This window comes from Nocardia sp. NPDC004860 (assembly GCF_040609015.1).
In the GTDB taxonomy this organism is placed as follows: Bacteria; Actinomycetota; Actinomycetes; order Mycobacteriales; family Mycobacteriaceae; genus Nocardia.
Window position 1 is genome coordinate 566,863 of sequence record NZ_JBEXJI010000002.1, and the last position, 56,975, is coordinate 623,837.

The 56,975-nt window shown below is 66.8% G+C and carries 52 protein-coding genes and 2 pseudogenes (1 of these 54 running past the window's edge); 28 read left to right on the forward strand and 26 right to left on the reverse strand.

Translation table 11 applies throughout. The features are described from left to right. The first annotated feature begins 82 nt into the window (after window positions 1-82). Window positions 83-754, forward strand: a complete 672-nt coding sequence (locus tag ABZV44_RS06635; protein ID WP_354833126.1) for a YoaK family protein — start codon at window positions 83-85, stop codon at window positions 752-754. Window positions 755-825: 71 nt separating this feature from the next. Beyond that, a complete protein-coding gene (locus ABZV44_RS06640) occupies window positions 826-1,413 on the forward strand; it encodes an HdeD family acid-resistance protein (protein ID WP_354832760.1) in 588 nt (195 codons plus the stop codon). Between the two features lie 74 nt (window positions 1,414-1,487). Here ABZV44_RS06640 and ABZV44_RS06645 read toward each other — a convergent pair whose 3' ends face one another. Genes ABZV44_RS06645 through ABZV44_RS06665 form a run of 5 tightly spaced genes read right to left on the reverse strand, consistent with a single transcriptional unit; the run spans window position 1,488 to window position 6,513 of the window. Next, the gene (locus ABZV44_RS06645; RefSeq protein ID WP_354832761.1) at window positions 1,488-2,366 is read right to left on the reverse strand and encodes a phosphoribulokinase; all 879 of its coding nucleotides are present in this window, start codon (window positions 2,364-2,366) and stop codon (window positions 1,488-1,490) included. 46 nt (window positions 2,367-2,412) lie between these two features. Further along, complete coding sequence (locus ABZV44_RS06650) at window positions 2,413-3,489, reverse strand: class 1 fructose-bisphosphatase (protein WP_354832763.1); 1,077 nt, start codon at window positions 3,487-3,489, stop codon at window positions 2,413-2,415. Between the two features lie 16 nt (window positions 3,490-3,505). Continuing rightward, window positions 3,506-4,600, reverse strand: a complete 1,095-nt coding sequence (locus ABZV44_RS06655; protein ID WP_354832765.1) for an AAA family ATPase — start codon at window positions 4,598-4,600, stop codon at window positions 3,506-3,508. A gap of 25 nt (window positions 4,601-4,625) precedes the next feature. Next, the gene (locus ABZV44_RS06660; RefSeq protein WP_354832767.1) at window positions 4,626-5,048 is read right to left on the reverse strand and encodes a ribulose bisphosphate carboxylase small subunit; all 423 of its coding nucleotides are present in this window, start codon (window positions 5,046-5,048) and stop codon (window positions 4,626-4,628) included. 16 nt (window positions 5,049-5,064) lie between these two features. After that, window positions 5,065-6,513 (reverse strand): form I ribulose bisphosphate carboxylase large subunit, encoded by a 1,449-nt coding sequence (locus tag ABZV44_RS06665; RefSeq protein ID WP_354832769.1) that lies wholly within the window; start codon window positions 6,511-6,513, stop codon window positions 5,065-5,067. 123 nt (window positions 6,514-6,636) lie between these two features. Between ABZV44_RS06665 and ABZV44_RS06670 the strand changes: the two genes are divergently transcribed. Further along, a complete protein-coding gene (locus tag ABZV44_RS06670) occupies window positions 6,637-7,512 on the forward strand; it encodes a LysR substrate-binding domain-containing protein (protein ID WP_354832770.1) in 876 nt (291 codons plus the stop codon). 365 nt (window positions 7,513-7,877) lie between these two features. Here ABZV44_RS06670 and ABZV44_RS06675 read toward each other — a convergent pair whose 3' ends face one another. After that, on the reverse strand, window positions 7,878-10,301 hold the full coding sequence (locus ABZV44_RS06675) for a serine/threonine-protein kinase (protein ID WP_354832772.1): 2,424 nt from the start codon (window positions 10,299-10,301) through the stop codon (window positions 7,878-7,880). A 273-nt stretch (window positions 10,302-10,574) separates the two neighbouring features. On the opposite strand from ABZV44_RS06675, the pseudogene ABZV44_RS06680 reads away from it, so the two are divergent. Both ABZV44_RS06680 and ABZV44_RS06685 read left to right on the forward strand, forming a co-directional pair. After that, window positions 10,575-10,811: pseudogene (locus tag ABZV44_RS06680) on the forward strand (MerR family transcriptional regulator); the annotation flags it as partial. Window positions 10,812-11,081: 270 nt separating this feature from the next. Then, window positions 11,082-11,627, forward strand: coding sequence for a peroxiredoxin (locus tag ABZV44_RS06685; RefSeq protein ID WP_354833128.1), 546 nt, complete (start codon window positions 11,082-11,084; stop codon window positions 11,625-11,627). Between the two features lie 343 nt (window positions 11,628-11,970). On the opposite strand, the gene ABZV44_RS06690 is transcribed toward ABZV44_RS06685, so the two are convergent. Next, window positions 11,971-12,615: a hypothetical protein gene (locus ABZV44_RS06690; protein ID WP_354832774.1), complete on the reverse strand. Its 645-nt coding sequence runs from the start codon at window positions 12,613-12,615 to the stop codon at window positions 11,971-11,973. Window positions 12,616-12,802: 187 nt separating this feature from the next. Beyond that, a complete protein-coding gene (locus ABZV44_RS06695) occupies window positions 12,803-13,486 on the reverse strand; it encodes an MspA family porin (RefSeq protein ID WP_354832776.1) in 684 nt (227 codons plus the stop codon). A gap of 513 nt (window positions 13,487-13,999) precedes the next feature. Here ABZV44_RS06695 and ABZV44_RS06700 point away from each other — a divergent pair. Beyond that, a complete protein-coding gene (locus tag ABZV44_RS06700) occupies window positions 14,000-15,766 on the forward strand; it encodes an MFS transporter (protein ID WP_354832777.1) in 1,767 nt (588 codons plus the stop codon). 102 nt (window positions 15,767-15,868) lie between these two features. Further along, window positions 15,869-16,228 (forward strand): MarR family transcriptional regulator, encoded by a 360-nt coding sequence (locus ABZV44_RS06705; RefSeq protein WP_354833130.1) that lies wholly within the window; start codon window positions 15,869-15,871, stop codon window positions 16,226-16,228. 78 nt (window positions 16,229-16,306) lie between these two features. Here the strand turns inward: ABZV44_RS06705 and ABZV44_RS06710 are convergent, their stop codons facing one another. The 3 genes from ABZV44_RS06710 to ABZV44_RS06720 all read right to left on the reverse strand — a co-directional run bounded on the left by ABZV44_RS06710 (window position 16,307) and on the right by ABZV44_RS06720 (window position 20,117). Then, the gene (locus ABZV44_RS06710; RefSeq protein ID WP_354832779.1) at window positions 16,307-17,788 is read right to left on the reverse strand and encodes an FAD-binding protein; all 1,482 of its coding nucleotides are present in this window, start codon (window positions 17,786-17,788) and stop codon (window positions 16,307-16,309) included. Window positions 17,789-18,404: 616 nt separating this feature from the next. Next, window positions 18,405-19,685, reverse strand: a complete 1,281-nt coding sequence (locus ABZV44_RS06715) for a GNAT family N-acetyltransferase (protein ID WP_354832781.1) — start codon at window positions 19,683-19,685, stop codon at window positions 18,405-18,407. 9 nt (window positions 19,686-19,694) lie between these two features. Then, window positions 19,695-20,117, reverse strand: coding sequence for a hypothetical protein (locus ABZV44_RS06720; RefSeq protein ID WP_354832783.1), 423 nt, complete (start codon window positions 20,115-20,117; stop codon window positions 19,695-19,697). A gap of 161 nt (window positions 20,118-20,278) precedes the next feature. Here ABZV44_RS06720 and ABZV44_RS06725 point away from each other — a divergent pair, with 161 nt between their 5' ends. Together ABZV44_RS06725 and ABZV44_RS06730 are read left to right on the forward strand one after the other, a co-directional pair. After that, window positions 20,279-20,794 carry a hypothetical protein gene (locus ABZV44_RS06725; RefSeq protein ID WP_354832785.1) on the forward strand — a complete coding sequence of 172 codons (516 nt, stop codon included), beginning with the start codon at window positions 20,279-20,281 and terminating at the stop codon, window positions 20,792-20,794. 212 nt (window positions 20,795-21,006) lie between these two features. Then, entirely contained in the window at window positions 21,007-21,312 is a 306-nt protein-coding gene (locus ABZV44_RS06730) for a hypothetical protein (RefSeq protein ID WP_354832787.1), read from the forward strand. Between the two features lie 123 nt (window positions 21,313-21,435). Here ABZV44_RS06730 and ABZV44_RS06735 read toward each other — a convergent pair whose 3' ends face one another. Further along, on the reverse strand, window positions 21,436-21,867 hold the full coding sequence (locus ABZV44_RS06735) for a CBS domain-containing protein (protein ID WP_354832789.1): 432 nt from the start codon (window positions 21,865-21,867) through the stop codon (window positions 21,436-21,438). A 226-nt stretch (window positions 21,868-22,093) separates the two neighbouring features. Next, window positions 22,094-23,272 carry an FHA domain-containing protein gene (locus ABZV44_RS06740; RefSeq protein ID WP_354832791.1) on the reverse strand — a complete coding sequence of 393 codons (1,179 nt, stop codon included), beginning with the start codon at window positions 23,270-23,272 and terminating at the stop codon, window positions 22,094-22,096. 208 nt (window positions 23,273-23,480) lie between these two features. Between ABZV44_RS06740 and ABZV44_RS06745 the strand changes: the two genes are divergently transcribed. From ABZV44_RS06745 to nuoN, 15 genes and pseudogenes are all read left to right on the forward strand, one after another. Continuing rightward, window positions 23,481-23,900, forward strand: a complete 420-nt coding sequence (locus tag ABZV44_RS06745; RefSeq protein WP_354832793.1) for a hypothetical protein — start codon at window positions 23,481-23,483, stop codon at window positions 23,898-23,900. A gap of 328 nt (window positions 23,901-24,228) precedes the next feature. Then, window positions 24,229-24,609, forward strand: coding sequence for an NADH-quinone oxidoreductase subunit A (locus tag ABZV44_RS06750; protein ID WP_033090134.1), 381 nt, complete (start codon window positions 24,229-24,231; stop codon window positions 24,607-24,609). Between the two features lie 74 nt (window positions 24,610-24,683). After that, the gene (locus ABZV44_RS06755) at window positions 24,684-25,238 is read left to right on the forward strand and encodes an NADH-quinone oxidoreductase subunit B family protein (RefSeq protein WP_326311010.1); all 555 of its coding nucleotides are present in this window, start codon (window positions 24,684-24,686) and stop codon (window positions 25,236-25,238) included. Then, the gene (locus tag ABZV44_RS06760; RefSeq protein ID WP_354832796.1) at window positions 25,235-25,984 is read left to right on the forward strand and encodes an NADH-quinone oxidoreductase subunit C; all 750 of its coding nucleotides are present in this window, start codon (window positions 25,235-25,237) and stop codon (window positions 25,982-25,984) included. The genes ABZV44_RS06755 and ABZV44_RS06760 overlap by 4 nt, the downstream gene beginning before the upstream one ends. Next, a complete protein-coding gene (gene nuoD / locus ABZV44_RS06765; RefSeq protein WP_354832798.1) occupies window positions 25,984-27,315 on the forward strand; it encodes an NADH dehydrogenase (quinone) subunit D in 1,332 nt (443 codons plus the stop codon). Before ABZV44_RS06760 ends, nuoD begins: the two co-directional genes overlap by 1 nt. Then, window positions 27,312-28,028: an NADH-quinone oxidoreductase subunit NuoE gene (nuoE, locus tag ABZV44_RS06770; RefSeq protein ID WP_354832800.1), complete on the forward strand. Its 717-nt coding sequence runs from the start codon at window positions 27,312-27,314 to the stop codon at window positions 28,026-28,028. Before nuoD ends, nuoE begins: the two co-directional genes overlap by 4 nt. Then, window positions 28,025-29,344 carry an NADH-quinone oxidoreductase subunit NuoF gene (gene nuoF, locus ABZV44_RS06775; protein ID WP_354832801.1) on the forward strand — a complete coding sequence of 440 codons (1,320 nt, stop codon included), beginning with the start codon at window positions 28,025-28,027 and terminating at the stop codon, window positions 29,342-29,344. Before nuoE ends, nuoF begins: the two co-directional genes overlap by 4 nt. After that, a complete protein-coding gene (locus ABZV44_RS06780; RefSeq protein ID WP_354832803.1) occupies window positions 29,341-31,812 on the forward strand; it encodes an NADH-quinone oxidoreductase subunit G in 2,472 nt (823 codons plus the stop codon). The genes nuoF and ABZV44_RS06780 overlap by 4 nt, the downstream gene beginning before the upstream one ends. A gap of 7 nt (window positions 31,813-31,819) precedes the next feature. Continuing rightward, window positions 31,820-32,980: pseudogene (gene nuoH, locus ABZV44_RS06785) on the forward strand (NADH-quinone oxidoreductase subunit NuoH); the annotation flags it as partial. Between the two features lie 24 nt (window positions 32,981-33,004). Then, window positions 33,005-33,580: an NADH-quinone oxidoreductase subunit NuoI gene (gene nuoI, locus ABZV44_RS06790; protein ID WP_354833131.1), complete on the forward strand. Its 576-nt coding sequence runs from the start codon at window positions 33,005-33,007 to the stop codon at window positions 33,578-33,580. Next, the gene (locus tag ABZV44_RS06795) at window positions 33,577-34,452 is read left to right on the forward strand and encodes an NADH-quinone oxidoreductase subunit J (RefSeq protein WP_354832805.1); all 876 of its coding nucleotides are present in this window, start codon (window positions 33,577-33,579) and stop codon (window positions 34,450-34,452) included. Before nuoI ends, ABZV44_RS06795 begins: the two co-directional genes overlap by 4 nt. Then, a complete protein-coding gene (gene nuoK, locus ABZV44_RS06800) occupies window positions 34,449-34,748 on the forward strand; it encodes an NADH-quinone oxidoreductase subunit NuoK (RefSeq protein ID WP_354832807.1) in 300 nt (99 codons plus the stop codon). The genes ABZV44_RS06795 and nuoK overlap by 4 nt, the downstream gene beginning before the upstream one ends. Before the next feature lie 19 nt (window positions 34,749-34,767). Then, window positions 34,768-36,639, forward strand: a complete 1,872-nt coding sequence (gene nuoL, locus ABZV44_RS06805; protein ID WP_354833133.1) for an NADH-quinone oxidoreductase subunit L — start codon at window positions 34,768-34,770, stop codon at window positions 36,637-36,639. A 29-nt stretch (window positions 36,640-36,668) separates the two neighbouring features. Then, window positions 36,669-38,285, forward strand: coding sequence for an NADH-quinone oxidoreductase subunit M (locus ABZV44_RS06810; protein WP_354832809.1), 1,617 nt, complete (start codon window positions 36,669-36,671; stop codon window positions 38,283-38,285). Next, entirely contained in the window at window positions 38,282-39,895 is a 1,614-nt protein-coding gene (gene nuoN, locus ABZV44_RS06815; protein ID WP_354832811.1) for an NADH-quinone oxidoreductase subunit NuoN, read from the forward strand. The genes ABZV44_RS06810 and nuoN overlap by 4 nt, the downstream gene beginning before the upstream one ends. A 49-nt stretch (window positions 39,896-39,944) precedes the next feature. Here nuoN and ABZV44_RS06820 read toward each other — a convergent pair whose 3' ends face one another. The 3 genes from ABZV44_RS06820 to ABZV44_RS06830 form a co-directional block, all read right to left on the reverse strand. Continuing rightward, window positions 39,945-40,412 carry a hypothetical protein gene (locus tag ABZV44_RS06820; protein ID WP_354832813.1) on the reverse strand — a complete coding sequence of 156 codons (468 nt, stop codon included), beginning with the start codon at window positions 40,410-40,412 and terminating at the stop codon, window positions 39,945-39,947. Window positions 40,413-41,148: 736 nt separating this feature from the next. Continuing rightward, a complete protein-coding gene (locus tag ABZV44_RS06825; RefSeq protein WP_354832815.1) occupies window positions 41,149-43,641 on the reverse strand; it encodes a patatin-like protein in 2,493 nt (830 codons plus the stop codon). Window positions 43,642-44,394: 753 nt separating this feature from the next. Then, complete coding sequence (locus tag ABZV44_RS06830) at window positions 44,395-45,099, reverse strand: VIT family protein (RefSeq protein ID WP_354833135.1); 705 nt, start codon at window positions 45,097-45,099, stop codon at window positions 44,395-44,397. A 302-nt stretch (window positions 45,100-45,401) separates the two neighbouring features. Between ABZV44_RS06830 and ABZV44_RS06835 the strand changes: the two genes are divergently transcribed. Further along, the gene (locus ABZV44_RS06835; protein ID WP_354832817.1) at window positions 45,402-45,680 is read left to right on the forward strand and encodes a hypothetical protein; all 279 of its coding nucleotides are present in this window, start codon (window positions 45,402-45,404) and stop codon (window positions 45,678-45,680) included. 474 nt (window positions 45,681-46,154) lie between these two features. Here the strand turns inward: ABZV44_RS06835 and ABZV44_RS06840 are convergent, their stop codons facing one another. From ABZV44_RS06840 to ABZV44_RS06870, 7 genes are all read right to left on the reverse strand, one after another. Further along, a complete protein-coding gene (locus tag ABZV44_RS06840; protein WP_354832819.1) occupies window positions 46,155-46,982 on the reverse strand; it encodes an alpha/beta hydrolase in 828 nt (275 codons plus the stop codon). Between the two features lie 98 nt (window positions 46,983-47,080). Next, entirely contained in the window at window positions 47,081-47,632 is a 552-nt protein-coding gene (locus tag ABZV44_RS06845; RefSeq protein WP_354832821.1) for a carboxymuconolactone decarboxylase family protein, read from the reverse strand. 130 nt (window positions 47,633-47,762) lie between these two features. Further along, the gene (locus ABZV44_RS06850) at window positions 47,763-48,245 is read right to left on the reverse strand and encodes an NUDIX hydrolase (protein WP_354832823.1); all 483 of its coding nucleotides are present in this window, start codon (window positions 48,243-48,245) and stop codon (window positions 47,763-47,765) included. A gap of 74 nt (window positions 48,246-48,319) precedes the next feature. Then, window positions 48,320-49,282, reverse strand: coding sequence for an ABC transporter substrate-binding protein (locus tag ABZV44_RS06855; RefSeq protein ID WP_354832825.1), 963 nt, complete (start codon window positions 49,280-49,282; stop codon window positions 48,320-48,322). 63 nt (window positions 49,283-49,345) lie between these two features. Next, window positions 49,346-50,104, reverse strand: coding sequence for an ABC transporter ATP-binding protein (locus ABZV44_RS06860; protein ID WP_354832827.1), 759 nt, complete (start codon window positions 50,102-50,104; stop codon window positions 49,346-49,348). A gap of 2 nt (window positions 50,105-50,106) precedes the next feature. Further along, entirely contained in the window at window positions 50,107-50,967 is an 861-nt protein-coding gene (locus ABZV44_RS06865; RefSeq protein WP_354832829.1) for an ABC transporter permease, read from the reverse strand. Further along, window positions 50,964-52,271: an arylsulfotransferase family protein gene (locus ABZV44_RS06870; RefSeq protein ID WP_354832831.1), complete on the reverse strand. Its 1,308-nt coding sequence runs from the start codon at window positions 52,269-52,271 to the stop codon at window positions 50,964-50,966. The genes ABZV44_RS06865 and ABZV44_RS06870 overlap by 4 nt, the downstream gene beginning before the upstream one ends. A 154-nt stretch (window positions 52,272-52,425) precedes the next feature. Between ABZV44_RS06870 and ABZV44_RS06875 the strand changes: the two genes are divergently transcribed. Next, the gene (locus tag ABZV44_RS06875; protein WP_354832833.1) at window positions 52,426-53,496 is read left to right on the forward strand and encodes a LacI family DNA-binding transcriptional regulator; all 1,071 of its coding nucleotides are present in this window, start codon (window positions 52,426-52,428) and stop codon (window positions 53,494-53,496) included. Between the two features lie 443 nt (window positions 53,497-53,939). On the opposite strand, the gene ABZV44_RS06880 is transcribed toward ABZV44_RS06875, so the two are convergent. Both ABZV44_RS06880 and ABZV44_RS06885 read right to left on the reverse strand, forming a co-directional pair. Next, complete coding sequence (locus tag ABZV44_RS06880; protein WP_354832835.1) at window positions 53,940-54,467, reverse strand: hypothetical protein; 528 nt, start codon at window positions 54,465-54,467, stop codon at window positions 53,940-53,942. Window positions 54,468-54,493: 26 nt separating this feature from the next. After that, window positions 54,494-54,745 carry a hypothetical protein gene (locus ABZV44_RS06885; RefSeq protein ID WP_354832836.1) on the reverse strand — a complete coding sequence of 84 codons (252 nt, stop codon included), beginning with the start codon at window positions 54,743-54,745 and terminating at the stop codon, window positions 54,494-54,496. A 459-nt stretch (window positions 54,746-55,204) separates the two neighbouring features. Here ABZV44_RS06885 and ABZV44_RS06890 point away from each other — a divergent pair, with 459 nt between their 5' ends. Together ABZV44_RS06890 and ABZV44_RS06895 are read left to right on the forward strand one after the other, a co-directional pair. After that, window positions 55,205-56,302 (forward strand): amidohydrolase family protein, encoded by a 1,098-nt coding sequence (locus tag ABZV44_RS06890; protein WP_354832838.1) that lies wholly within the window; start codon window positions 55,205-55,207, stop codon window positions 56,300-56,302. 132 nt (window positions 56,303-56,434) lie between these two features. Next, window positions 56,435-56,611: a hypothetical protein gene (locus tag ABZV44_RS06895; RefSeq protein ID WP_354832840.1), complete on the forward strand. Its 177-nt coding sequence runs from the start codon at window positions 56,435-56,437 to the stop codon at window positions 56,609-56,611. A gap of 106 nt (window positions 56,612-56,717) precedes the next feature. Here ABZV44_RS06895 and ABZV44_RS06900 read toward each other — a convergent pair whose 3' ends face one another. Further along, window positions 56,718-56,975 carry the 3' portion of a hypothetical protein gene (locus tag ABZV44_RS06900; RefSeq protein WP_354832842.1) on the reverse strand. Its footprint extends 54 nt past the window's final position, so 258 of the gene's 312 nt are visible here — the last part of the coding sequence; its start codon lies beyond the right edge, outside the window — the gene reads right to left on this strand; its stop codon occupies window positions 56,718-56,720.

Below are 56,975 nucleotides of genomic sequence, written 5' to 3' on the forward strand. Positions count from 1 at the left end.
GGGCCGACATGCCGCAGATTGCTAGCCTGTTGCTGTGACTGCGTCCGGCAAGCAACCCGAGAAGCCCTTCTGGGATCTCGAAATGCGGCTGTCCGCGGTGCTGTCAATGCTGGCGGGATTCATCGGCGCGGCCGCGTACACCCACTCGGAGGGGTATTTCGTCACCTTCATGACCGGCAATACGGAACGCACGGTTCTCGGCAACTTCGCCGGCGACCCGGCCCTGGCCGGCGGCGCGGCCGCGATCATCATCTGCTTCCTGGCCGGCGTCTTCATCGCCTCGATCTGCCGCCGGTACTGGTGGACCAACCATCCGCACGGCGCGACCATGCTCAGCACAGGCGCGCTGCTGCTCGCGGCCATCGCGGACGCCGTGCTCGGCGAGCGTGGCATCGGCCTGATCCCGATCCTGTTCGTCGCCTTCGCCATGGGCGCACTCAACACCTCCTTCGTCAAGAACGGCGAGGTCTCCATTCCGGTCAGCTACGTCACCGGCACCTTGGTGAAACTCGCGCAGGGCATCGAGCGGCACGTCTTCGGTGGCGGCACTGCCCGTGACTGGCTCGGCTATGCGACGCAATATGTTTCGTTCAGCATGGGCGCGCTCATCGGTGGCCTGGTGTCGCTGGTGGTGAACGGTTCCTCCATGCTCAATGCCGCGGTCGTCGGTTCGCTGCTGGTCGCCGGATACACCTGGCGGGCCGACATTCGCTGGATGCGGCGCATCGCGCGCCAGAGCGCCGACGACGATTGAGTCATGTCACAGCCGCGCAACACTTGGCTAATTGATCGCAAACGACCCGAACTGGTCATATTCTGCTGAATATGACAACCAGCAAAGAGGGAGTTTACGAAGGGCCGGTCCACGCACTGGCCCGCAGCGCGTGGCAGTCGATCCTGGTCACCGGCCTTCTCTCGGTGGTGCTGGGCATCCTGGTGCTGGTGTGGCCCGGACCCACCCTGGTCGTCGCCGGTGTCCTGTTCGGCATCTACCTGCTCGTATCCGGTGTTTTCCAGCTGATCGCGGCCTTCGGAATGCACATCAGCACCTGGATGCGGGTGCTGTCCTTCATTACCGCCATCCTGTCGTTCATTCTGGGTTTCTTCTGCTTCCGCAACGAGTTCCAGGCCATCGGCCTGCTGGCGCTGTGGATCGGCATCACCTGGATCTTCCGCGGCACCGCGGTGCTGGTGGCCGCCATGTCCGATGCCGCCGTCCCGGGCCGGGGCTGGCAGATCCTGTTCGGCATCCTGCTCATCGTCGGTGGTGGTCTGCTGATCGTGGAGCCGTTCCGCTCGATCACGGCCCTGGTCGTGGTGGTCGGCTGCTGGCTGATCGCCATCGGCGTCTTCGAGGTGGTCTCGGCCTTCCTGGTGAAGAGCCGCGCCAAGGAGATGCCCACCGCCGTCTGACCGTTTCGATCCGCGTAACCCACGGCGGTCGCCCTCCCCGGGCGGCCGCCGTTTCTCGTGCTGCGCAACCCGGATCAGCGCAGCCGCTTGGGCCGCTTGTCCATCAGCCGCAGGATCAGCGGCGTGAAGATGAGCTGCATCGCCAGGTCCATCTTCCCGCCCGGCACCACGATGCTGTTGGGCCGCGACATGAACGAATCGTGCAGCATGGACAGCAGATACGGGAAGTCGATGACCTTCGGGTCGGCGAAGCGGATCACCACGAAACTCTCGTCCGCGGTCGGAATGGTCCGGGCGGTGAAGGGATTCGAGGTGTCCACCGTGGGCACCCGCTGGAAGTTCACATACGTCCGCGAGAACTGCGGGCAGATGTGCTTCACGTAATCGGGCATGCGCCGCAGGATGGTGTCGATGATGGCCTCGCTGGAGTAGCCGCGTTCGGTCTTGTCGCGGTGCACCTTCTGAATCCACTCCAGATTGATGATGGGAACCACGCCCACCAGCAGATCGGCATAGCGGGCCACGTCGACGCCGTCGCCGACCGCCGCCCCGTGCAGGCCCTCGTAGAACAGCAGATCGCTGCCCGGCGACAGCTCCGCCCACGGCGTGAACGTGCCCGCCGGCTGCCCGAAGGGTTTGGCCTCGTCGTCATCGTGCAGGTAGCGCCGTACCGCGCCCACACCGGTCTCCCCGTACTCGCGGAACAGCGACTCCAGTTCGGTGAGCAGGTTCGCCTCCGGTCCGAAATGCGAGAAGGTCAGGTTGCGATGCTGTTCGGCCTCTGCCATGGCCAGCTTCATCTCGTTGCGGTCGTAGCGATGGAACGAATCCCCTTCCACGATGGCCGCACTGATTCCCTCGCGGCGGAATATCTCCTGGAAGGTTCGCGTGACGCTGGTCGTCCCCGCACCGGACGACCCGGTGATCGCGACCACGGGATGTTTGACCGACATGGCACCTCCTCGATTGCCGGACAACAGCTTTCACACAACCGGCGTTTCAGTGCCGGGACGCGCGGAACAGAGAGCGGGAACCGAAGAGCGAGGCGTCGAAACTGGGCCCCTCCTCCGGTTCGCGGTGATAGCGCTCGATCCGTTCGACCTCGTTGCGGGAGCCGAAGATGAACGGGATCCGCTGGTGCAGCTCCTCGGGCCGCACATCGAGCACCCGTTCGTGCCCGGTGCTGGCCGCGCCCCCGGCCTGTTCGACGATGAAGGCGATCGGGTTGGCCCCGTACAGCAGCGAAACCCGGCCCGGGCGTTCGGGATTGCGGGTATCGCGCGGATACATGTAGAGCCCGCCGCGGGTCAGGATGTGAAAGGTGTCGGCCACCAGCGAGGCGACCCAGCGCATATTGAAATCCCGTCCGCGCGGGCCGTCCACGCCTTCGAGGCATTCGTGGACATAGCGGCGGACGGGGCGTTCCCAGAACCGCTCATTGGCGGCATTGATCGCGAAACCGGAAGTGTCGTCGGGGATTCGCATGCGTGGATGGGTGAGCACGAACGCGCCCACCTCGCGGTCCAGCGTGAACCCGTCCACCCCGTTGCCGGTGGTGAGCACCAGCATGGTCGCGGGCCCGTACAGCGTGAAGCCTGCGCACACCTGCTGGACGCCCGGCTGGAGGAAGTCGGTACCGGCGGCCTCGCGCCCGTCCTCCGGAGCGCGCAGCACGCTGAAAATCGTTCCCACCGGCAGATTCACGTCGATATTGCTGGATCCGTCCAGCGGATCGAAGGCCAGCAGATACTTCCCGCGCCGGTACTCGGTCGGCACCTGATGGCATTCGCGCATCTGCTCGGACACCAGCGCCGCCAACGGTCCGGTCCACTGGCTCTCGGCCACCATGATGTCGTTGGCGATCGCGTCCATCTTCCGGTGCACGGTGACCGGCAGATTCTCGGCATCGGACGCGCCCAGGGAGCCGACGATCGCCCCCCGGGTCACTTGGTTCCCGATGATCTTGGTTGCGGTGGCGAGCACGTTCAGCAGCGCCGAGAACTCCCCGGACGATCCGGGATGCCGGTGCTCCTGCTCGATGGTGTAGCGGGTGAGGGTCTTCAATCCTTCGGGCACAATCGCTCTCAATTCGTCATGGAGGGGCCCCCTCGTCGGCGAGGGCGTCCGCGAACACACTGCTGCCGAGGACATCGCTGTCCGTCAGGGTGATCAGATCCGTGCGACCGACCGGCCGGTGCAGTTCGACCAGCCGTTTGGCCTGCCGCAGCCGGCAGCGCTCGAGGGCATTGCGCACGCTGCGGGCATTGGCGAAGCGCGGGCGGGCCATGCGCAGCTTCAGATAGCGCGAGAAGGCCTGCGCTGCTTCCGGATCGAAGCCGAAGTTCTCCTGGCGCACCATGAGTTCGGCGATGGCCATGAGCTCGTCGTGGGTGTAGTCGGGGAACTCGATGTGGTGGGCCACCCGGGAGGACAGGCCGGGATTGGCGGAGAAGAAGGTCTCCATGCGGTCCGGATAGCCGGCGAAGATGACCACCAGGCTGGTGCGCTCGTTCTCCATCTCCTGCAGCAGGATCTCGATCACCTCCTGGCCGTAGTCGCGCTCGTTCTCGGGGCGGAACAGGTAGTAGGCCTCGTCGATGAACAGCACTCCCCCGGCGGCCTTGGCCAGGGCCTCCTTGGTCTTGGGTGCGGTATGACCGATGAACTGGCCGACCAGATCATCACGGGTGACGGTGTGCACCTTGGGTTTCCGGATGTATCCGAGGGCGTGCAGCATCTCGGCCATGCGCAGGGCCACCGTGGTCTTCCCGGTGCCGGGCCCGCCGGTGAAGCTCATATGCATGGTCGGGCGGGTAGCCTGGAGCCCGAAACGCTGACGGGCCCGATCGATCAGCAGCAATGCGGCGATTTCCCGCACGCGGCGTTTGACGTTCGCCAGACCCACCAGTTCCGCGTCGAGGCGGGCGAGAGTGTCCTCGACGTCCTTGCCCGCGACATCCGTCGACAGATCCAGCAGGGCGTCGTCGGCCAGCATCTCCGGTGGGCCGGAAGCGGGGCGGTGCAGGTGGTCGGCCGCCGAATCCTCCGGTCGGGGAGGGCCATCGGCGGCCGTACCGCGCACCGGTGCGGGGCTCGTGACCCCGGGCCGATGCATCTGGAACCCGCCCGCCGGGCGGCCGGCTGCAGGCTGCCGGCCGCCCGGTACCGCGGGGCGTTCCGCGCTCACGATATCCTCCGGTTCCGAAAGCTGTTCAGCCGCCATACCTTTGGCCCGGGCGGTCGTCGAGTGCGTAGGCGTGGAAGCCGTAGTGCTGACGGCGATCGTCGGACTCGGTCCGGTCGAGACGGAAACCGGGCTCGTGGCCCGGGCGCTGCACGAGGAAACTCAGCGCCGTGGTCTGCCGGCCGTAGGAGGCGTCATAGGCGTTCACGCGAATGTAGTGGCGCGGGAACGTGGCCCGGCAGGCGTTGATCTCGGCGAGCACCCCGTCGGGCTCGTCCAGATCGAACAGCGGCAGGCCCCACATCTCCCAGTAGTTGTTGCGCGGGTGCGGATCGTCGGTGTACTCGATGGACACCGGCCAGTTGTTGAGCAGGGCGTAGCGGACCTGGGCGGCGATCTCGATGTCGTCGAGGTCCGGCAGGTGCGAGAAGGTACCTTGGCGCAGATGCATGGGGATTCCTCGATTTTCAGCGGGAAGCCGTCGGGACGGCGTCGGGGGCGTCGGTGGAGGTGTAGTCGAAGGTGACATCACCCCAGGTGGCGAGCGCGACATCGAGCGGGCGGCAGATCTCGGCGGCGCGGCGCAGCACGTCCGGGCCCTCCTTGAGCAGATCGCGACCCTCGTTGCGCGCCTTGACCACTGCTTCGAGAGCGACCCGGTTGGCTTCCGCGCCCGCGGCGATGCCCATCGGATGGCCGATGGTGCCGCCGCCGAACTGCAGGATGGCGTCGTCGCCGAACAGGTCCAGCAGCTGGTGCATCTGGCCGGCGTGGATGCCGCCGGAGGCGACCGGCATGACGCCGGGCAGGCTGGCCCAGTCCTGGTCGAAGAAGATGCCGTTGACCGGGTTCATCGGAATGTGGTTGTCGCGCAACGTGTCATAGAAGCCCTTGACGGTGTGCGGATCACCTTCCAGCTTGCCGATGACCGTACCCGCGTGCAGGTGATCCACGCCGATCAGCCGACACCACTTGGCCAGCACCCGGAAGCTGACGCCGTGGGTCTTCTGCCGGGTGTAGGTGGAGTGCCCGGCCCGATGCAGGTGCAGCAGCATGCCATTGCGCCGTGCCCACTTCGACATGGACTGCATGGCGGTGTAGCCGACCGTCAGGTCCATCATGATGATGCAGCTGCCGAGCGATTTCGCGAATTCCGCGCGCTCGTACATGTCCTCCATCGTGGCGGCCGTGACATTGAGATAATGCCCCTTCATTTCTCCGGTTTCGGCGATGGCGCGGTTGACGCCCTCCATCGCGAACAGGTAGCGGTCGCGCCAGCGCATGAACGGCTGCGAGTTGATGTTCTCGTCATCCTTGGTGAAATCGAGTCCGCCCCGGCAGGCCTCGTACACCACGCGGCCGTAGTTGCGGGCCGACAGACCGAGTTTCGGTTTCACCGTGGCGCCCAGCAGCGGGCGGCCGTATTTGTTCAGATACTCCCGTTCCATAACGATTCCGTGCGGCGGACCCTGAAAGGTCTTGACATACGACACAGGAATACGCATATCTTCCAGCCGCAATGCCTGCAGTGGTTTGAAACCGAATACGTTGCCGATGACCGAGGAGGTGAGGTTCGTGATGGAACCCTCCTCGAAGAGATCGAGATCGTAGGCGACATAGGCGAAGTACTCGCCCTTGCGGCCCGGAACCTCGTCGACGCGGTAGCACTTGCCCTGGTAGCGCTCGTGCGCGGTGAGCCGATCGGTCCAGACCACCGTCCAGGTGGCCGTGGATGATTCACCCGCCACCGCCGCGGACGCCTCCACCGGATCGACGCCATGCTGGGGCGTCACCCGGAAGACCGCCAGGACATCGGTGTCCTTGGGCTGATAGTCGGGAGCGTAGTATCCCATCGACGCGTACGACTGCACACCCGGATCCCACCGGCTGCGCTGATCATCGACAGATCCGGCCATCATTCCTCCTGCGAACCGGGTTGGGCGACTTGTGATTCCCAGGATGACCGGGCCGTTAACGACAAACAATTCGATTGTTTCTGTTCTCGCTCAACCTTTTCGTCGAGTTTGCTACCGTTGAGTATGGGTACGGTGAGCGCAGTGCGCATGGAAACCTTTCTCGCCGTTGCCAAGCACTCCAGCATTCGCCGCGCGGCCGCGCAGTTGCACATCACCGAGGCGGCGGCCTCCGCGGCCGTAGCACACATCGAGAAACAACTCGGCGCGAAACTCATCGCCAAATCCGGGCGGGGTATCGCGCTCACCGAGGCCGGGCGGGTCTACGCCGACTACTGCCGCAGCATCCTCGGCTTGATGAAGGAGGCGCACGCCGCGGTACGGGAAGCCGAGACCGGCCGGTTGCGTATCGGCGTGGTGGCGACGGCCGGCGAATACGTGCTGCTCAGGCTGCTCGCGTCCTTCCGCATCCGGTACCCGGACATCGAACTGGGCCTGTCCATCCAGCCCCGCGACGTGCTGTACCTCGAATTGACCCACCACGAAACCGATCTCGTGATCGCGGGCCGCCCACCCCGCGACGCCGGACTGGTCACCCGCGCCCGCCGCCCCTGTCAGCTCGTCGTGGTAGGCGCACCCGACGCCTGGCGCGACCCCTGCGAGGCCACCTGGCTCCTGCGCGGCAAAGGCTCCGGCACCCGCGACACCACCCTCGCTCTCTTCGACCGCCTCCAAATCCGCCCGTCCACACTGACTCTCGGCACCCACGGCGCCGCGCTGGCCGCCGCCCGCGAGGGCCTGGGCGTCACCCTCATCCACTCCGACGCCATCGCCACCGACCTGGCCGCCGGACTGCTCGAAGTCATCGCGATCGAGGGCACTCCCCTCAACCGCCCCTGGCACGTCGTCACCACCCGCACCCCCGCCCCCGCCGCCCGCCTGTTCCTGTCCCACATCACCGACCCGGACCGGGTCGGCGACAAGGCGTTTCGCGGAGTCTGACCCGCAGTTTCGCGAATGGGGATCTCACCGATCTGCAGGAAGCTCAATCGGGCGGCCACGCGGGCTTCGTTGGATTTTCGGCGACTACGGCAAGCTCGGCCCATTGGATGGGATGCGAATTGGCCAGAGTGTGCGCACCCGGTGGCTAATCCGGGCAATGATGTTGCCCGCCAAGAGAATTCAGCCAGTACATGGTCGCAACCAGTAGTCGGCGCAGTCCCGGAGTCGGGTGCCGACATGCCGGTGTGGTGCGCTGACATGCGACTCGCATGCAATGCGACTATTTCGCATCCGGTGCGACTGGCGGAGGTGATTTCTGTGGGATTTGACGGTGGTGGAGCGGGAGTGAAACCAGCCCTGTGCGCTCATAGTCGACTAGCGTCATTCGGCTCCCGCTGTCCGCCGACGGGATCCATCACACGTCCCAACGCCCCCAGATCGGCTTCGATCGCCCGGAACAACACATAGACGACGATGAACGCGACGATCGCACCGATGCACAATACCCGCACCGCCACCAGCATCAACGGAATTGCGTCCGGCGGCAGCAAGGTCACCAGAGCAATCGCGAGCAACGGCACCGACGCCGCTACCGCGAGATAGACGGTGCAGCGCCGACCGAGTCTGCGCAGGTGCAGCGTATCGACCGTCGTGATGTCGCCGTGCGGGAGGAACATCGGATAGATACAGCGCACCATGTAGAACGCCACCAGGATGGACGGGTAGGCCACCGCGATTGCGCCGCAGACCAGCGCCCCGCCCAGGAAGTGCAGCGCCGCATCCCCGGTGAGTTCTTTTGTCATAAGGTGCATCACGATCGGAAAGATGATCGCCGCCAGGCTCCACAGCGAAAGCGGCACCAGCACAGCACGATCGCCCAACCGCAGGGCGTCCGATCGAGCCCGGGCCAGCACCCGCGGGTCGTATTCCCGACCCTGGCGTAGCCCGCGCGAGACGATGAGCAGACACCGCGACATATAAAGCACCAACCCGATGCCCAACGGGAATAACACCCCGTTCACCAGGGCTACGGCGATCCACCAGTCGCGCTGCGCTGAAAGGCTCAGCCGGTCGATGATCAGCGTCTTATTGTGCTCGATGTTGTACGCCGCAGCGAGCGCGTTCGGAGTGAGTATGGCCAGCACCACCATTGGCACCAGCCACGGCCGAAGTCGCAGCCGCCAGCTGGATGGCGGCGGGTCGACCAGGTCGCGGGCGCGCTCGTCGAGGCACACTTGCAGTTGCTGGGCCAGTTCCGCGCCGTCGGCCCACCGCTTGTCACGCTCGGACGCCAGGCACATCAACAGTACCCGGCGCAGTGCCGCCGGGCAGTCGGGCGGAATTCGTTCGAGCGCACCGGGATCCACCCCGGCGCCACGGCGCTTCAACATGGCCGCCAGCGTGGTGGCGTCGCTGTGTTCGCCCGCGGTGGTGTCGTCGAACGGCTTGGTGCCGGTGAGCAGCTCCCACAACACCACGCCGAGCGAATAGATGTCGGCGCGGGTGTCGAGATCGTCGGCGGACCGGTCGTAGCCGGGGTGACAGGCCTCCAGCTGTTCCGGCGACATGTACGACAGCGATCCGCCGAAATAGGCAACCGGGTTGGCGTCGACCAGGTCGCGGTTGAAACTGATGTTGAAATCGGCGAGCTTCGGCACGGCCTCGGCGGTGAGCAGCACATTGGCCGGTTTGACGTCGCGATGCAGCACGCCATGCGCGTCCGCGTAGGCCAGCGCCTCAGCGACCCGACGCCCCAGCCAGGCAACGGTCTCCGGCCATGAAAGCGTCGCGATCTCGGCGCGCACACTGGAATCGGTCGGCCGGATCTCGCCCTTCTCCGCCATCGCCGCGTCGACCGCGTCCAGCAGCAGATGTCCGGTGCGCTGTTCCGGCGCGGTGGCCCGCACCCTGCGCAACACGCTCAGCAGCGTGCCGCCGGGCAAGAATTCCATGTACAGCATCCGCATCCGATGCCCATCGGGTGCGGAGTCCAGACCCGGCTGGTCCAGCAGCCGCTGATCGAAGACGCGCACGATGTAGTCATGGTCGAGCTGCGCCAGCGTCTGCGGTTCGGTGCCGCGGTCGGCGGAGATCTTCACTGCCACCAGCCGCTGCAGCGACCGCTGCCGGGCCAGGAACACCCGCGCGAATGCACCGCTGCCCAGCGCGGTAAGCAGGTCGAAATCGTCGATTCGGTCGCCGACCCCGATTCGGTCCAGGGTGGTGGTCCGTGTCCCTGTGGTGCCCTGGGTGGTGCGGAGGTCGGTGGCTGCGTGGGCCGCATCCCCCGACGAGGGGATCGAGTCGGCGGAGGCTGCGACGGTCCGGTCAATGCCGCTGCGCCGGGTGCCCCGATTCTCGTCGCCGGCGTTGAGCAGCTCGCGCAGCCGCGCCGCCTGCTCGGGATATTCCAGCAGGTATTCGCCCAGGTCCACCTGCTCGCCGCATTGGCCGCGGATCACGAACTCTTCGTACACCAGGCTGGCCGGAATTTGCTCCAATGTCAGCTCGGGAAATTCGGAGCAGTATTCGCGCAGCCGCTTACGCCCGGGCGTTGCCGCGACGGGTTCCTCGGGATGGCTCTCTGCCCGTGGGCGCAGCCACCGATGCCGCAGGTCGATCCGGATCAGTTCGATCAGCGCACCCAGGCGTGCGTCCGGCAGATAGTCGGCAATGGCAGGCGGCTGGATACCGGCTTCCCACGCGGCAGCAAAAGCGGCCACGGCGCCGGATTCGATTCCGGCCGTTGGTCGCCCGAACCCATTCCCCGCATCCGAGCTGTAGCTCATATCTGCACCTATCGAGCAGGACCACGCACTCGTCGGTCGGTAGATCAACCGGACACAACAACCACCACACGCCACACCATCATCCCCCGAGAGATGTCGGGAACCATCAGTGGTGCACGTCAGTGGGCCAGCGTTGTTGTCGCGGCGGGGGCTGTCGCTGTGAGCCGCCACATCCCATCCCGCTTCCCCGCTGCTCCGCCAGGCATCGCGTGGGCCAGGTGGCGTAGCTGGCGGCGAGAGGCGCCGTATGCGCGGCGGAATCGGCGGGTGACTATGGGTCGAGACGTTTTGCCGCCAGGAGATCCGAGTCGGTCGAGGCGGTGCGTCGGCACGCTTGACCTTGTCCCCGGGGGCAACGTTTACCGTCTGCGGGTGAGAATAGGGCAGGTTGCGCAGCTGGCGAAGGTGAGCCCGAAGGCGATTCGACGCTACGAGGCAATGGGTTTGATCATGCCGGGCCGTTCCGGCAACGGCTACCGCGAGTACTCCGAGCACGACGCGCGGCTCGTGTGTGAGATCAAGGAGCTGAGCCGACTCGGGATTCCGGTCGATGAGACGCGGCCGTTTCTCGAATGCCTCGCCTCGGGCGGTGAGCACGTCGATGATTGCCCGGCATCGCTGGCGGAATACCAGCGTGCCATCGATGAAATCGACTCGCGCATCACCGCTTTGAACGAACGCCGAGGCGCGCTCGCGGCTCGATTGCATGATGCCGCCTATCGCCACAGCCGGGTCGCGCCACCTGTGACCGACCTCTTCACACTGCCGTCGGACTTGCCCGTGCCCGAGGACGACGGCGCGGCAGCGCATCTGCCCGGTACGAGGCTGCCCACGCTCGTGCTCGACTGCACGGACGGTACGAAGGTCGATCTGGCCGCGCTGCCTGCTGGGCGGACGATCATCTACCTCTATCCACTCACCGGCCGGCCCGAAACCGACATACCCCTCGGGTGGAACGAGATCCCCGGCGCACGTGGCTGCACCCCGGAGGCGTGCGGCTTCCGCGACCATCACACTGAATTGCTGGCGGCCGGTGCCGCCCGGGTATACGGACTGTCCAGTCAGGACACCGAATATCAGCGCGAGGTCGTCGGCCGTTTGAACCTTCCGTTCGGATTGCTCTCCGACACCTCCTTCCACCTGGCCGCCGAACTATCGCTTCCCACCTTCGAGTCGGGCGGCCGCGACCTGTACAAGCGCCTGACACTCGTCGTCCGGGACGGGGTCATCGAGCACGTCTTCTACCCCGTCTTCCCGCCCGACCGCCATGCCGAGCAGGTGATCGAGTGGCTCCGATCGAATACCACTCGCTCGCGGGCCGGGTAGGTAGGGCGGCGCCGGTATCGCTGGTGGTAGAGACTCTGCTGAGCCTCCATTCCGTGATTCGGGTGGGGCTCGGGTCGTTGCGCTGGCACCGCGCGCCGGCCGGTTCTGACAGCGGGGTCAGTGGCTGATCAGAGACTGTGTGAGGGTCATATCCCGGCCAGGACCTGATCCAGGTTTCTGGTGGGATGCCGCCACCGAACACCATCGCGGTGTCGAGGGCTCGGCGGGTCCGGCGGGGAAGGGAACGGCAAACGCTCGCCTTGCGTGGTGAAGGCGAGCGTTTGCCGAGCGGGCCCGGTGTCTGTCCAGATGGTTACCGATCCGGCACACCCGGGCGCATGTCCTATAGATCGATGGTCTGTTCGATGATGTTGGTGCCCAGTTCTTCGGTGAACAGCGGGTTCCGGTTGGCTGCCGCGCCGGTGATGAGGTCGTCGAAGGCGCTGTTCTCGTAGTCGAAGCTGTCCGCGGTGATGCCGGGGCCTGCGACCTCGAGTCTGCGGGGTATGACCGGCCAGCAGCCGACCTGGTTGAGCTCGTCGGCCTCTGCGGCGGTCGGGGTAGTGCTGGAGTAGGACACGAACTGCCCGGTCTGGTGGTCGATGCGGTCGCATTCGCACCTGGCCAGGGTGTAGCGCAGTTGCAGGGCTCCACGCCCGATCCCGCACACCGTGAACGGAGTCGAGCCCAGGCGCTCGCCGATCGCGCGGAACAGGACCTCGAGCACACTGCGGTGGGCGCCGCCGTCGAGAGTGTCATTACCGCCCAGCGACACCAGGATCAAATCGGCGCCGGCGGCGCGCAGCGCCTCCCGGAACGAGTACCTCGGGCTGTCGAGTTGCCGAGCGAAGGCACCGGGATCGGCGGCCGTCATGTCCGGGTCGCCCACCAAGATGAACGGTGCGCTCAGACCGCCGTCCAGGGCGGGAAACACCGCTGCACTGCCGAGCATGAGAGGCCAGTTACTGGCTGGTGCCACAGTCGTCATCGTCGAACTCCTCACGTGGTCGGGAAGATCCGGAGAAGAACCGAACTTGCAGCAGACACCCCGCAGCGCGGCATCGTGCGCACATCACACGCGGGGGCGCAGCCCATGCTACCGGCACCGTTGGGACTGCGGTCGAGCCTGGCCCCCAGTACAGGATCTCGCCCGTAGGACCCGATTCGGCCGGGTTTCAGAAGGTGAACTGGTCGCCGTAGGCGGTGGTCTGCGCGAGTCCCTCGGCGGTGCTCACCGTGGTGGTGACGAAAGGGACGGCCGACACCGGCGAGGCGCATTGGGCGATATTCAGCGCGGCATTGTTGAACGCGATGCGATACGGGAACGTCGTGCTGGCATCCAGGCGGGCCGTCTCCGTCGTCACAACGGTGACCTGGCCGGGTCCCAGGTTCCCGAACACGCCTTCGCCCACGCCCAGAGTCCCGCCGATACTGGGCCGGCTCGTACCGGGCAGGATGGTCGAGGCGCTGGGCAGGCCGACCAAGGGGAGAATCCTGACTCCCAGCCCTTGACCGGTGCCGATCTCGACACCGAAGCCGCCGTCCACACTGATCCCGCAGCCGAGGATGAATCCCGCGACCGCCTGTCCGGACGTGATCTGGCCGCCGTCGACGGTGACCGAGTAATCGCCGGACATCTGCGCGGCATGCGAGAACGTCATGAGGAAGTTCGGTGTCCGGTCACCGGGCGGGTTCGCCTCGATGCTGTCGACCGACGCCGTCAGATGGACTCCCCCACCGGAGACGTCTGCGCCGGGCGGCTGGGCGCGGCCGAGTCCGGCGCCACCGGTACACAGGCCTACCGCGGCCAGATTCGCGGCGGCCGTGGCAACCAGGGCGCCGGTGAACGAACGTCGCATGCCTGGAGCCTTCCGGTTCGCGACGATAGGAAACTCGACAGCACAGGAACAAACCCGCACAGGGGATACCGCTTGGCAAGCCTAAACGGTGCCACCGGCCAGGCGGTGTCACAGCAAAAGCGTGTCGACCAGGCCACCCCGTCGACCCGACGAACATCGACACCGAAGCCGCCTCCCTTGTTGATTCACGCTCGCGTTCGGAAAGCGGTTCTCGTACAGTTCGGGTGCCGCGCGGAATCCGCAGCACCGCAACAACTCCGGGGCGTCCGGAAAACGTGTTGAGCAGTCGGGTTGTCCAGCAATCCTTGTCGGACCTTTCTCACACACTCGGCCGCACGCCCGCGCCGTCTTGCGACCTCGACCCGCCCCGGTCCTCTCACCTACCGGCGGGTGGTCGGGGTGGGCCGGATGCGGCAGGCGATTCCGGTGAGTGAGCCATCACACGATTTCATTAGTTAGCGGCATGCAACTATATTGAGGCGCTGTTCGTTCGTTGACTTGCGGGAGGCTCTGATGGCTGCGGCCCCAACCACCGGTTTGGATACCGGTGATGTCCAGACCATTCGGAGGCGACTCCGAATCGAGCATGACCACCCGCACTACAAGTGGGTAGCCCTGTCGAATACGACCCTGGGCATGCTCATGGTCACGATCAACTCCTCGATCGTGATCATCTCGCTTCCCGACATCTTCCGGGGCATCGATCTCAACCCGCTTGCGGCGGGCAATGTCAGCTACCTGCTGTGGATGATGATGGGCTTCCTGCTCGCGTCCGCGGTGCTGGTGGTCATGTTCGGCCGCCTCGGCGACATGGTCGGCCGCGTCAAGATCTACAACTACGGCTTCGTGATCTTCACGATCGCGGCGGTCGCGCTCTCGTTCGATCCGTTCACGCACGGTGGCGGCGCGGTGTGGCTCATCGGCTGGCGTGTGTTCCAGGGAATCGGCGGCGCCATGCTCATGGCCAACGCGGCCGCCATCCTCACCGACGCGTTCCCCGCCGAACAGCGCGGCTTCGCGCTCGGCATCAATCAGGTTGCGGCCGTGGCCGGTTCGTTCCTGGGCCTGCTGCTGGGCGGCCTGCTCGCGCAGTGGGACTGGAAGGCCGTGTTCTGGGTGAGCGTGCCGTTCGGCATTCTCGGGACCGTGTGGTCGTACCGGTCGCTGCACGACAATGGTCAGCGCAACGCGGGCTCGCTCGACATTCCGGGCACCGTCACCTTCGCGGTCGGACTGACCGCCCTGCTCACTGGCATCACCTATGGCATTCAGCCGTACGGGGATTCGAATACCGGCTGGTCCAACCCGTGGGTGCTGGCCGCGGTGTTCGGCGGCATCGCGGTGCTCGCGCTGTTCTGCTGGATCGAGACCAAGGTGGAGCAGCCGATGTTCCACCTGTCGCTGCTCAAGGTCCGAGCGTTCGGGCTCGGTAACCTGGCCGGCCTGATGTCGTCGCTGGGCCGTGGCGGTCTGCAGTTCATGCTGATCATCTGGCTGCAGGGCATCTGGCTGCCGCTGCACGGCTTCGACTACGAGTCCACGCCGCTGTGGGCGGGCATCTACCTGCTGCCGCTGACGGTGGGATTCCTTGTGGCCGGGCCGGTTTCGGGCAAGCTGTCCGACCTCTACGGCCCGCGGCTGTTCGCGACCCTCGGCATGGCGATCACCGCGGTGACGTTCGTGCTGCTGGTGGTGTTGCCGGTGGACTTCCCCTACTGGGCGTTCGCGGTGGTCATCGCGCTCAACGGCCTGGGCTCGGGCATGTTCGCCTCGCCCAACACCGCCGAGGTCATGTCCGCGGTGCCGGCGTCGCAGCGCGGTGTCGCGTCCGGCATGCGCGGCACGCTGCTCAATGGCGGTATGGCGCTGTCGATCGGTGTGTTCTTCTCGCTCATGATCATCGGCCTGTCCAATACGCTGCCGGGCGCGATGAATTCGGGTCTGCAGGCGCAGGGTGTGCCCGCCGATGTCGCGGAGAACATCTCCGGTCTGCCGCCGGTCGGCAGCCTGTTCGCGGCCTTCCTCGGTGTGAACCCGATCGAGGCGCTGCTGGGCCCGACCGGCATCCTGGACCATCCGGGCGTGCACAAGGACGTCCTCACCGGCCAGGAGTTCTTCCCGCACTTGATCTCTGGCCCGTTCCACTCGGGTCTGGTCGTGGTCTTCCTGGGAGCCGCGATTATGATGCTGATCGGCGCGGTGGCCTCGTGGTTCGCCGGTAGCCCCACCGTCCCGGACGAGGCTGCCGAACTGCGGGAAGCCGTCCGCGAGGGAATCTGACCGGAGGAGATCACGCTGCCCGAGCCCACGAGCGTCGCCGACCCCGACCAGCTCACCGAAGCTGCCGACCTGTACCACTCGATCGGCCGCCTCCTACGCTTGTTGCGCCACTCCGGCGACCTCGGGGCCCTCAGCCCCGGGGCGGCTTCGGCCCTGGCGACCGTCGCCCGCTCCGGACCCCTCCGTCTGGGCGACCTCGCCAATATCGAACGGGTCAGCGCCCCAACCATGTCCCGCATAGTGACAGGCCTGGAAAAGGGTGGCTACCTGACCCGGGACGCCGACCCGGAGGACGGCCGGGCCCAACTCCTCACCGCCACGGCCGCCGCCCACAACCTGGTCACCGGCCTCACCTCGGCCCGTATCCAGCGCTTCGCCGGCGCCCTCGAATCCCTCACCCCGGCTCAGCGCGAGTCCGTCAAATCCGGCCTCCACACCCTCATCGAGGCCCTCGACCAGTAGCGTCGTCCGGCTCAGCGAGGCGACGTCTGGCAGCACTCCTCTGCTCGCGTCGGTGCCCGGTCATCGCCGGGCGCGTGCTCAGGAGGTCAGGACGGAACGGATCCGATTGTGCGGGTCCACACGAGTGCGGAGCTCGGACAGGCGGGTGTGGTTGTCGCCGTAGTAGCGGGACAGCGGATCGCCGGGCTCCAGGTAGTTGACGTACGCGCCGACCGAATCGGGGGCGAGGGTAGCGTGGGCGTCGGAGAGCCAGGCCAGTGCGGCGTCGTGCGGAATCGGTTCGTAGGCACCCCATTCCACCATGGCGGCGTGGTCGCGCCAGGGGAAGGCGGTGGCGGTGGGCGACAGGTCGCCGATCGCGCCGTCGAGGGTGTTGATCTGCACCCAGCCGGTGCCGCCGACGCTGGAGAACCGGGTGATGGCCTCGAGCACCCGGCCGATGGTGTCGGGGGTGAGGTCCGAGACGATGTCGGAGCCGTTGGTGAAGGCGACGCGCGGCTGATCCGGCGTGCCGCCTGCCAGATACAGAACGGTGTCCATATGGGTGAGGGTGCGGGTATCGATGTTGGCGGGCGCGACGCCGATCGTATCGGTGAGCGCGGCCGTCACCGTATCGGCCGAACCCGCCGGGCAGACCAGCTGCATCCAGCAGCGGAGGCCGCCCTCGCCGTCGGCGTCCAGGCTGACATCGGCCCACTGCTCGCGGTCGGCGCCGCGCAGCCACTCCTGCCAGCCGCCGATGACGCGATCCGCGTTCTCGCCCGAGAAGGTCAGGCGCACCACGTCTTTCGCGGTCGCCGGGATGGTGTCGAAGGTCAGCGAGGTGACGATGCCGAACAGCGAGCCGCCGCCACGCAGCGCCCAGAACAGGTCGGGGCTGGCGGTGGCGGACACCTCGGTGATGGTGCCGTCGGGCAAGACGAGGGTGGCGGCGGTCAGCCGATCACAGGTGAGGCCGTAGGTACGGGATTCGAAGCCGAACCCGCCGCCCATGGTGAGACCCGCGACGCCGACGCTGGGACACATGCCCGTCGGCAGACTCTGCCCGGACCGGTCGAGTTCCCCGTAGACCTCGTACAGGGTGTGGCCCGGTGATATGACGGCCTGCCCGGCCTCGACTCGGACGCCGCGCAGCCGCCGGACGTCGACTATCAATGTGCCGGTCGCCGTGGAGACCCCGGCATAGGAATGCCCGCCCGCCCGCGCGGCGACCTGGAGATCGTTCTCGGCCGCGAAGCCGAAGGCCGTGGCCACATCGGCGGCATCCGCGACCTGCACGATGGCCGTGGGCATCTCGTCGTCGAAGCGAGTGTTGAAGACCTCTTTGGCCATCGGGTATCCGAGATCGCCGGGCAGTATCACCCGGCCACGCAGCTTGTCCTGCAACGCACGCCATTTCGGGTCGGCACTACCGGTGCTGGAGCCGGAGACGCTGTCCGAGGAGCCGGCAGCGCCGTCGGAGGAGCCCGCGGCGGGCGCCGCGTCGGAGGCGGGCAGTCGGGTAGTTCCGGCGAAACCGACACCGGCGACCGCGATTCCGAGCGCACCCCGGAGAAACACGCTGCGTGCGAAGCGAGGTCTCACAACGGTCCCCCGAATCCGATCGAGATGCGGTGCGCCGCCCGGTTATTCGCTTCAGATATCAAAGTTCGCGACCCGCCTGTACCCATCGGACAACACAACACCACTCGATCATGGTTCACCCACTGTTCATTCGCTCAATCGAGCCCGGATGTGTCGACCGCACCGGATCGATCCGGGATAACCGCGAGCCGCGTCCGCCCGGCTGCGGCTGGCGCGCGCGATCGCCGATGAGGCACGGCATCAGGAGATCGCGGCCTGGTGCCTCGAGACGTCGGCTTGAAGCCGACTCATCGCAGCGGACTTCCCAGCGGCAGTGGGGCTTTCACGAGCCGCGCAAGCGATCGCGCCGGCCGCCTCCTCGGCGTTCATCCAAGCGATTGCGCAGCAAGGCCGAGCCCTGGTCCGCCTCTGCGATACCGCTGGCACTGACAACGTCTTGCGCCGGATAGCCCGTCTCGTCTCTTGCTACGCGTACCCGATCGCCCCGAGCACCACTTCTGTTATGACCTTGCGAAATCCGATGCCAACATCGTCCCGACACTGTCGTGGCTCGATGATCCGGCCCCGTTGAGTTGAACCGGTCTCTCCCCGGTCAGAGGCGGCTGTAGGTCTCGATGTCCTCGGTGAACTCCTCGATGGCCTTCGTGGTGAGCGTCGGTCGTGTGTTGGCGATGGCGTCAAGATAGTCGTCGGTGCTGGCCGGTTTGCCCAGTCGCCGGCTGACCTCGCGCTCGAAGGCCGCTTGCGAGCCCTTGCGTGCAGCGAACTCGATGTCGGCAGGGGTGAAGAGCTCACTCGCCGCGACCAGCGCGGCCACATCCACCGATTCGGCGGCGGAGCCGAGATAGCGGGACCAGATTGCCGCGCGCGCGCCCGAGTTCGGCGGGCCGATCGGGATGATGTAGTCGAAGCGGCCAGGTCGCATGAAAGCCGGGTCGAGGGAGCGGACCGAGTTGGTGGCGCAGGCCAACAGCCTGTCATCGTGCTCACGGAATCCGGGGATCAGCTTGAGCAGCTCATTGGTGACCCCGTGCCCGGGGTCGACTGCTTGCCCGGAACGTACACCAGCGATCTCCTCAACCTCGTCGATGAAGAGCAGCACCGCCTCCAGTTCGGCGAGGTCTGCGAACGCCTCCCGCAGGGCCGCGGCTAGCCCCTCGCTGGTGGCTGCGGCGAGCCGGGAGGGAAACAACTCCACGAAAGGCCATTTCAGTCGGGAAGCCACCGCCTTGGCGAAGCTCGTTTTGCCGGTCCCGGGGGGACCGAACAGAATGAACGCCTTCGGCGGGGCGACGTTGTACCGCTCGGACAAGGCAGGTTCCGCCAGCGGCAGCACGATCCGCTGTTCGACGATCCGCTTCTCCGCCTCCATGCCGGCCATTTGGTTCCACAGTCCCACCGGCAGCATCCGCCCCCCGAGCAGCGCGAGCAGGTCCGCGTCGGCCACTCCGGACGGCTCGGGCCGTTCGTAGTAGGTGAGGTCGCCACGAGCGAGGTAACCGGAATTCTCCAGGGCCTTGGTTCCGGTGCTGTGCGAGGGCAGCAGCGCGCTGATGCGGCGCACCCCTTGCGCACGCAGTCGTCGCTCGAGCTCGGCGAGCAACGCGCTGCCGATCCCGCGCTCGCGCCATTGTCCTGCCAGGGCCACCAGGAGCACCCAGGCGCGCTCCCCATGGACCTGCGCTACCGCGATGCCGACGAGTTCCTCGCCGACCACGGCCACGACGCCGCCTTGGCCGCCCCGGGCCGCCGCCATCGCCTCGGAGATGGAAAACACCGGCGTCGCATCGTCGATCTGCCGGTTCTGATCCCATATCCGAAGCGCTTGGTCAAGATCGCCTTCTCGGAAGTCGCGCAATCGCCACAGAGCCATGACACCACCTCACCCGACCGCGGACCACCATTCTCCCCGCTGCGGCGACAACACCGCCACGCGCGAACAACGTGCCCAGCTCCTGCGGCTTCTGGCCCTGCTGGTCACCATGGCGAGCTTGCAGGACTCTCGGCACACTTGCACACCCAGCCATCGCGGGCTTGATGCAGAAGCTCCAGGAACAGGCTGATCTCCACGCAGCGCGCAGTGGACACCGATCTTCAACGCCCGACTGCGCAAAGAGTTGATGAACGCCTCCCCATCCTCCGCAGTCCACTGCCGCGCCGACATCGCGCCCCTGCGGAACGGGCCGCTCGTCGGGATCGCGGGGCTCAGATCGACGAGTACCAGCACCCGCGGGTCGTGCTCGCCGCCGGCGATGCCGTCGAGGATCTTCACCGCGATGCCCTGCTGGAGCGGATCGGTCAGCATTGGGTGGGGTGCCCGGGGACGTGGCGGATTTAGTGAGGTTCGGCCTCGGTCTGGCCAGCGTGATGGCATGCTGAGCAGCGGATACGTCCCCTGCTCAACTGGGTTCAGCACAGCTGCGGGCACGCCGTTACCCGCAGACGATTCGCGGGAAGGTGAGGGCAATGAGTAAAAGCGGGAAGGTGAGGGCAATGAGTAAAAGCAGCCAGAGGCTTCGCGGTGAAGATGAAATTGGCGTCAAGCTCGCAGTATCTGATCACACGTACCGTTCGGGCGCGCTCGGGTACGCGGCGACACGACGGAAGAAATGGCCGGACAGGACGTTTGTGGTGACCGAGGTCGGTCCTACCCGGGAACCCGCGTCCAACGACCGCCCGAACAAGTCGCCGTTGCCTCGGGTAGTTTCCCTCACGCCCTACGACAGACCTGGCGCTGCCCCGATGCAGGTCCTGGCCTATGTCCCGACGAACTTCAACAAACCCCTGCGCGTCGGGGACGCGGTGGTGACCCGCATGTCCAAGCACGGCGCACACAAAGGGCTACCGGGAGTACACCTCCGCATCGTCGGCGCAGAACCAGTGGACGTTGCGCTGCGGAGGCACCACCGCGAATCGGAGGGCCGACGTGCGCGGAATGTCGAACAGACACCGAAGACGCCAAGGCTCAAGAAACGCCGGTGAGGGTCGAGCCGCCGCCACCCATTGTTGTGACACGAAAGCGGCTGGGACCCCGGCGAATCAGTCACTGAAGGTGTCCGAAACCTGATAGGCGATGGTGCTGTCCGGGGCGCAGCATCGCGCAAGTGGCTGGTCCATCGTCGCCAGTCCGGAACCCCTCGTCGGCGTAGAGCGGCGAGGGTCGGATACTTCGGCAGCCGAGCGAGGCTACGCGGGTGGTTCGGGAGGAGGCGGGTGCGGAGGTAGGCGAGGATTTCGTCTCGGGCCTGGAGGGTGTGGTGGCCTTGTTCGTCGACGAGGTGGGCGGTGACGACGCTGTGGGGGGTTTGGACGATGTGCTGGAAGAAGGGTGCGGGGTTGGGGTTGGCGTGGGCGCCGGAGAGAACTCGGCCGTCGAAGCGGTCGCCGAGGAGTTGGGTGTAGGCGGCGAAACGCTGGCCGGTGCGCCATTTGTCGTTGTCGAAGCGGTAGGCGAGGGCGCGGAGGTCGTCACGTTCGAAGTGCAATGGTGCGCTTGGTGAAATCGCCCAGAGTGTCGTCAGGCGTTGGGCTTTCACTGCACGAGCGCAGAGCCTTTTCTCGATACGACGAATCGATTCGATCGTATCGGGCAGGCAGTCGGGTGAAACGAGTGTGTTTATCCGTCAGCCGTGCTGCAGGTACTTGACCAGGGCTTCGCGCTCGGTTTCGAGTTCGGAGATCTGGCTCTTGACGACGTCTCCGATGCTGACGATGCCGATCATCCGGCCGTCGCGGAGGACCGGGAGGTGGCGGATCCGGTGCTCGGTCATGGTGGCGTTGAGGGTTTCCACGCGGTCGTCGGGCGAGCAGGTGTGCACGGCGGCGGTCATGATCGAGGAGACGGAGGCGTCGAGGAGTGCGGCGCCTTGGTCGTGGAGTCGGCGCACGATGTCTCGTTCGGAGACGATGCCCGACATGGCGGCACCGTCTCGCGAGACGATCACCGCGCCCACATTGTGGGTCGCCAGGACCCTGAGCAGTTCACGCACTGATGCATCCGGTGCAATCGTGACCACGCCGCTGCCCTTCCGGCGCAGTATTTCGGAGATTCGCATGTGTCCACCGCCCAACGCTCGGGACTATCCGTGGTTACTAGGATGCCGCTGATAACCGGGCGTGACCAGCAAAGATTGCGATTCGATGCCTAACCGGATGCGTGGGCATCGAGGCTCGCGTGCCATCTTCCGGCAACAGGGTTATCTACATATTTGCTGACTGACATCGTCTGCTGTGGTCGCGGCGCCGAAAGTCCGCCGGACCTGACTAAATTCTCATGTGATCCTAGGGTGGAGAGCCCGGACTGATCGAAGAATCGAAGGTGAATACCCGGCCGCCAAGAAGTAGCTGACTGCCCGGTTTCAGCACTGTCAGCTGTCCGGGTGCCGCGGGTACCCAATCCGGACGGCCCGGCGGTCGAATGTGGGTGCCGTTGGCCGAGCCGCGGTCCATCACCAGCACGTCCCACCCCACGAGCCGGATCTCGGCGTGCACCCGCGACATGCCGCCGGAGGTGTCGGGGATCCGAATCGCCTGCGCACCGCGCCGCACCTGGTCGGATCGTTCCGGCTCCCGCCCGATCACCAGATCGCTGTCGAGCGCGTACGAGGTCCCGTCATCGAGCTGCAGCACACCCAGCGGCGGCCGGCTGCCCTCGGTGAGCACACCGGTCACCGGTTCCATCCGAATGCCGCACACCGCACAGAGGGACACCCGCGGATCGTTGAGATGCCCACGCGCGCAATCGTATCCGTGCACGACGGCCCCGAGCCGAGTGGCACGCGGTGCATTCCTGCCTGCGCTGCCGGACCCGGCGTCCTCCGACCTTGCGGGCTCGTTCGCCGGCTGCCCATTGCGTCTCGATTGCCGCACGCGGCGATCAGGATTCGTGCGCGCCCCGGAATTGCGTGCTCCCGCCGGCACACCACCGACCGGTGTATCGGGTGCGTCCTCCCGCCACATCACCGCCCCGGACCCGGGTACCCGCCCATCGCGCAGTGCGAAGATACCCGGCGGCGGCAACGTCGCCCGCGGCTCGCCGTCGTCCACGAACACCGCCGCAGCCCGCGCGGGCGCGGGGCTGACCACCCGGTCGACACTGAATCCCGCGTCGCGCCCGTGCAGCACCTCGCGGCGCTGCTCATCCTCCAGGATCGCGGTGACCTGCCCGTGCAGGAATACGGCCAGCCCACGGCTGCCCGGCGTGAGCACCCCGAATTCGACGTTCTCCTCGTCGTCGCGAGCCATCAGCCAGGTGCTGACCAGCCGGGCGAAGGTCCGCCCGGTCCGCCGGGTCTCCCGCGACGACGCCTCCGCGACCAGATCCAGCAGCTTGTCCAGCACCGCCACGGCGTCGGATCCGGCGGTCAGCGGACGCGAATCCCGGTGTGCGACAACCGCGACCACGCCGTCCACACTGGCCACCAGGTGGCCGCCCGGCACCACCTCGACCCGCGTGCTCATCTCACCCGGCCCCCGCCTGCCCCACCAACCCGTCGGTCCACACGTCGGTTTCGATGAGGCGCTGCGTGATGTATCCCCTCATTCGCTGGATGGTACCGGTCGCGAATTACGAACAATCGGCCATCGGCGTAGTGCGCGACAGGCGATTCCGCGACGCGCGCGCGACTTCGGGCGAAGCTGCCCCGCACTCCCCCACCACCGACGTAGCATGCGGAACGTGGCCGATGCGAAACGTCCCGCCGCGGTGCGGGTCCTCGTCTACAGCAATGACGCCGATACCCGGAGCCAGGTGATGCTGGCGCTGGGCAGACGGCCGCACCCGGATCTGCCGCCCATCGAATATCTCGAGGTGGCGACCGGGCCGGTCGCCCTCGAGCGCGTGGACGCCGGCAATCTGGATCTGCTGATCCTCGACGGCGAGTCGGCCCCGGAGGGCGGTCTCGGCCTGGCCAAGCAGCTCAAGGACGAGATCGCGGACTGCCCGCCGATCGTCGTGCTGACCGGCCGCCCGGACGATGCCTGGCTGGCCAATTGGTCGCGCGCCGAGGCCGCGGTGCCCCACCCGATCGACCCCATCCGGCTCACCGACGCTGTCCTGGGTGTGCTCGGTAATAGCTTCGCGGCCTGATCTTCGTTCGCCCTCGTGATCAGGGCAAACCCATGTCACGTGACATTCGTGATTGCGTCCGATCGGTCATAAAAGGCCGTTCCGAATTCGATCAAACGCGTTTGCGAATCGTGATGTATCTTCTCATCCGAGTTGTAGGCTGTGCCGTAGCTCACACGAGCGCGGGCATCGGTATCAATGAAGCCACCGCCTCACTCCCCGAAGGTCCGTGCCGTCGCTGAGCGGTGCCCGGGGAACGAGACTGGCCGGCGGACGACGATGTCAGCCCGCGCCTCGGCAGCTGCCGTCCGTATTGCGTCGTCCAGCTCGCAGGAGGGGTAGTGCTGTTGTGAATATCGAGGTTCCGACCCTGGTTCTCGGCGCGGTGGCCGCCGCGTTCGGGGTGTTCTCCATTTTCCTGGCGGCCCTGATCGGCCCCAAACGCTACAACCGGGCAAAGCTCGAAGCCTATGAGTGCGGTATCGAACCCACCCCCCACGCTGTCGCGGGCGGGCCGGGAAATGCTGCGGGCCAGCGCTTTCCGGTGAAGTACTACCTCACCGCCATGCTGTTCATCATCTTCGACATCGAGATCGTGTTCCTCTACCCGTGGGCTGTGCACTTCGACGCGCTCGGAGTGTTCGGGCTGGCCGCCATGGCGTTGTTCATCTTCAACGTCTCGGTCGCCTACGCCTACGAGTGGCGGCGCGGCGGTCTCAGCTGGGATTGATTGGCGCACAGGGGATTTCCAATGAGACACCCCGTGCGAGACGGGGTGTCCCGATCCGGGAGATGTAGTCCGACATGGGTCTCGAGGAGAAGCTGCCCAGCGGGTTCCTGCTGAGCACGGTGGAAGATTTGGCCGGCTATCTGCGCAAGAGTTCGCTCTGGCCGGCGACGTTCGGCCTGGCGTGCTGCGCGATCGAGATGATGGCCACCGGCGGCGGGCGATTCGATATCGCCCGCTTCGGCATGGAGGCGTTCCGCGCCTCGCCGCGCCAGGCCGATCTGATGATCGTCGCGGGCCGGGTGAGCCAGAAGATGGCCCCGGTGCTGCGCCAGGTCTACGACCAGATGACCGAACCGAAATGGGTGCTGGCCATGGGTGTCTGCGCATCCTCGGGCGGCATGTTCAACAACTACGCCATCGTGCAGGGCGTCGACCACATCGTGCCGGTCGACATCTACCTGCCCGGCTGCCCGCCGCGGCCGGAGATGCTGTTGAACGCGATCCTGAAGCTGCACGAGAAGATTCAGGAGATGCCGCTCGGCGTCAATCGCGAGGAAGCCGTGCGCGAGGCCGAGCGCGCCGCGCTCGCCAGCACCCCGACCATTCAGTTGAAGGGGCTGCTGCGATGACCTTTGATGCACCTACCGGCACGGAGAGCCCCCCGGAGGCGGCGGTGGAACCGACTGAGAACACCCCGGAGACAACCGAAGCCGCCGAGCCGGCCGACGAGGTGATCGGCGTCCGCAAGGGCATGTTCGGCGTCTCCGGCACCGGCGACACCTCCGGCTACGGCCGGCTGGTCCGCACGGTCTCCATGCCCGGCGGCACGCCCGCGCCCTACGGTCCCGTCTTCGACGAGATCATCGCGAATCTGCGCTCGGCGCTGGCGAAGACCTTCGACGAGGCCGTGGAGAAGATCGTCGTCTTCCGCGGCGAGCTGACCCTGCACATCCGCCGCGAGCACCTGGTGCTGGTGGCGAAGACGCTGCGCGACACCGAAGCCCTGCGCTTCGAGTTGTGCCTGGGTGTCAGCGGCGCGCACTACCCCGAGGACACCGGGCGCGAGTTGCACGCGCTGTATCACCTCAACTCCATCACCCACAACCGCCGGGTGCGGCTGGAAGTCTCGGTGCCGGACGACGATCCGCACCTGCCCTCGCTGTACGCGGTCTATCCGACCGTGGACTGGCACGAACGGGAGACCTACGACTTCTTCGGCATCCTGTTCGACGGTCATCCCTCGCTGACCCGCATCGCCATGCCCGACGACTGGCGTGGCCACCCGCAGCGCAAGGACTATCCGCTCGGCGGGATCCCGGTCGAATACAAGGGCGCGCGCATCCCGCCGCCCGACGAGCGGAGGACGTACAGCTGATGAACGACATCGACACCAAGTCCCGTCGCAACACCGAGGAACGACCCGAACACACGGTCACCGTGGTGGGAAACGACTGGGACGAGATCTCCGCTGGCCTGAACGGGGTCGCCGAGGAACGCATCGTCGTGAACATGGGCCCGCAGCACCCCTCCACGCACGGGGTGCTGCGGCTCATTCTCGAAATCGAGGGCGAGACCGTCACCGAGGCCCGCTGCGGCATCGGCTACCTGCACACCGGCATCGAGAAGAACCTCGAGTACCGCAGCTGGGTGCAGGGCACCACCTTCGTGACCCGCATGGACTACCTGTCGCCGTTCTTCAACGAGACGGCGTACTGCCTGGCGGTCGAGAAACTGCTGGACATCACCGACGACATCCCCGAGCGCGCCAATGTCATCCGGGTGATGCTCATGGAGCTCAACCGCATCTCCTCGCATCTGGTCGCGCTGGCGACCGGCGGCATGGAACTGGGTGCGCTCACCCCCATGCTGTTCGGCTTCCGGGAACGCGAGCTGATCCTGGACGTGTTCGAGACCATCACCGGTCTGCGCATGAACCACGCCTTCATCCGGCCCGGCGGCATTGCCCAGGATCTGCCGGATGATGGCGTGCAGAAGGTGCGCGAGCTGCTGGACCTGCTGCCGAAGCGCCTGCGGGACATGGAACTTCTGCTCAACCAGAACCCCATCTGGAAGGCCCGTACCCGCAATGTCGGTTACCTGGACCTCACCGGATGCATGGCGCTGGGCATCACGGGTCCGGTACTACGCGCCACCGGTTTGCCGCACGATCTGCGCAAGTCCCAGCCCTACTGCGGGTACGAGAACTACGAGTTCGACGTCCAGGTCGACACCGGCTGCGACTGTTACGGCCGCTACCTGATCCGCGTCAACGAGATGAAGGAGTCGGTCAAGATCGTCGAGCAGTGCCTCGACAGGCTGCGGCCGGGCCCGGTCATGGTGGAGGACAAGAAGATTGCATGGCCTGCCGATCTGCAGCTCGGGCCGGACGGACTCGGCAACTCGCCGCAGTACATCGGCAAGATCATGGGCACCTCCATGGAGTCGCTCATCCACCACTTCAAGCTGGTGACCGAGGGCCTGCGCGTCCCGCCGGGCCAGGTGTATGTAGCGGTCGAATCACCGCGCGGCGAGCTGGGCGTGCACATGGTCAGCGACGGCGGAACCCGGCCCTACCGGGTCCACTATCGCGACCCGTCCTTCACGAATCTGCAAGCGGTGGCGGCGATGTGCGAGGGTGGCCTGGTGGCCGACGTGATCGCGTCCGTCGCCTCCATCGACCCCGTGATGGGTGGTGTGGACCGATGACCGAGATCCTGCTCAACCTGACCACGCGGCCGATTCCCTACCCGGAGAAGGTGCGCGAGGGTCTGCAGCTCGAGGCCCGCGAGATCATCGAGCGGTACCCCCATCCGCGTTCTGCACTGCTTCCCCTTTTGCATCTGGTGCAATCGGTGGAGGGGTACGTCTCCGGGACCGGCATCGAATTCTGCGCCGAGCAGCTGGGATTGACCGATGCCGAGGTCACGGCGGTGGCCACGTTCTACTCGATGTACCGGCGCACGCCGACCGGCGACTATCACGTCGGTGTCTGCACCAACACGCTGTGTGCGGTCATGGGCGGCGATCAGATCCTCGCGGAGCTGAAGCAGCACCTGGGAATCACGCACGGAGAGACCACCGCCGACGGCGCGGTCACCCTCGAGCACATCGAGTGCAATGCGGCCTGCGATTACGCACCGGTCGTCATGGTCAACTGGGAGTTCTTCGACAACCAGACCCCGGAATCGGCCAAGGGACTGGTGGATTCGCTGCGGCGCGGGGAACCCGTGACCGGATCGCGCAGCGGCATCCCGCTGTGCACCTTCCGCGAGACCGCCCGCATTCTCGCCGGATACGAGGACCAGCGGCCCGGCGCCACCGACGGCGGCGCCGGATCCGCCACTCTCGCCGGCCTGCACGTCGCCGAACGGGATCTGCATGTCGCGGAACAGAAGCCGATCGACGGAGGCGCGCAGTGACGACCGCTCTGACTCCCGTCCTCTCCAAGCACTGGGCGGACCCGGAGGGCTGGACCCTGGCGGCCTACCGCGACCAGGGCGGGTACCGCGCACTGCCGAAGGCCCTGCGCATGAACCCGGACGAGGTCATCGCCACGGTGAAGGACTCCGGCCTGCGCGGCCGCGGCGGCGCCGGCTTCCCCACCGGCATGAAGTGGGGTTTCATCCCGCAGGGCCCCGGTCCCGACGGCACCACCAAGCCGCACTACCTGGTGGTCAACGCCGATGAGTCGGAACCCGGTACCTGCAAGGACATTCCGCTCATGCTGGCGAGCCCGCACACCCTCGTCGAGGGCGTCATCATCGCCGCCTACGCCATTCGCGCCTCGCACGCCTTCATCTATGTGCGCGGGGAGGTGGTGACGGTGCTGCGCCGTCTGCAGGCGGCGGTCCAGCAGGCCTATGCCGCAGGCTATCTCGGCCGCGATATCCAGGGCTCCGGCTTCGACCTCGAGATCGTGGTGCACGCCGGTGCGGGCGCCTACATCTGCGGTGAGGAGACCGCCCTGCTGGATTCGCTCGAGGGCCGCCGCGGCCAGCCGCGCCTGCGTCCCCCGTTCCCGGCGGTGGCGGGTCTCTACGCCTGCCCGACCGTGGTCAACAATGTGGAATCCATTGCGTCCGTGCCATCCATCATCGCCCATGGCGTGGACTGGTTCCGGTCGTTCGGCACCGAGAAGTCGCCGGGCTTCACGATCTACTCACTCTCCGGTCACGTGACGCGACCGGGGCAGTACGAAGCGCCGCTCGGAATCACGTTGCGGGAGTTGCTGACCTACGCGGGTGGCATCCGCGCCGGCCACACCCTCAAGTTCTGGACGCCGGGCGGCTCGTCCACCCCGATCTTCACCGACGAGCACCTCGATGTCGCTCTCGACTACGAGGGCGTCTCGGCGGCGGGCTCCATGCTCGGCACCAAGGCCCTCCAGATCTTCGACGACACCACCTGCGTCGTGCGGGCGGTGTTGCGCTGGACCGAGTTCTACGCCCACGAATCCTGCGGTAAGTGCACCCCCTGCCGCGAGGGCACCTACTGGCTGGTCCAGCTGCTGCAGCGGCTGGAGAACGGCCGGGGCCACGAGACCGATCTGGACAAGCTCGCCGACATCGCCGACAACATCAACGGCAAGTCCTTCTGCGCTCTCGGCGACGGCGCGGCCAGCCCGATCTTCTCCTCCCTGAAGTACTTCCGCGACGAGTACGCCGAGCACATCCGCCTCGGCGCCTGCCCGTTCGACCCGGCCCGGTCCACCGTCTGGGCTGAAGGAGCGCGATGACCTCGACAGTGAGCTCCACGACCGGCGGCGGGGTGACCCCCACCGACATGGTGACCGTAACCATCGATGGCACAACGGTTTCCGTGCCCGCCGGCACCCTGGTGATCCGGGCCGCCGAACTCATCGGCACCCAGATCCCGCGGTTCTGTGACCATCCACTTCTCGATCCCGTCGGCGCCTGCCGGCAGTGCCTGGTCGAGATCGAGGGACAGCGCAAGCCCGTCGCCTCCTGCACCCAGACGGTGGCCGAGGGCATGGTGATCCACACCCAACTGACCTCCCCCGCCGCCGCCAAGGCCCAAGAGGGAGTGATGGAGCTGCTGCTCATCAACCACCCCCTCGACTGCCCGGTCTGCGACAAGGGCGGCGAATGCCCGCTGCAGAACCAAGCCATGTCCACCGGCCGTGCCGAATCCCGCTTCGACGGCGAGAAGCGCACCTATCCCAAGCCGATTCCGCTGTCGGCGGCCATTCTGCTGGACCGGGAACGTTGTGTGCTGTGTGCGCGCTGCACCCGGTTCTCCCAGCAGGTGGCCGGTGACCCGTTCATCGAACTGATGGATCGCGGTGCGCTGCAACAGGTCGGCATCGCCACCGGGGAGCCGTTGGATTCCTATTTCTCCGGCAACACCGTGCAGATCTGCCCGGTCGGCGCGCTCACCGGCTCGACCTACCGCTTCCGCGCCCGGCCCTTCGACCTGGTGTCCAGCCCGGCGGTGTGCGAGCACTGCGCCTCGGGCTGCGCCCAGCGCACCGACCACCGCCGCGGCAAGGTCATGCGCCGCCTCGCCGGTGACGACCCGCAGGTCAACGAGGAATGGAACTGCGACAAGGGCCGTTTCGCGTTCGCGTACGCCACCGAACCGGACCGGCTCACCACGCCCATGGTGCGCAGCTGGAAGGATGGGACGCTGCAGCCCGCCTCCTGGTCCGAGGCGATCAGGACCGCGGCGCGCGGACTGGCGTCGGCACGCGGCAATGCCGGTGTGCTGATCGGCGGCCGCGTCACGCTCGAGGATGCCTACGCGTATTCCAAGTTCGCGCGAATCGCGTTGAACACCAACGACATCGACTTCCGCGCCCGCGAACACTCCGGCGAGGAGGCCGACTTCCTGGCGGCTCGCATTGCGGGACAGGGCATCACGGTCGACTACGCGGCGCTCGAACGCGCCCCGTTCGTGCTGCTCGCCGGCTTCGAGGCCGAAGAGGAATCGCCGATGGTGTACCTGCGGCTGCGCAAGGCGGCCCGCAAGAACGGCACCCCGATCTGCTCGCTGGCCCCCTATATGACCCGCGGCCTGCAGCGCATGTCCGGCACCCTGCTGCTCACCGCGCCCGGCTCGGAACCGCATGTGCTGGAGGCGGTCCGCACCGGTGAGACCGATGCCGCCACCGCCGGATACACCCGCCTGCGCGAGATCGCGGACCTGCTGCGCGGGCCTGGCGCCCTCATCCTGGTCGGCGAACGTCTCGGCGGCATTCCGGGTGGTCTGTCCGCGGCCGCCCGCCTGGCCGACGAGACCGGCGCCACCCTGGCGTGGATCCCGCGCCGTGCCGGTGAGCGCGGCGCGCTGGAGGCCGGTGCGCTTCCGGTGCTCCTGCCGGGCGGGCGCCCCGTCGCGGACTCCGCGGCGCGCCAGCAGGTTCGGGACGCGTGGAATGTCAACGATCTCCCCGCGGCGCCGGGCCGCGACACCAGCGCCATCCTGGCCGCCGCCCCGACACTGGGCGCGCTGCTCATCGCGGGGGTGGAGGTCGGCGACCTGCCCGACCCGCACGCGGCCTTGTCGGCCATCGATGCCGCGAGCTTCGTGGTGTCGATCGAACTGCGCCGCAGCGATATCAGCGACCGCGCCGACGTCGTCTTCCCCGTCGCCTCGGCCATGGAGAAGAACGGCACCTTCCTCACCTGGGAGGGCCGCCACCGCCAGTTCGACGCGGCCCTGCGCGACGCCACCGTGCGTCGCGAGTCCGCGCCGATGCCCGAATACCGGGTGCTCGACGCCATCGCCACGGACATGGGGATCCGGCTCGGCCTGCCCGACGCGGCCAGTGCCCGAGCCGAATTGGCGGATCTGGGCGCGTGGGAAGGGCCGCCCGCCGCGACCCCGGTGCACCGCCCGCACCCCATCGCCCAGCCGCATGCGGGCACCGCGGTGCTCGCATCCTGGCGCATGCTCGTCGACCGCGGCCGGCTCCAGGACGGCGAACCCAACCTGGCCGGCACCGCCCGCACCCCGGTGGTGCGGCTCTCGGCGCACACGGCCGCCGAGATCGGCGCCACCACCGGCGATCCGGTGACGGTCGGCAACGATCACGGCCACATCACCCTGCCCCTGGTCATCACCGAGATGCCCGACCGCGTGGTGTGGCTGCCCATGAATTCCCCCGGCTCCGACGTGCTGGTGCAGCTCGGCACCACACCCGGACACCTCGTGCGCATCCGACGGGAGGACCACCGTGAGTGACCTGTCCATGTTCGGCCACGACCCCTGGTGGCTGGTGCTGGTCAAATCGATCGGCATCTTCATCTTCCTGCTGCTGATACCGATGCTCGCGGTGTACGCCGAACGCAAGATCGTGGCCTTCATGCAGATGCGCGTCGGCCCCAACCGGGTCGGCCCGCGCGGCAGCCTGCAGTCCATCGCCGACGGCGTCAAGATGCTCCTCAAGGAGGACATCGTCCCGGTCATCGTCGACAAGCCCATTTTCATTCTCGCGCCGGTGATCTCGCTCATCCCGGCCGTGATGGCGTTCGCGGTGATCCCGTTCGGGCCGCAGGTCAGCATGTTCGGGCACCGCACGGCGCTGCAGCTGACCGATATGCCGGTGGGCGTGCTCTACATCCTGGCCATGGCCTCGGTCGGCGTGTACGGCATCGTGCTGGCCGGCTGGGCGTCGGGCTCCACCTATCCGCTGCTGGGCGGTCTGCGCTCCACCGCGCAGGTCATCTCCTACGAGATCGCCATGGCCCTGTGCTTCGCGGCGGTGTTCCTGCTCTCGGGCACCATGGCCACCTCGGGAATCGTCAAGGCGCAGAACGGAACCTGGTACGTTTTCCTGCTGCTGCCGTCGTTCCTGATCTACGCGGTATCGATGGTCGGCGAGACCAACCGGGCGCCCTTCGACCTCCCCGAGGCCGAAGGTGAGCTGGTAGGCGGCTTCCACACCGAGTATTCCTCGCTGAAGTTCGCCATGTTCATGATGGCCGAGTACATCAACATGGCAACGGTTTCCGCGCTGGCCACCACGCTGTTCTTCGGCGGCTGGCACGCGCCGTTCCCGATCAGCCTGTGGGCGGGCGCGAACTCGGGCTGGTGGCCCGTGCTGTGGTTCACCGCCAAGGTGTGGACGTTCCTGTTCGTGTTCATCTGGCTGCGCGGCACCCTGCCGCGACTGCGCTACGACCAGTTCATGAACCTGGGCTGGAAGCTGCTCATCCCGGTGTCGCTGGCCTGGGTCATGTACGTCGCCACCCTGAAGGTGTTGCAGGACAACGGGACCCACATCCAGACGCCGGGCATGGTGATCGGCGGGATCGTGGTCGCGGTCGTGCTGCTCGCGCTGGTCATCCGGGCCGGGCACGCGGGCGGCGACCGCACCAAGGCTTCGCCGGATCCGGACTCCACCCGGGCATACTCGGACTTCCCGGTGCCGCCGATGCCCGCTGCGCCCCCGGCGGCCACCGAGAAGGCCGGTCTGCTGGAACCGCTCGGCGGCTTCCTGGTCACGGCCTCGACCATGTTCAAGAAGCCGAACACCGAGCTGTATCCCGAGGTCAAAACCCCGACCGCGCCGCGCTATCACGGCCGGCACCAGCTCAACCGGCACCCGGACGGTCTCGAGAAGTGCATCGGCTGCGAGCTCTGCGCGTGGGCCTGCCCCGCCGACGCCATCTACGTCGAGGGCGCGGACAACACCGACGAGGCACGCTTCTCCCCCGGTGAGCGTTACGGCCGCGTCTACCAGATCAACTATCTGCGCTGCATCGGCTGCGGCCTGTGCATCGAGGCCTGCCCGACCCGGGCACTGACCATGACCAACGAATACGAGCTCGCCGACGACAATCGGGCCGACCTCATCTACGAGAAGCAGGACCTCCTCGCGCCGATGCAGCCGGGCATGATCGCCCCGCCGCACGCCATGTATCCCGGCGCGGACGAGGGCTCCTACTACCGCGGTGAAGTCCCCGGCGCCACCGGCGAACTCGCCGGAGCGGAAGGGGCGCAGCAATGATCGACCACCTGTCCCAGCCGGCCCAGCAGATCGTCACCCACACCTCCACCGGTGAGGCGGTGCAGTTCTGGATCCTGGCCGTGGTCGCGGTACTGGGCGCGCTCGGCATGGTGTGCGCGCGCAAGGCCGTGCATTCGGCACTGTGCCTGGCCGCCACCATGATCACGCTGTCCGCGTTCTACATCGCCCAGAGCGCGCTGTTCCTGGGCATCGTGCAGATCGTCGTCTACACCGGCGCGGTCATGATGCTGTTCCTGTTCGTGCTGATGCTGGTCGGCGTGGATTCCGCCGAGTCACTGCGGGAGACGCTGCGCGGGCAGCGGCTCGCGGTCATCGTGGTGGGCATCGGCTTCGGCATGCTGCTCATCGGCGGCATCGCGCACGGGATGTCCGGTAAGAGCGTCGCCGAGACCGGACCCGGCCTGGGCGGCAACTACAGCATCGGGGCGCTGGCCGAACTCATCTTCGTGCGCTACGTGTGGGCGTTCGAGCTGACCGGCTCGCTGCTCATCACCGCCACCATCGGCGCCATGGTGCTCGCGCACCGCGAGAAGTTCGGGCCGCCCACCGATCAGCGCACGCTGTCGAAGGAACGTTTCCGCCGGGGCACCCGGGTCACGCCGCTGCCGACGCCCGGCGTGTACGCCCGCCACAATGCGGTCGACGCCCCCGCGCGACTGCCGGACGGCTCCTTCGAGGAGCTGTCGGTCAGCACCATCCTGCGGCACCGGCGCAATCGGGCCCACACCGAAGCCGTGGTGCTCACCGTCGGCAATGACAGTGACAGTCACCGGAACGGCAACGGCCACAACGGCACCGACGCGAACGGCGGCAAGAACGGCAACGACTCCCACGAGGAAGGCTTGCGGTGAATCCGGACAACTATCTGTATCTCTCGGCCCTGCTCTTCACCATCGGCGCGGCCGGAGTCATGGTGCGGCGCAACGCCATCGTGGTGTTCATGTGCATCGAGCTGATGCTCAACGCGGTGAACCTGGCCTTCGTCACCTTCGCCCGCACCCACGGCAACCTCGACGGCCAGGTGTTCGCCTTCTTCACCATGGTGGTCGCCGCCGCCGAGGTCGTGGTCGGCCTGGCCATCATCATGAGCATCTTCCGTGCCCGCCGCTCGACCTCGGTCGACGACGCGAACCTGCTGCGGTACTGACATGGATACCGCACAGATGATGCTGTGGCTGCTGCCGGCGCTCCCGCTCGCCGGCGCCGTGGTCCTGCTGCTGCTCGGCAGGATCAGCAACACATGGGGTCACCTCGTGGGCACCCTCATGGCGCTGGCCTCGTTCGTGGTGGCGGCCTGGGCGTTCGCCGACATGCTGGATCGGTCGGATGCACAACGGGCCGTGCACTACAGCCTGTTCGAGTGGCTGCCGGTGACCGGGCTGAAGGTGGACTTCGCTCTGCAGCTGGATCAGCTGTCAATGTGCTTCGCGCTCCTGATCACCGGCGTGGGCTCGCTGATCCACCTCTATTCGGTCGGCTACATGGCCCACGATCCGGGACGGCGGCGATTCTTCGCCTACCTCAACCTGTTCCTGGCCGCCATGCTGGTGCTGGTCCTCGCCGACAACTACCTGGTGCTGTACCTGGGCTGGGAAGGCGTCGGTCTGGCGTCCTATCTGCTGATCGGGTTCTGGTACGAGAAGCCTTCCGCCGCAACGGCGGCCAAGAAGGCGTTCGTGGTCAACCGGGTCGGCGACATGGGCCTGGCCATCGCGCTCATGGTCATGTTCGCGACCTTCGGGAGCATCGACTTCGGAACCGTGTTCGGGGCCGCCGGTCAGGCCGGCACCGGAACCCTCACGGCCATCGGGCTGCTGCTGCTCCTCGGAGCCTGCGGCAAGTCCGCGCAGGTGCCGCTCCAGTCCTGGCTCGGGGACGCGATGGAGGGCCCGACACCCGTGTCGGCGCTCATCCACGCGGCCACCATGGTCACCGCCGGTGTCTATCTGATCGCCCGCTCGAACCCGATCTTCGATCTGGCTCCGGGTGCGCAGGCCGCCGTAATGGCAGTCGGCGCAATCACATTGCTGTTCGGCGCCATCATCGGTTGCGCCAAGGACGACATCAAGAAGGCCCTCGCGGCCTCGACCATGAGCCAGATCGGCTACATGGTCCTCGCCGCCGGACTCGGCCCCATCGGCTACGCGGCGGCCATCATGCACCTGCTCACGCACGGCTTCTTCAAGGCCGGGCTGTTCCTCGGCGCGGGCTCGGTCATGCACGCCATGGACGACGAGACCGATATGCGCCGCTACGGCGGACTGCGCAAACTGCTGCCCGTCACCTACGTCACCTTCGGGCTGGGATACCTTGCCATCCTGGGTGTTCCGCCGTTCGCGGGGTTCTGGTCCAAGGACCGGATCATCGAGGCGGCGTTCGCGCACGGCGGATTCGGCGGCATCATCACCGGCTTCGCCGCACTGTGCGGCGCGGGCATCACCGCCTTCTACATGACCCGCGTCATGATCCTCACGTTCTTCGGCGAACGCCGCTGGCGTGCGGGCGTGCACCCGCACGAGGCACCCGCCTCCATGACCGGGCCGATGATCCTGCTGGCCTTCGGCTCGGTGTTCTCCGGCATGCTCTTCGCCTACGGCTCCTCGCTCACCAACTGGCTGGCCCCGGTCGTCGGTGAGCACCACGCTGAACCGTTCATCCCGTCCTGGGCGATCACCTTCTTCGCGCTGGCGGTGGTGGCGGCCGGCATCTGGGTGGCCTACGACCAGTACGCACACGGCAAGATCCCCGAAACCGCCCCTGCCGCAGGGCCGCTCGTCGAGGCCGCCCGCCACGACCTCTACGGCGACGCCGCCAACGAGGCCGCGTTCATGCGCCCCGGCCAGCACCTGACCCGGTCGCTGGTGTTCCTCGACAACCGCGGCATCGACGGCCTGGTCAACACCACGGCCGCCGTCATCGGCGGCCTGTCGGCCCGGATCCGGCGCGTGCAAACCGGTTTCGTGCGCTCCTACGCCCTGTCCATGTTCACCGGCGCGGCCCTGGTGGTCGCCGCCCTGCTGGCGGTGAGGTTCCTGTGAACGACCTTGCTAGTTCATCGTTGGGCGCCGTGCGGGAATTCCCCTGGCTCACCACCCTGTGGGCGGTGCCCCTCGCCGGAGCCGCACTCGCACTGCTGTTTCCGGCGGGCCGGCGCACCGGGGTGCGGGTCTTCGCGCTGCTGGTCTCGCTGGGCACCCTCGGCATCGCCATCTGGCTGGCCACCCGGTTCGAAACCGGTGGCGCACAATACCAGTTCGTCGAGAAGCAGCAGTGGATCCCGGCTTTCGGGGCGGGCTACACCCTCGGCATGGACGGCATCGCGCTGGTCCTGGTGCTGTTGACCACCGGGCTGGTGCCGCTGCTGCTGCTCGCCGGATGGCAGGACGAGCGTGAGGTGGGCAGCGGCCCGCGGGTCGCGCACTACTACGTGGCGCTCACCCTCGTCGTCGAATCCATGGTGCTGATCTCGTTCACCGCGTTGGACATTCTGCTGTTCTACGTGTTCTTCGAGGTCATGCTCATTCCGATGTACTTCCTCATCGGCGGCTTCGGGCCGCGGACCGGGGATGCGGCGGTGCGGCGGCAGCGGTCGCGGGCCGCGGTGAAGTTCCTGCTGTACAACCTGTTCGGCGGGCTCATCATGCTGGCGGCGGTCATCGGGCTGTACGTCATCACCGCACGCGACAAGCTCGGCAGCACTGGCGGCGGCACCTTCGACTTCCGGACGGTCATGGAGGCGGCCAACTCCGGCCACCTCGGTGCGACGCCCGCGGTGCTGAACGCGCTGTTCCTGGGCTTCATGTTCGCCTTCGCGGTGAAGGCCCCGCTGTGGCCGCTGCACACTTGGCTGCCCGACGCCGCGGTATCGGCCACCCCGGCCAGTGCGGTGCTCATGATGGCGGTGGTCGACAAGGTCGGCACCTTCGGCATGCTGCGCTACTGCCTGCTGCTGTTCCCTTCCGCCACTTCGACTTACGCGCCGCTGATCAGCGTGCTCGCGGTGATCGGGATCATCTACGGCGCGCTGCTGGCCATCGGCCAGACCGACGTCATGCGACTGATCGCGTACACCTCGATCTCGCACTTCGGGTTCATCATCCTCGGCATCTTCGCGCTCACCACCCAGGGTGGCACCGGTGCGACGCTGTACATGGTCAACCACGGCATCTCCACCGCGGCGCTGTTCCTGATCGCCGGATTCCTGGTGTCGCGCCGGGGAACCCGGCTCATCGCCGCGTTCGGCGGTGTCCAGAAGGTCGCGCCGATCCTGGCGGGCACCTTCCTCATCTCCGGCCTGGCCACCCTCTCGCTGCCCGGTCTCGCACCGTTCATCAGCGAATTCCTGGTCCTGATCGGCACATTCACCCGATACCCGGTGGCGGCCGTCCTCGCGGCCTCCGCGCTGGTGCTGGCGGCGCTGTATGTGCTGTGGATGTACCAGCGCATGATGACCGGCCCGGTGAAGGAGGGCAACGAGCGGCTCTACGACCTGCTCCCCCGCGAATTGGTGGTCGTGGTCCCGCTCATCCTCGCCCTGCTGTTCCTGGGCGCGTACCCGAAACCGGCGCTGGACCGGATCGATCCGGCCGTCGCCCGCACCCTCACCACCATCGGACAGCACAACCCGGCGCCGGCCGTGCAGCCGGAAGCCGCCCAGACGACCACGGGAGGTGCCCACAAATGAGTGGAGGTCTGCTGCTCGCCGCGACAGTCCCGGCACCGAGCATCGAATACCGAGACCTGTCCCCGATGCTGATCGTGTTCGGCGTCGCCGTCGCGGGCGTGCTGGTGGAAGCCTTCGCGCCCCGGCGATTCCGATACGGGATCCAGCTGGTGCTCGGGCTGGGCGGCCTGGCCGTCGCGCTCGGCGCGGTGATCGGACTGCGTGATGTCCGTGAGACGGCGGTCGTGGGCGCGGTTGCCATCGACGGGGTTTCCCTGTTCCTGCAGGGCACCATCGTCGTGGTCGGCATCCTCGGACTGCTGTTCATCGCCGAACGCCATGCCGACCGCATGCCGGTGCGGCGGGAAGGGCCCGGCACCTGGAGCCTGACCGCCTCGCGCGGCGGGGTGGACGCCTTCACCCCGCAGGCGGCGGCCACGCCCGGCAGCGTCGACGAAGTCGCCGCCACCAAGGCCGGAGTCGCCACCACCGAGGTCTTCCCCCTCACCCTGTTCGCGCTCGCCGGTCTCATGCTGTTCCCGGCCTCGAACGACCTGCTCACCATGTTCGTTGCGCTGGAAGTGCTGTCGCTGCCGCTGTATCTGCTGTGCGGGCTGGCGCGGCGGCGCCGGCTGCTGTCGCAGGAGGCCGCGCTGAAATACTTCCTGCTGGGCGCGTTCTCGTCGGCCTTCTTCCTCTACGGCATGGCGCTGCTGTACGGCTATGCCGGCACCATCCGCCTGGCAGGCATTGCCGAAGCCGTCACCCGCGATGCCGGAAACTCGCACACCCTGGCCATTCTCGGCATCGCCATGCTGGCGGTGGGCCTGCTGTTCAAGATCGGCGCGGTCCCGTTCCAGTCCTGGGTGCCCGACGTCTACCAGGGCGCGCCGACCTCGATCACCGCATTCATGGCCGCCGCCACCAAGATCGCCGCGGTCGGTGCATTGCTGCGCGTGCTGTACGTGGCGGTCCCCGACCTGCGCAACGACTGGCGGCCGGTGCTCGCGGCGGTCGCCATCGCCACCATGGTCGTCGGCGCGATCCTCGCCGTCACCCAGACCGACATGAAGCGCATGCTCGCGTATTCCTCGGTGGCACATGCCGGATTCATCCTGACCGCCCTGGTGGCCGCGACCACCGCCGGCGTCTCGTCCGTCCTGTTCTACCTCGCCGTCTACGGCCTCGGCACCCTCGGCGGCTTCGCCGTGGTCAGTCTGGTCCGCGACGAGAACGGTGACGAGGCAACGGCGTTGCCCGCCTGGGCCGGCATGGGCCGCCGCTCCCCCTGGCTGGCGACCATCTTCTCCCTGTTCCTGCTGTCCTTCGCCGGTATCCCGCTCACCAGCGGCTTCATCGCCAAATTCGGCGTGTTCGCCGCGGCAACCGGCGGCGATGCCGCCACCCTGGTCATCGTCGGTGTCATCTCCAGCGCCATCGCGGCCTTCTTCTACATCCGCGTGATCGTCCTGATGTTCTTCACCGACCCGCCGGCCACCCCGCCCACCGTCGTCTACCCCACCCTGACCAGCACGGTCATCGCCCTCACCGCCGCGACCACCCTGGTCCTCGGCATCTTCCCTCAACCCCTGCTCGACCTGGCCAAGAACGCCTCGACCTTCACCCGCTGAGCCCCGGCCAATCGATCGGGCCCGCCGCGACATTCGCGGCGGGCCCGATTCATGCTGTCGCCCGGTACGGCGAGGTCGGGTCGGTGGCGATCCAGGTCAGGTACTTGTCCTGCACGCCCCGGTACAGATCGGTGAGGATGCCGTCGGGTGTTGCGGCGGGTCCCTGGGGGCGGCCCTGTGCGATGGCTATCTCGACCGCGCTGTGTGGTGCGATGCAGGCGAGGTAGCCGGTGCAGCGGACCATCGGCCAGACCTGCACGTCGGGCGGTGCGTTGTCGAGCACGTTGGTCCACGATCCGTCGAACTGACGCACGAACACTTCCCCGACGAACCGTCCGAACCGATCGATCAGGGCGCGATTCTCGGGGGCGAGGATGCCACGACGATCCACGATCCGTGTCCGTGCCATCCGCACCGCGGCCTGCAGCCCCTGCAGTGTCCAGGGGTCGTCGAGCGCGCCCACACTCGGCGCGTCCTGCGCGAAGAACAACTCCAGCGCAGCGGAATGCCCAGCCAACCAGGCACCATAATCGTCCAACAGCGACTCGGCCGGCAACGAAACCTGTTGCACGACACCATCATCGAGGATCGCCACTGCCCTACCCCTTTCGGAATTCGGGCTGCCACCCGACCCGCCGAGCTCACCGGCAGCCCTACCGCCGACAACACAACCCCAGACCACTGCGCCGGTCCCCGCACCCGACTCCCGACCATCGCGCAGCAAACCAATAGCACCCTTCGAGCTCATTCCCGAATCCTTGGCGGCGAACATGGCTCAAGTGGGAAGATCACCGTAACGGACGAATGACCACATAACTCCCAACGAGATCGAACGGATACAAAGGCCCGCGACAGCTACCTGTCGGTGACCATTCGTGCCCGGTGACCAGGCATCGAGCGATCTCCGTCGCTCTCTATGGCGGCCATGTGACTGGAGCTGACAACGGGATCAGCTTCGAGACTGCGCGGCAGCTTGGGGCGGACGGGCACACACGGTGTATCTCGGGAGTCGGGACGGCGAGCGGGGCGGCAGGCGACGAAAGAGGCGTGGCACAACAACAGTGGTCACCGGACAGTTCAGGAAGCGGCCGAGATGATCGTGCGGATGGCGCTGATCGGCGTGGACGGCCCGACCGGCGGATTCTTCGATATCAATGGCCCGCTGTCCTGGTAGTGCAAACGTTGTGGCCCCGTGGTTTTCGCCGGAACGTGGGCTGCGTATCGCAGAAACCATGGTCCGCCAGCTGTTTTCGCTATGGCCAGCGTGCGGCGTCACCGCCTTCGGCGATCTTGGCGCTGAGCACCGGAATCTGTGCGTGAAGGGACTCGAGCAATTGCGCCGGGATCCGCCGGAGATCATCTTCGGTCGTCAGCACGGCAGACAGCGCCTGCGGGAGCAGGGTTCGGCCCAGTGGTGTTCCGTCCGGGAATGTTTCGTCGAGGGTGCGGAGTATCAGCTCGGCGGCGTCGAGCCGGCCCCACAGGTAGTCGTTCTCCCGGTCGGGTGCGTGGGCGAACGCGCCGAAGTGGTGCAGCTCGACACCCTTGAGCTTGCCCGCGCCCAGCGGCTCGAGTGCGGTCGCGCGAAGGGGACTGAACTGAGTCATCGGAATGGGAGTGAATTGCGGTAGATACGACAACGAGATCGTCGGGAACAGCAGCCCGTCCCAGAGCGGGAAGCCCAGGTACCGGCTGGCCAGGAGGATGCGATCGCGCTTGTTCCACTTCTGAGTCGTCGCCGCGAACGCGTCCCAGAGCACCTGTCCACCGTTTCCGAGTCTTTCCTGAATCTGTTCTGCGTAAGCGGTTTTGAGGTCGGTGAAACTCTTCGCATTCTCCTCGCATCCGGCGAAGTCCTCCGGCGTCCGGAACCTCTCGCCCTCGAACAAGTTGGCCTGCAACCGTTGCGGGCGCAGAAAGTCGAGCAGCCCCTTGTCGGCCAGAGCTCGAATCGCGGCGACGGGTGCAGCCGTTATCTCGTCCAGCTGCGACCATGCCTGGCCCTTGAGATCGTTGATATCCGCCCGCGGTGGCCCGCCCTCGGCCGTATAGAGCTTGTTGAGCCCGGCGAGGATGAACATGATCCGGCGATGCCGATACGGGGTATCGATGTGTTGCAGGAGCTTGGACAGTTCCTCGGAGTCGTTTGCGGTCCAGCATGGTTGCCGGCGCAGCCAGGCGGCCATAGCGCATCGGATGAACACCGCGGTCCCCGATTCGCCGGGCAACGCGAAATATTGCACGATCGCGTCCGCGATGCATCGGGCGGCTGCCTCGACTTTCAGCCGTTGATAGGTATTCCAGGTCGAACCGAGTGCGGTGACGGCTTCGGTGTGCATTTTGTCCGAAACCTCCTGGAATTTCTCCTGGTCCCTCAAGAACCCGAGCGCGGGCATTGCCTCGATGGCCATACCGAGATCTTGCGAATTGAGCTGTGGCACAGCCTGTTCGCAACCAGGTATCGATGCGACGGCAGCGCTGATCCGGTCGAGAACCTCGACCTCCTGGCGCATGGCGATGGCGCCCATCTCGGTGATCTTCTCGTTCATGTCACGCAGTCGGATCAGATCTCTGATCAGTGATCGGCTACCCCTGATTCCGACGAGCACCTTCTGAACATCCGCTGCCCAACTGCGTTTCGCGGCCTTGCCGCTGTTGGTGTCGGCAGGTGGAGCCGAGAGAGCGCATCCCGGATCCGGCTCGATGTAGACGAGCCGGCGATGCACCTCGGTGGACGACCGTCTGCGGCTGATCGCGTCGACGACGAGGTCGAACGGCGCGTTGTCGAGCACCCCACCGTCCACGAACCAGGCGGCGTCCGCGTTACGGCCGTCCTCTTGATAGCTGTAGTGGAAGAGATCGGTATTCACCCGTGCGCTCGGAGGAAACTGAGCCTGGGCCGGGAAAGTTCCCGGATTGACCGGTTCGAACGCACCGGGGAAGGCGGAGGTCGCCCTCGCCGCGAAGGACAGGGTCGGTGTCGCCTGCGCGCCGAATGCCTCCCTATTGTTGTCGTCCCGGATGAACTCGAGTACCTGCGCATGCTCCCGGTCCCGCTGACCCACACCGCCATCGCTCGACGCCACCGCTACGTCGAATCCGTTGAGATCGGTCGTGGTCACGAAGAGCGACAACTCACCGGTTCGCGAAATCAGCGTTTCGGCCGCGGGCCCACGCGAATTCACCGACCAAGCGACCGGTCGCTTCTCATCCATCCCGGCCAGCGCCTGATACAGGAGCCGCGACATGACTTCGCCGTTCAATACCGCGCGATCGGTCCAGAAGGTCGCCAATTTGCCGATGAACGCCAGCGCCGTGCGCAGCTTCGGCCCGCCGATATGCATACTGCGTGCCAATATTCCCAGGTCGGCCTCGTCGATCCAGAGCCGCTTCAACGGTCCCTGATCCGCGTTCTGCGCGATGGCCTTGCCGAGGACCACGCCGTTGATGCCCCCGGCGGAGGTTCCGGCAATGATGTCGATCCCGACCGACAGCGGCTGGCCCTTCGCCCGCATCCGCGAAAGGACGTCGAAGTAAACGCTTTCCGTATCCGATGGTTGGCCATCGGCTCCCACGAACGGATTCACGACCTGCGAGTCGCTTTCCAGAATTTGATCCAGAGCGCGTGATGCGCGGACGAGTTTGTGCAGTTCTTTAGTTATGCCATGCATATAGATGGCAAGCGATACACCGCCATAGCAGACGAGCGCTATGCGCAGTTCGGCAGGTTCTGCATCCCGAGACATCGAGGTCCCCCCTTATTGAGACGCCCGGATAGTTGATGTCATCACCCTATCCCCCGACCGCCTGGGCTACCTGCGTATTGCACTACTCGATTCGATACGGAGGCTTCCAATAATCTGGACTGCCGACCAGAATAGTGGCGCATTTTCCTGAACAGCTATCACAAACAAAGTTAGGTCACGGCATTGCCTTCCAGTGGATTCACGGCCCGAATGTCCCCGTGCACGGTCCGGGGATCGGGCCGGCGGCCCTGACCCGCGATCTCCTGGTCGCCGGCCCCGCCGCGGGCTGCCGGCGTGGCGAAGCCGGCGCGCAGGCAGCGGCCGTACTCCGCACATGACCGACCAGTCGTGCCAAGCCGGAGACCTTGCGTGCCTACCAGCTTTCCCCGAGATGCCGGGCCCAGCCGGATACGCGAAACTCGTTGGCACCGGCGGAACTTCGCGCCCGCCGGCATTGATCCGGGCACTACGCGGCGCGCTGCGCGCGGCACCGCGCAGGGAATGCACCCCCGTGTCACCGGCGGCAGACTTCAGACTCCCCGCCACCGGTGACGCCGTAGGACCTCCGGTGCCCAGCAGTGCGCTGGGCAGCGCATCCAGTGCCAGGGCAGCTCGGCCCGGACGCCGTCTCCGCAGCGTCCGGGCCGGCGCACCATTGGGTACCCACTGCAAGAAGGCACCGCCGCGTCGGCGGGTCCGCGACTCACGCCCACGCCGATCGCGTGAGACCTGGCCGGCCGCAGCGATTCCCGATCAGATCGCGACGCCGACCAGGTGCCCGATCGTATAGGTGGTGATCATGGCGAGCGCGCCGCCCGCGAGGACGCGCACGGTCGCCCGCGCCACCGGCGCCTGGCCGAGCCGGGCGCCCACGGCCCCGGTCAAGGCCAGTGCGGCGAGCACCGCGGCCATGGTGAGTGGTACCCGGATCGCCTGGGGCGTCAGGATTGCCAGTAGTGGCAGTAGCGCGCCCAGTGTGAACGACAGCGCTGAGGACAGCGCGGCGTGCAGCGGGTTGGTGAGTTCGTCCGGGTCGATGCCGAGCTCGGCCTCCGCGTGCGCGGTGAACGCGTCCCGGGCCGTGAGTTCCTCCGCCACAGCCTGAGCCGTGGCCGGCGAGAGGCCCTTCGCCCGATAGATGGCCGCGAGTTCCGCCAGTTCGGCCTCGGGTTGCTCGGCCAATTCGCGTCGCTCGGTTTCCAGTAGCGCGCGCTCGCTGTCGCGCTGGGTGCTCACCGAGACGTACTCGCCCAAGGCCATCGAGACCGCGCCGGCCGCGAGTCCGGCCACGCCCGCCGTCATGATCGCGGTGCTGTTGCTGGTGGCCGCCGCCACGCCGACCACAATGCCTGCCACGGAGACGATTCCATCGTTGGCTCCCAATACGCCGGCACGCAGCCAATTCAGGCGCGTCGCCAATCCCACCGCATGCGGTTCGGTCGGTTGCGCGACCGCCACCGACCCGTCGAAATCGTCCCTCACGAGGGGAACGGTAATGCTTCAGAGGGATTCCCGCCAGCAAAGAGAGGCTCACCGAAATTAGGTAATGCATTGCATACCAAGCATTTTCGGTGGTAATCGCGGTGGCGTCGGCGCGGACACTCCGATCGCGACACGTTTGCGAGGAGCAGTTTCTGGCCCGATCACCCTATGTTCGGCACTGGTTAGCCGTAGCGTTGACACCGGCGCCAGGCGGATCAGTTCAAGAGAGCGGCAAGATGCGGCCACAACCATCAGCGATCGGATTCCTCCGGCACGACGTGTCGGGGGCACAGCAACACTGGGACGAGGCTCAGATCCAGCATCTGGCTCGCCGGCTCGGCTACGACCTGTGCAAGACCCTGGTCTTCGGCCCCGAGACCGATCGCCCGATCGTGCGCGTACGCACGCTGATCTCCCGCCTCGAGGCCGATGCGGTGATCGTTCCCAGCCTCGCGCATTTCGGCGGCCTGATACCCGACGATATCGTGCAGGTCGCCGACATCGTCACGGTGAATCCCGAAAATACGTACGCGCGCTGGGCAATTCGTCCCGACTGACTCCGGTCAGGAAGTCGGAGCGCATTGTGTCGAGCCCCCGTTCACCTCACCCGGGAGCCATGATTCTCCGGTCGTGCCGCCATTGTCGGAACAATGCACCGTGTAGTTGTCCGAGCGCCTCGAGATATCGAAAGCGCCGGTGATCAATCCCATGGCAGGTGCCCCGCCTCCCGCGGACACGCAGTTCCCGGTCCCGAGCCCGTGCCCGTCCATCGTGACCTGCACCTCATCACACACGTAGAGCTGCCCATCGGCGCGAGCCGCCGGCGAGACCGCCACAGCGGCCGTGAACATCGCGAGCCCCACCACCCCGAATCCCACGCCCCGAACCATTCGAATCCTCATAGTCCACACCTCCGCGCCCTCGGATCAGTGTGTCCTCAGCCTATTCCTCACGTTTACCGACGACCATGCATTGCCGCAGGCAAAACCCGGGTGGCCCTGCCGCCCATGCATGGTCGTCGACGAATTCGGTCAGTTGTCCTGCAGGATTTCGCGCAGGCGCTTGGCGAAGGCGTCGGGCTGTTCCATGAAACCGCCGTGGCCGCCGGGGAAAAGGGTCGGCTCGATGCCGAGCTCGACGCCGAGGGCCCGGGAGGTGCGATCGCAGAACTTGTCGGCGGATTCGTCGCCGATGCCGATGATGATCTTCGTCGGGGTGGCGCGGAGGGCGTCGAGGGAGGGCTGCCAGCCGGAGGTGGTGTGCAGCTCGTGGCGGTAGAAGAAGTCATCGGAGGCGATCGACCGCGGGTCCCGCTCGCCGCCGAACATCTCCTGCAGCACTTCCTCGGGCATGAACAGGCCGGTCATGGCGAAGAATTTGCGGACCGCGCCGAGCACATCGCCGGTCTCGTAGACGGCCCGGACCTCGTCGGTCCGAGCACGCAGCTCGTCGCGATCGGGGAGCAGTTCGCGCAGCGGCGGCTCGTGTGCAATGAGGGTCGGCACGAGATCGGGCCGGGCGATGGCCAGCGCCAGACCGGTGATCGCACCACCGCTGGACCCGAGCACGGTGGCCGGGCCCTGGCCGACATGGGTGAGCACACGGGCGAGGTCGTCGGCGCGCAGTTCCGGAGTCGAGTCCTTGTCGGTGTCGTTGACCGGACTGCGGCCGTGGCCCCGCGGGTCGCTGCAGAGCACGGTGTAGTCGGGGGCGAGCAGTTCGGCCAGCGCGCCGAACGGTCCGGAATCCATCGGCGCGCCGATCAGGGCGATCAGTGGGCCGCTGCCGCGGACTTCGTAGTAGATGGTGCCGTCCGGCACGGCGACTGTTCCGGAGGTGACGGGTGCGGTCGAGGTCATGGTTGCTCCAAGTGGTCAGTACATGGACACCGGCTATGACGGTACGACCGCGCCGAATTCATTGCTGCGCGAATGGAAAGGGTGTGAACCTGAAGGTGTCAGCCCGCCTGGCGGGGTTCGGGCAGCGCACAGGTCATGCCCTCGGCCATCCCGGCCGGGCGCACGCCGAGTGCCTGGTTGACGCGGGCACGCTGGTTCTCCCAGGCGATGGCCGCGGCCAGTTCGGCGAGCTGGGCCTTGCTCAGGTGGGTCAGCAGCTGGGCCCGAATCTCACTCAGATCGAGTGAGGTCGGCGTGAGCGTCATGGCCTCGGCGTAGGAGAGGACGAGTTTCTCCAGACCGCTGTACGCGTCGCTGTCCCGATACTTCGGCAGCTCGGTGACCTGGGCTTCGGTGAGTCCGCCGTAGTGGGCCAGCGTCGAACCGATGTCGAGGCAGAACTGGCAGTTCACCAGAGCGGCGGCCTTCAGCTCGGCCAGATCCTTCAGATGCGGGTCGACCCGGTTGGAGAACAGCAGCATCGTCTCCTGGATCATGGTGCTGACCAGCAGCTGTGGCCGCCGGATGAGCCAGCCGACGAGATCTGTCCGATTACGGCGAGCCCGCCGCATCGCCTTGACGTAGTTCAGGATTCGGGTGATTACTCGCATGCGCTCCACTCCCCTTCGCGTTCGCGGATGCTCCCTTGAAGACATCCTAGGCCGAAAACGACGAGACGTAGTAGATATTGCCCCGTGACCGCGCGAACCCTCCGGGGCCTGGCCGCGCCCCGATCGAGCTTCAACCGATCTCGAAGCCATCCTCCAGATAGACCGTGATCCCGGCCGTCCTGGCCCGATGCGCTCCCGCCACGCGCCGGGCCAGCACCGCGGGCAGCAGCCGCGTCGCCGTCTCGGTGTCACACCACGCCCAGCTCCGAAGTTCGTCCGCCGGAAGGGTTATCGCGTCGACCTGCTCGGCGGCCAGCAGCCCGCCGTCGTACACCATCATCACCCCGTCGTCGGGATACAGACCGGCGGGCACCCAGTCGACCGCCAGCAGCCGCCCGATCGGCACACTCAGCCCCAGCTCCTCGCGGATCTCCCGCACAGCCGCACGGTAGGGCGATTCACCGGCCTCGACGACCCCGCCGGGCACCTCCCAGTACGGCTTGTAGGTCGGTTCGACCAGCAGCACCCGATCCTGCTCGTCGACGAACAGCGCGCCCGCACCCATGCGCTTGCGCGGCAGTCCGGCGACATAGTCGTTCAGTTCAGAACCCATGCGGCACAACAGTAACCGGTGCCATCCGGCCTCGGTCGAGCTTGACCGAGCGGGCTGCGGACTGGCGGAACGAGTCAGTTCCCGTGGCTCACGAAGGTGGCGTCGAGAAGCGTCCGGTAGTCGGGTAGCGCGGTCGCTCGATCGACCGACCCCTGTTCTTTCGCCCAGCTCGCGAGCGCGCCGAGGGTATCGGCGAGGTCCGGTCGCAACTGCAGGGCATAGTCGAACTCCGGGAGGATCTTCCGGATGAGGTCCGGGGACAACTGGGTGGCGGTGGAGACCGCGGACACCGCGGCGTCGGATCGCGCGGTCAGCTGCGCTCCGGCGTCGTTCAACGCGTCGAAGAAGGCGGTCAACGCCGCCGATTTCGCCGAGATCGCGGTATCGCTCGCGAGGTACAGGCTGTGCTGGTTGTAGCTCCCACCGGCGAGCTGGACCGCGTCGTCGCCGAGCGCCTGAGCCACCTGGGCCTGGTAGGGCTGGAAGATCGAGACGGCGTCGACATTGTGCTGCGTGGCAGCGGTGACCGTCGCGGACGGCGCCACCTGAACGAGATTCGCCGAAATCTTGTTCTGCGAGAGCACATCCGAGGCGAAGAAGGCGGCACTGGTGCCCAGCGGCGTGCCGATCGAATGCCCGGCGAGGTTGTCGAGGGAGGTGATGCCGGCGCTGCGCCGGGCCACGATGCGGGAACCCTGCCACCGGGATCCGTCGCCCACGACGCGCAGTGCCGGCGAGCGGGTCAAGGTGGCCGCGGCCGGAACATCGGCGGCGGTGGCGATGTCGAGCTGGTGGGCCGCGAGCGCCTGCAACGCCTCCACTCCGGTCGAGAAGTTGACGACCTTGACCTTCACGTCGTGGTTCGCGAAGTACCCGGACTGTTGGGCCACCGGAATCTGGGCCCACGACGGGTCGACCACGAATCCCACGGTGAGCGTCTTCGGGTCGGAATTGTCGGCTGTGCCGCAGGCGGTGAGCGGTCCGAGCAGAGCGAGGAGTGCGACGGCGGCCGTCAGCGGGCGGATGAGTTTCTTCACGGCTGATCTTCTTTTCGTATGTCACGGATTGGGCTGAATCGCTTGGCCGGCAACACGTCCGGTCTACGCCGTCACGCTCTCGACACCGAGTTCGTGGTGGAGGATGCGCCGCAGCTCGCTATAGCCGGGCTGATCGGCGAGGGCATCGGCGGGGCGGGGTCGCGGGAGCGGATTGGGGATCCGGTTGGTGATCCGGCCGTTGCCGAGCACATTGATGGTGTCGGACAACCGAATTGCCTCGTCCACATCGTGGGTGACGAAGACGATGGTGCGGCGCAGCCGATTCCACAGGTCGATGAGCAGGTCCTGCATCTTCAGCCGGGTGAGCGCGTCGAGTGCGGCGAAGGGCTCGTCCATCAGCATGATGTCGGGTTCACCGGCGAGCATGCGCGCGATCCCGACACGCTGGCGCATTCCGCCGGAGAGCTGCGTGGGTCGTTTGCCGCGGACCTCACCGGGCAGTCCGACCAGGCCGATCAGCTCGTCGATCCGGCTGCGGCGCAGCCGGGCCGGAACCCCGTGTGCCCGTAGGGCGAAGTCGATATTGCCCGCGACACTCAGCCACGGAAACAACACGTCACGCTGGAACGCGACGCCGCGGCGCGGGTCGGGCGCGAGCACCGGTGCGCCGTTGTCGGTGACCGTGCCCGATGTCGGGGTGATGAGCCCTGCGAGGCAGTGCAGCAGCGTCGATTTCCCGCTCCCGGATGCCCCTACCAGGACAGTGAACGAACCGTCCGGCACGGTCAGATCGATCCCGCCGAGCGTGGGGTGCGCGGCGTTCGGGAAGTGCACCGTCAGGTCTCGGGTGGCGATGGCCATGGTCAGTTCACCTCCCGCGCCCAGCGCTGGATCGGCGCGGTGCTCGCGGCGATGAGCAGATCGCAGACCGCGCCGAGCACACCGAGCACCAGCAGGCAGAAGATCAGCCGGTCGGCCTGCGAGAACAGCTGTGCCTGATAGATGCGATAGCCGATCCCGGCGGTGGTGCCGGTCATCTCGGAGACCACGATCAGCACGAATGCCATTGCGGCGCCGACCCGTACGCCGGCCACCACATCGGGCACCGCCTCCGGGACGATGACCCGCATCAGCGTCTGCCAGCGACCCGCGCCCAGGCAGCGGGCGGCCTGCAGATAGTCGGCCGGGGTGCCCGCGAATCCGGAATGACTGCTGATCCAGACCGGAACGAAGACGCCGAGCGCGATGACCAGAATCTTGCTGTTCTCGCCGATGCCGAACCACAGAATCGCGAGCGGCACCATACCGATGGTCGGGACCGGTGCGAGCAAACGGAGCACCGGCTGCAGGAGCCCACGCCCGGTTCGGGTGTTCGCGGTGACGATCGCCGCGACGACGCCCGCGACCGCACCGACGGCCAGCCCGAACAGTGCCCGCCGCAGACTCGCCGCGACATCGGAGATCAACAGGTCATCGGCCCACAGCGTTTGTCCGGCGCGCAGAATCTGCGCCACGGTCGGAAACAGCTGGCGCGGAAAGATTCCGGTGGCCGCCACCACGGACCAGACGAGTGCGGCGAGACCGATTCCGGCCGCGGTGCCCCCGGCCGTCCTCCAACGCGGTCCGAGGCGCGCGAGCCGTATTCTCCGCGGCCGTTCGTCCGCGGTGGTGCCGGCCCGCGGTGACCGAATGCTCACCGCAGTGGTTTGCAGACTCGATGTCATGGGATTCGTCCTCCTGAGTGTGCGACAGGAGTGCCGAGGGGCACCCAGTCGAACGGCACCGCCTGGGCTCGATAGACCAGCCGGGTGCGGCTGAGCCGATCCACGCCGGGCACCCGGGGTTCATGGACCTCCGGCTCACCGGCGACGCCGTGACCTTCGTACGGCGACAGGTACTCCCACACCACCTGACCGTCCGGCGTCACCTGGAAGATGCGGCCGTTCATGCCCTCGGTGATGAGCGTGTTGCCGTTCGGCAAGCGCTGGGCATTGCTCACGAACGAGCTGAAGAAGGTCCACGACGGCAGTCCCGAGTCCTCGGCCGTGTACTGCCAGACGATCTGCTCGGTCGACGGATCGATCTCGAGGACCCGCGATCCCGCGTAGATGCCGAGGGGCGCGGGCGGAAACCCGGCACCGCCCTGATTGTCGAAGACGAGGATATTGCCGGCTCCAGGCAGGCCGTCGGCGATGAGGTGGGGATTGTGCTGCCCGGAGATCTGATCGAGCGGCCGGGGCACCTTGTGCGCATTGATCCGCTGATGTTGCGCCCCGGCCTCGGCGGTGAAGTACGGACCGAGTTTCCACACAATGGATTTGGCGGTCTTGTCGATCAGCGCGATCACATTCGCCTTGCGGCTGCTGATCAGGATGTTGTCGGGTTGGAACACCGTGCCGGGGTCGGCTCGGTGCCAGCGGTTGGGGCCGAGTGTCTTGGCGCTGTTGATCTCCAGCACTCCCCAGGGGTCATCGGGGTCGCGAGCGACGGTCTCGCGCAACGCATTCCACCCCGCCTCGGAGAACCCGAACTCATCGAGGTGGTCGCCCGCACGCCATTCCCACACGATCGACCCGTCGGGGGCTATCTCGTACAGCCCCTGGTCGCCGACCACGGCGGGACCCAGCAACGGGACGACCCGCGGAATGGTGACCAGCAGCAATCGGTTTCCGTTGTCGAGCAACTCCCAGTCATGGTTCTGGCGCGCCGCGCCCCCGGGAGCTTGCGCACCCCATTCCCAGACCTGCTCGCCGTCCCAGTTCAATTGCCCCACAGTGCCGTTGGCGTAGATGCCGCCGCGCGGGTCGCCGCTGAGCGACAGCTGTACACCGACGTCGCCGAGTCGCCCACCGGTCAGTGCGGGGTCGAGAATGCGGGGCGGCACACCGGCGTAGGGCCACTGGTGGCGCACCACACCGTGCGTATCGATGAGACGGGTGATCGAGTCCGCGCCACTGAACAGGATGTAGCTGTCATGTGCTGAATCCGGTTCGTAATGGGTCACGCCCGTGAGTCGTACGAAGGCCATGCATTCACTCCATCAGTCGGCTGTTAAGCGATCAGGTCGTGGATGTTACGAATCTAATCGATTTGCGTGGCACGTTGCGCGTGCGCAGACTGTAAGAATCAGAACGATTTCAAGCATGGCCGCCCGGCCCGCGAGCGACGAGAGTAGGACGAACGTGACTGTCAAACGCACGACCCTCGCCGATGTGGCCCGGCGGGCGGGCACCTCCACCGCGGTGGTCAGCTACGTGCTCAACGACGGGCCGCGCCCGGTTTCCGACGCCTTGCGTGCCCGGGTCGTCGCGGCGCTGGACGAACTCAACTATCGGCCCGACCGTGCGGCGCGGGCGCTGCGCCGGCCAAGGCGCTGGCGGCACCTCGGCCTGCTCGTCCCCGATGTGCGCCTGCCCCTGTTCGGCACCCTGGTGGGGCGCATCGAGATCGAGGCGCGCGAGCGCGACCATCTGACCCTGATCGGTAACACCGGATACGACCCCGAACGTGAGATCGAATTCGCCGCCGCGTTCGCGGATTCCGGCATCGAGGGCCTGATCGTGGTCGGCGGAGCCAACGGCCGCGCCACCGCCGAGCTGTGTCGGCAGGCCCGCATTCCGATCGTCTGGGTCCACAACAATCGGGACCACATCGACACCGCCGTCATCGGCGCCGACCACGTGGACGCGGGCCGGCTCGCCGCCGGTCATCTCGCACAGACCCATCGCCGCGAAAACATCGTCTTCGTCGGCGGATTCACCGCGGACGAGGTCGCCCACGGTGACCGTGAGACGGTGGCCCAACGCTACGAGGGCTACCTGTCCGTCGTGGGATCGACTGCGGCAGAGCGGATTCCCACCGATCTCACCCCGGAGGGCGCCTATCGTGCGGTGCGCCGGTATCTGGCCGAGCGTCCCGCCCCGGACGGGGTGGTGATCGGAACCTACGCCCAGGCGGCCGCGACGCTGCGGGCGGTCGCCGACGCCGGCCTGCGCATCCCACAGGACGTCGCCCTGGTCGGCTACGACGCCGACACCGCGAACGCCTATGCCCCACTGATGCTCACCACCGTCCAACAGCCGATCGGCGACATCGCGCGCACGGCCCTGTCCCGAGTACTCGACGCCGCCGGCAATCCACAGTCCGCCGACGCACCCGCGGCGCCGATCGCAGTGGAGCTCAGCATCGGTGAGACCTGCGGCTGCACCCCGGACCGGCCCGTGAGGGATAGTCGTGCGAGAAGTAGCCCTTAGCGGTCTACGGAGCGGTCTGGTTGTTCTGGCGGCGGTCGGGTGAAATCGGCAGCGGCGTTGGGCTGCTGCTGGTTTCATGTCCGGCTGTGCGTGATGAGGGCGCGTCGGCGTACGGCCCGGTCGCTGACCATGCCCCTCCGCCGCCTATTGGTGTCCAACAAGTCTTGTCGGCCCTTTCTCGTACAGTCTCCGGGGGCAGTCGGAGAACAGATGCTCGGCGTCGGACAAGATGGCTTGCCGCTGGGGCTGGAATTCTTTGCCCCACAGGGTTTTCGCCCACTCGATCTCGAAGAACTCCTGACCACGCCCAGATGGGGGCAGCGACAGCCACGCCCGCAGATCGCTCGGCCAGGTGCCGTGCAGCTCGAGATGCCTGTCGCCCCGAGTCGCCGGATGCAGCCTCGCGCGGCGGGTTGTAGCGATTCTTCACGACGATCGCCCGGTCATCCATCGTTTCCGAACGGCAGTGGTGATGCAGGTGAGTCAGGCTTGGTCTGGTGGGTAGCGGCTGAATCCGCCGGATCCTTTTCGGCCAATCGGTGTGCGTACCTGCGCAATTGCTGAAGTTCCAGCTCCATCAGCACATGGACCATGCTCGCCGGGAGCTCGTATTGCCGCTGCATCTGCCCCTTTCTGCGCCGGTAGGCAGCTTGTCGGCAAGCTGGCCGGCAGTAGACAGCCGGTCGCCCCCGCCCTCCACGCCGCAGCGACCCTCCGCATAACCTGCACCCCGCCCCGGCGAGGGCGGTGTTGTCAGATCCTGCGAACAGCGCGCGCAGCTCCGGCCGCCGCAGCGCGGTGAACATCTCACCCAGCCGACCACTGGAAGCTTCACCGATGTGAACGTGCTCGAACATGTCCACCAGTTCGGAGAGCTGATAGAGGAAGGCCGTAGTTCCTGTTCCCATTGCCTCGCCGAGGAAGGCATCGGCTTCCTTCCATGTCAATACGTGAATTGCGTGCTCGCCCACCCCGTCACGCCGCACACCTCGATGTCTCATCGCGTTTCCTCCTGGTAGGTCTGGTCGGCTGGCGCTTTCGGCCTACGGCGTGGCCGGCGTCGCGAGGTCGGAGCAGGCCGTCGAGACAAGAAGGCGGTGAAGGCTTCGAATACGCGGGGTACGTCGTCGGGGTGCGCTCTCCGAATGGCCGCCAGCCCTACGACGATGACGGCGATCGCCAGCACGAGCACGGGCAACTGGAACCAGAACACCGCCCACACACTGCTGGCAGAGACGACACCGTCCATCAATACCTCCTCAAACGACGAAAGGCCCCCGACACGTTGTCGGAGGCCTTCGATGTGTGGAAACGAAAAAAAGCCCCACACCAAGAGGTTTGGGGCGAGTTGGACACACCTGTGGTCAACCCGCCGCGAACTGTATCTCTCAGCCTGGACGCACGTCAACGCCAGTGCTCAGAACAACCTTCGGTCCCACGGGCCCCATCGACTCATGCCCGAATTTCGTAACGGCCGGTCCAAACTTGGGACCGCTTTGGCACATCGGAGCCCAGCCAGGTTTCGAACTGAACGAGTTTCCGAACGCCATCACCCTGCGGGATGGGTCAGCATTCGAGCACGAGCCCTAGCGTTCGTCGACCATCGTTTTCCGAACGCCTCTATCAGTCGCGCCCGCGGCCACCAAAGCCTGTGTGGTCCAGCCGATTCGATCTTGCACGGTTGTAGAACGGGTTCTAGATTGGGTCGATGCGGGGAGACACGAACAACAAACTGGCCATCCGGAACGTCCGCGTCTTCGACGGCCACGGGCTGGGGGAACCGGCCACCGTCGTCATCGACGGCACTGTGATCGGCACCGACGCCACCGGCGCGCAGACCCTCGACGCCGGCGGCGCCATCCTCATCCCGGGCCTGATCGACGCCCACGTCCACCTCGACAGCCTCGACGCGCTGGATTCGTATGCCGCCTACGGCGTCACGACCGCCCTGGACATGGCATCGCTGCAGGGCGAGCTGATGGCGGCCCTGCGCGAGCGCACCGCCACGACCGACGTGCGCGGCGCCGGTGTGCCGATCATCGCCTCGGCCGGCGTGCACGCCCAGGTGCCGGGCATGGCGCAGGTCGAGGTCATCACCGGCCCGGCCGACGCGGAAACCATGGTGGCGCAGCGCGTCCGCGACGGCAGCGACTACATCAAGATGGTCCTGGAAGCCCCCGGCGAAGGCGGCCCCGACGCCGAGACCGCCGCCGCGGTCGTCCGTGCGGCCCACGCGTGCGGCCGCGCCGTCATCGCCCACACCATCACCCCTGGCGCGTACGCCATGGCCGTCGACGCCGGAGTCGACATCCTCACCCATGTCCCCATCGGCGCGCGCATCCCGGCCGCCGACATCGACCGCCTCGCCGCCGGCGGCCACCAGGTGGTCCCCACCCTCGCCATGATGGAAGGCGCCGCCGAAATCTACAGCGTCAGCAAGTATTTCGACGCCACCCTGGCCACCGTGGGCGCCCTGCACGCCGCCGGCGTGCCGATCCTGGCCGGCACCGACGCCAACCGGATGCCCGGCATCCCCTTCCACCCGCCCCACGGGGCGAGCCTGCACCACGAACTGGAACTGCTCGTGCGCGCCGGACTTTCACCCGCGGCGGCCCTGCACGCCGCCACCGCCGCCCCGGCGCGGCACTTCGGCCTGAGCGACCGCGGTGCCATCGCCCCGGGCCTGCGCGCGGATCTGGTGCTGCTCGACGCCGACCCCCTCGTCGACATCGCCGCCACCCGCGCCATCCGCGCCATCTGGTGCGGCGGCACCGAACACGCTCCCGCGCAAGCACTTCCGGCCTGAGACGACCGCGCAACTTTCCTACAGAAATTCGTCAGCAGGTGTTCATGCCCAGCCGCACCTGTCGTCGGCCCTGGCGATGCGGACCGCCGGTGTCAGTCGTGAGGGGATGACCACGGGCCAGCGGGGGCGTCGATGGTGACATTGACCGCCATCGTGTCTTCGGCCGCCGCCGGGTACCTCACCGCGTGTGAGCGAGCGATGACCTACTTCGGTGTCGAAAGCAGCACGGCAAGAATGGATTCGGCGATGGCCGTCCTGGTCGACATATCGGCGCCAGCAATGCCGGACAACGGCCGCGCCGCCAGCTGACGCGGCAGCTGGATGCAGGCGCAGGGGAACGCGGGAATGTGATGCAGCAGGCCATGAGCTTGCCATCACCCATAGCCGAGCCTGCCGCGGATGTCGGCGTTCGTCCCTATCGTTGGGCGTATGACCGATATCGCGCCTCTGGCTTCCGCTGCCCCGCCCACGATTTGGGGTCTGTGGTCGGTCGATGCAGTCGTTGGGTGAGGATGCCAGTGATGGTCTGGCGGATCTCGCGCTCGGACTGCGTATTCCGCTCGTTCTCCTCGCTGCGAGGGTCCCTCAGGTACCACTGCAGCAGGTTGATACAGACCTGCCGTTCGGTGAGCATGTCGCCGGGGCGCATGTAGTCCAGGGCGGCGAGCAGGCC

Excerpts from the sequence above, each read along its gene's own strand:
- ABZV44_RS06635 (WP_354833126.1), top strand. The coding sequence starts at position 83 with ATGCGGCTGTCCGCGGTGCTGTCAATGCTGGCGGGATTCATCGGCGCG.
- ABZV44_RS06640 (WP_354832760.1), top strand. The coding sequence starts at position 826 with ATGACAACCAGCAAAGAGGGAGTTTACGAAGGGCCGGTCCACGCACTG.
- ABZV44_RS06645 (WP_354832761.1), bottom strand. The coding sequence starts at position 2,366 with ATGTCGGTCAAACATCCCGTGGTCGCGATCACCGGGTCGTCCGGTGCG.
- ABZV44_RS06660 (WP_354832767.1), bottom strand. The coding sequence starts at position 5,048 with ATGCATCTGCGCCAAGGTACCTTCTCGCACCTGCCGGACCTCGACGAC.
- ABZV44_RS06665 (WP_354832769.1), bottom strand. The coding sequence starts at position 6,513 with ATGGCCGGATCTGTCGATGATCAGCGCAGCCGGTGGGATCCGGGTGTG.
- ABZV44_RS06670 (WP_354832770.1), top strand. The coding sequence starts at position 6,637 with ATGGGTACGGTGAGCGCAGTGCGCATGGAAACCTTTCTCGCCGTTGCC.
- ABZV44_RS06675 (WP_354832772.1), bottom strand. The coding sequence starts at position 10,301 with ATGAGCTACAGCTCGGATGCGGGGAATGGGTTCGGGCGACCAACGGCC.
- ABZV44_RS06690 (WP_354832774.1), bottom strand. The coding sequence starts at position 12,615 with ATGACGACTGTGGCACCAGCCAGTAACTGGCCTCTCATGCTCGGCAGT.
- ABZV44_RS06695 (WP_354832776.1), bottom strand. The coding sequence starts at position 13,486 with ATGCGACGTTCGTTCACCGGCGCCCTGGTTGCCACGGCCGCCGCGAAT.
- ABZV44_RS06700 (WP_354832777.1), top strand. The coding sequence starts at position 14,000 with ATGGCTGCGGCCCCAACCACCGGTTTGGATACCGGTGATGTCCAGACC.
- ABZV44_RS06715 (WP_354832781.1), bottom strand. The coding sequence starts at position 19,685 with ATGGCTCTGTGGCGATTGCGCGACTTCCGAGAAGGCGATCTTGACCAA.
- ABZV44_RS06720 (WP_354832783.1), bottom strand. The coding sequence starts at position 20,117 with ATGCTGACCGATCCGCTCCAGCAGGGCATCGCGGTGAAGATCCTCGAC.
- ABZV44_RS06725 (WP_354832785.1), top strand. The coding sequence starts at position 20,279 with ATGAGTAAAAGCGGGAAGGTGAGGGCAATGAGTAAAAGCAGCCAGAGG.
- ABZV44_RS06735 (WP_354832789.1), bottom strand. The coding sequence starts at position 21,867 with ATGCGAATCTCCGAAATACTGCGCCGGAAGGGCAGCGGCGTGGTCACG.
- ABZV44_RS06740 (WP_354832791.1), bottom strand. The coding sequence starts at position 23,272 with ATGAGCACGCGGGTCGAGGTGGTGCCGGGCGGCCACCTGGTGGCCAGT.
- ABZV44_RS06745 (WP_354832793.1), top strand. The coding sequence starts at position 23,481 with ATGCGGAACGTGGCCGATGCGAAACGTCCCGCCGCGGTGCGGGTCCTC.
- ABZV44_RS06755 (WP_326311010.1), top strand. The coding sequence starts at position 24,684 with ATGGGTCTCGAGGAGAAGCTGCCCAGCGGGTTCCTGCTGAGCACGGTG.
- ABZV44_RS06760 (WP_354832796.1), top strand. The coding sequence starts at position 25,235 with ATGACCTTTGATGCACCTACCGGCACGGAGAGCCCCCCGGAGGCGGCG.
- nuoD (WP_354832798.1), top strand. The coding sequence starts at position 25,984 with ATGAACGACATCGACACCAAGTCCCGTCGCAACACCGAGGAACGACCC.
- nuoE (WP_354832800.1), top strand. The coding sequence starts at position 27,312 with ATGACCGAGATCCTGCTCAACCTGACCACGCGGCCGATTCCCTACCCG.
- ABZV44_RS06780 (WP_354832803.1), top strand. The coding sequence starts at position 29,341 with ATGACCTCGACAGTGAGCTCCACGACCGGCGGCGGGGTGACCCCCACC.
- nuoI (WP_354833131.1), top strand. The coding sequence starts at position 33,005 with ATGCCCGCTGCGCCCCCGGCGGCCACCGAGAAGGCCGGTCTGCTGGAA.
- ABZV44_RS06795 (WP_354832805.1), top strand. The coding sequence starts at position 33,577 with ATGATCGACCACCTGTCCCAGCCGGCCCAGCAGATCGTCACCCACACC.
- nuoL (WP_354833133.1), top strand. The coding sequence starts at position 34,768 with ATGCTGTGGCTGCTGCCGGCGCTCCCGCTCGCCGGCGCCGTGGTCCTG.
- nuoN (WP_354832811.1), top strand. The coding sequence starts at position 38,282 with ATGAGTGGAGGTCTGCTGCTCGCCGCGACAGTCCCGGCACCGAGCATC.
- ABZV44_RS06825 (WP_354832815.1), bottom strand. The coding sequence starts at position 43,641 with ATGTCTCGGGATGCAGAACCTGCCGAACTGCGCATAGCGCTCGTCTGC.
- ABZV44_RS06840 (WP_354832819.1), bottom strand. The coding sequence starts at position 46,982 with ATGACCTCGACCGCACCCGTCACCTCCGGAACAGTCGCCGTGCCGGAC.
- ABZV44_RS06845 (WP_354832821.1), bottom strand. The coding sequence starts at position 47,632 with ATGCGAGTAATCACCCGAATCCTGAACTACGTCAAGGCGATGCGGCGG.
- ABZV44_RS06850 (WP_354832823.1), bottom strand. The coding sequence starts at position 48,245 with ATGGGTTCTGAACTGAACGACTATGTCGCCGGACTGCCGCGCAAGCGC.
- ABZV44_RS06860 (WP_354832827.1), bottom strand. The coding sequence starts at position 50,104 with ATGGCCATCGCCACCCGAGACCTGACGGTGCACTTCCCGAACGCCGCG.
- ABZV44_RS06865 (WP_354832829.1), bottom strand. The coding sequence starts at position 50,967 with ATGACATCGAGTCTGCAAACCACTGCGGTGAGCATTCGGTCACCGCGG.
- ABZV44_RS06870 (WP_354832831.1), bottom strand. The coding sequence starts at position 52,271 with ATGGCCTTCGTACGACTCACGGGCGTGACCCATTACGAACCGGATTCA.
- ABZV44_RS06885 (WP_354832836.1), bottom strand. The coding sequence starts at position 54,745 with ATGGACGGTGTCGTCTCTGCCAGCAGTGTGTGGGCGGTGTTCTGGTTC.
- ABZV44_RS06890 (WP_354832838.1), top strand. The coding sequence starts at position 55,205 with ATGCGGGGAGACACGAACAACAAACTGGCCATCCGGAACGTCCGCGTC.
- ABZV44_RS06895 (WP_354832840.1), top strand. The coding sequence starts at position 56,435 with ATGGTGACATTGACCGCCATCGTGTCTTCGGCCGCCGCCGGGTACCTC.